The sequence below is a fragment of the Candidatus Nitrosotalea sp. TS genome (assembly GCF_011319465.1).
In the GTDB taxonomy this organism is placed as follows: Archaea; Thermoproteota; Nitrososphaeria; order Nitrososphaerales; family Nitrosopumilaceae; genus Nitrosotalea.
In genome coordinates this window covers 1-56,632 of the sequence record NZ_RCMB01000019.1, presented here as the reverse complement: position 1 = coordinate 56,632, position 56,632 = coordinate 1, and the positions used below count along the sequence as shown (strand labels likewise).

Sequence of the window (56,632 nt, the reverse complement as noted above, 5' to 3'; positions counted from 1 at the left end):
CAATTATCACAGCTACCCATATGCAACCAAACAAAATGTTTGATATGCTCACATACATGTATGGTGTAGCATCAATTAGACTAAATGAAATTGCTGAAGCTTGCGTATGAATATTTAGCATTCCGGCATGAAATGCTGCACTGTCAGGAGATGTGCTTGCAACTTTATCTACGGTTCCTAACATAGTCTGTAGGTCTCCTTGCATTAATCCAAAGTCTGTGTCGTCAGTAGGAAATATCCATACTGGATTACCATGAGTTGGGAGAAGCATCATTATATCTTTCAGATCGTTGTGAATGGTTTGCGGGTCAGATGTAGCCTGAATTCTTGACAAAAGCCCTCTAGATTGGTCAAGCGGGTATATTGTGGTACCATATTCCTCAAAAGCCATCACTACACCTAAGACTATGAGTCCCATAATTCCTGCCATTGCAAGCTTGTAGTATGTATTTGCCATTCTTTGAGTACCTGATGTAACAGGCATATTTCTTGATTTGCCTTTTTTAAATGTTGAATGAGATATGCTAAGATACGCTATATAGAAAAATCCTACAACCTGAATTCCTATTATTGGAGCAAAAATGGGATTGTTTGAAAAGATCGCAACAAATATTCCTATGACTCCATATACGCCAAAGAATATCTCAAGCAATGTAGTTTTTGTGAAAGGTAAAGCGTAAGCTTTGTCTCTCCAATCATCATTCTTATTTATTATTCCAAACTTTGGAGTACGCAAAAATTCATTCTTCTTTCCAAAGAGCGCATCAAAGACAGCTACGGTATTATTCACTGACATGCCTGCAGAATAGAAGATCATGTAAAAATATGACAGTACCTTAGACTTCCAACTTGCATGATACAAGTCTCGAATTATCATAATATACACCAGAGGTCCCATAGCAAGATATGCCATTATTGTAATGGCTGGCAGTCCACTGATTACATACAGATTGATTTTTGAAGCTAGTAATATTGGAAGAATTAAGAATTGTATCAGCATTAATGGAAATGATATGTGTCTTGTAAGTTGAACAAAGGCTTGGATCTTTGTCTCAACGGGGATTCTCTTTATTGCAACATCTCCCAATAATTTTATTGCACATTGAATTGATCCTTTTGCCCACCTGAATTGTTGTCTCTTTGCCGCATTCATTTGTACGGGAAGTTCAGCATCTACTACAATGTCAGGTATGAATACGCATTTCCAGCCTTTCATCTGTGCCCTATAACTAAGATCCAGATCTTCCACTAGTGTTGCAGTGTGCCATCCCCCAGAGTCTTCAATACACTCTCTTCTCCACACGCCAGCAGTACCATTGAAATTCATAAATAAATGAGAGTTACTTTTTGCCTTTTGTTCTATGAGAAAATGAAAATCCAAGCTTAGTGCTTGTGCCATCGTTAAAGCTGAATATTTTTCATTAACGTGCCCCCATCTACATTGCACTAGACCTATCTCAGGCTTGCAAAAATACGAAAGTGCCCTTTTTAGAAACCACGAAGGCGGAATAAAATCTGCGTCAAATATGGCGACAAAGTCACCTTTTGTAAAGCTCATTGCATGACGAAGTGCCCCCGCTTTGTACCCTTTTCGATTTCCCCGCCTTACATGAGTTATATCGAATCCTTTCTTTTTGTAATCGTCAACTAGATCTTCCAGAATATTGAAGGTATCATCATCAGAATCATCCAATACTTGGATACACAGTTTTTCTTTTGGATAGTCTTGTGCACAGACAGCATTTACCAATCTGGCCGCGACGTATTTTTCATTATAAATTGGAAGTTGGATTGTAACTGTTGGGATTTCTTTTAACTCGATAGATTTTGTTTTCTTTTTTTGTCGTGCCAGGAAAACTAGATAATAGAAATTACAGGTGTATAGAGTGATTACAAGGGCTATTCCGATGAACATATTCCATAGGAATTGTGTTAAAGGAGTTGGTAGACTATGCATCAGCATTTGGAGTCTTTCAACTCACAAGTCCTTATAGCCTTACCGTTGTTTTACTAGCCCTTCTTTGAGATCTTGATTGCCTGAACAGGGCAAACATTCTCACATGCCAAGCAGAAGATACAATCTGGTTCTCTTGCCATTAGTGGCTTTTTATCAGATGATGGACTTCCTTGAAAGTCTGCCCATTCGTAAACCTTGACAGGACAAGCGTCAATACATGCACCGTCTCCCACACAGACATCAAAATCTACTGAGACAAATTCACCCCATATACCTAACACTTCGTTTCCTTTTCTTGGTCCAAAGATCTTGATCTTGTTACTACTTGATGGAGCAGTAAACGTTTCAGTTACTTTGAGCTTTGATTTGAATTCAACATCTATTGGTCCCTGTTTTGCTCCAGATGGGGTTTCTATTTCTACTGGTTGTTGTGCCTCTTGTCCGGGCGGAGGTGCAGCTGGCTTTGGTTTTGGTTTGGCATTTGGAACTATCTGTGCCAATGGTGTCATCTCTTCCAGTTCTTTGATAGCAATCTCTGGTTCTACTTGTTTAGTTTTCACAATGTGTTCAATCATCTTGTCGGCAAGAATGCTATTGCGCAATATAGTATCAATCATCATCTTAGCATTTGCATCAGCTTTTCTTCTATAATCTTTGACCCATAAACCGTCACCGTATTTTTCAATTGGATAGATTTGATATATCATGTCAACTACCTCTCCGGTTACAACTTCAACTTGAACTTCAAGCTCAATCTGTTTGTATCCTCGTTCATCTGGATCTGGCATGTTCTCCTCTTTCCAGCGATATGTCGCATAAACTCGGTCAGCAAACTGATCCATGACAAAAACTTTCTTAAAACCGCTAACAATGGAATCTATTTCATACTTGTCTTCCAATTTTATTGGCAGGCGATAAAGTCCTAGTTTATAGCTGTGTAGTGGGTAAATCCCTCTCTTTGAAGTGGCAGACTGGACAGAGTATACTTTATCTTTTAGAAGCAGAGACATGTTATTATTATTAGAAAAAGTCTTTAAAAACTCTTCTCAGTAGTCCGGGCAAGTCTCTTCACGGATCTTTCGGTATCTTTCTTCCATCTCTTTGGCATGCTCTAATACCCTCTCAAAACTATACTTGTCCTTAGGAAAGAACCACCGTATGCCAACTTTATGGCCAATACCATCCATATCATAGATCATCCCTTTTTCTGAAATTACGTTGTATTTTTCATCTATTGCTTGTTCTTGTACTGTAAGACCTCGCTTGGTTTTGTCTTCCATGATGAGATCAGTAGAACCATCCCTTATGGCATAGAATATTCCTTTGTTTAGTACAGGAAGTTCCTGATCGGACTCATTATTTTTCGATTGGGTTTCCAATCATATTACCCCATTCAGTCCAAGAGCCATCATAATTCCTAACTTGCGGATATCCCAACAGATACTTTAGGACAAACCATGAATGAGATGATCTCTCTCCTATCCTACAATAACAAATCACATCTTTATCTGGTGTAACTCCTTTGGGTTCGTAATTTTTCTTTAATTCGTCAACAGCCTTGAAAGTACCATCAGTGTCATTTACAGCAGTAGCCCATGGAATATTATGTGCACCTGGAATGTGTCCTCCCCTCTGAGCATGTTCCATAGGATATTCTGCCGGAGCTGTAACTTCCCCTGAGAATTCTTTTGGAGAACGTACATCAACTAGAACAGTGTCTGTTTTGTCAAGGGCTCTCCTCACATCAAATAGATAAGCTCGCATTCCTTCGTTAGGTGGTTTTGACACATATTTTGTTTTTTGAATCTGCGGTTCTTCTTTTGTATATGGCTTTTTCTCCATTTCCCACTTTTTCCTGCCACCGTTCATGATCTTTAGTTTTTCATGTCCATAATACTTGAATATCCAAAAAACAAAAGCTGCAAACCAGTTGTTGAAATCACCGTAAAGAATTACTTCTGAATCAGATGTTATTCCATTTCTTGACATTAATTCTTCAAATTGAGATTTGTTAATTATATCTCTGGTCACAGGATCGTTGATGTCTCTTTTCCACCAAATCAGACTGGCATTTTGAATATGTCCCTGTCGGTAGGCATTCTCTGGATCATAATCAACTTCAACAATCTTAATTGAGCTATTACCTATGTTTTTTGCCACTGTCTCAGTGTCTATCAAAACTTCAGGATGTGCGTAGGTCATAACGTCTTTCTAACTGAATTACAGAAGATGGTTCTTAATATTTTATACCCATCATATGCTTTTTAAGTAAAATTAGAATAGTACTCTTGATTGGATCTCAATAATGTAGCCATCGTCAGCAAAGTTGGCTCAAAGGAAGCAGAAGACGCAGCAAAGAAAGTAGCGAAGAAACTACTTGAGAGAAAAATAAGAGTACACACAGTATCTCCAGTTCAAGTTGAAGGAGCCAAGAAAGTAGATGAATTAGAAGATCTCAAAACTGCAAAGCTTGATCTTACAATCACGCTTGGCGGTGATGGTACCACTCTGCGCACCTTCAGATATTTAGAAAATGAGACTCCAAATTTGGCCATAAATGTTGGAGGCAATAGAGGAATTTTATCAGAAATAACTATGCCAGAGATTGATACTGCAATAGAGCAGATAATATCGGGCAACATACTTCTTGATAAAAGAACTCGCGTAGTTGCATCCTGTGCAGGACAAGAATTTCCTCCTGCACTAAATGAGATATACATTAACAGGCAAAATCTAACCAAAACATCACTTTTTGAGATAAGATTCCAAAATGATACCGTCACACAAAGAATGGACGGCGTGATAATTGCCACTCCAAGCGGTTCAACTGGACACTCATATTCTTTAGGAGGTCCAATTCTTCATGAAAGCTTGGATGTTCTAATAATAACACCGGTAGCGCCAGTCAACAAATTACCTTCCATAGTAGTGCCGGATGAAAAAATTGAGATACTAAGCAGTCATGATTCCAATATAATCATGGATGCTCAAGTAATCAAGACTGCAAGATTTGATGAGGTCATCACAATTAGAAAATACAAAAAACACGCAGTGTTTGTAAGACTCAAGAAAAGAGGTCTGAGACAGATGAGCAAGCTTGGTTTTTAGAATTTTAGATGCTACCTCTTTTTATGCAGGCATACCATTTGCGTCACAGGATATCAGCTATACCACACCGCTAGTTTTTGAGGAAATCAAGCATATCAAAAAAAGCCAAGATGCAATAATGATTCTAATCGAATCAAACAGATTAAAAATTGTTGAACCTGAAAGTAAATTTACTGAGATGGCACTCAGAAAAGCAGAAGAGAGTGGAGATCATCAACAGCTTTCCAAAGAAGATATTTCAGTTATTGCGTTATGTTTGCAGCTAGGAGGAGAATTAATGACAGATGATTTTGCAGTTTCAAATGTAGCAAAACATCTGAATTTGAAAGTCATTCCAATTATGACAAAAGGTGCAGACAAGATAAGTTGGGTTTACTTTTGTCCTGGCTGTAAATCGAGTTCATCAAAAGCTTCTATTTGTCCAATATGCGGAAGCAAAATAAGACGTAAATCATCCAAGCGGTAGTCTTCGTCCCATCCAGTCAGCTAGTGAACCGTCATACAGTCTGACATTTTCATAACCAGCAATCTTAAGCTGCGTGAACACGTTTGCTGCCCTATGGCCAAGCGCACAATAGCACACAAGTTCTTTGTCTTTTGGGATTTTTTGTTCTTCAAATATCTTTATGAGTTCATCCTTTTCTTTGAAAAGAGCACCTTTTTCTCCCACGCCATCAGTAAAAGGAAAAAGAACAGAATTTGGTATCCTGCCCGCCATATACTCTTGCGGTGATCTAGCGTCAATGATAAAAGCCGAATCTATTCTCTTTTGAAGTTCTTCTGCCTCTATTCGAATAGTAGAATTTACTTTTGGCACAAAAGTAGTAGGATTTGGTTTGTGGACCTCCTTTGTGATTGCAAGTCCTTTTTGATGCCAGCTTCTAATTCCAATGTCAAGAATCTTTGTTTTTTCATGCCCATAATATAGCAGAGTCCAGGCTATCCTGGCTGCAGATGGATCCATGTAATCTCCATATACTATTACAGTCTTTGTCTCATCAATTCCAAGAGAGCTAAACAGGCTTGCAGGCATTTTCAGGTTCTAGGACAAGATTTGCGCCAGAATCAGTAGTTGTAACTACTTTTTCCACACCAAGAGGCTGGGACCGCGGTATGTGTGCATATGAATAGGCAACACTTCCTCGAGAATCCAATATGATAAGATCTGGATCATTGTAATGTTCTGCCAGCCAAGAATGAGAAACTATCATTTAGTTGTTAAAGTCAATCAGCAGTATTTTATTGTATGTCAAATATCATGTAAAGTTTTCTGACCAATTTTTTTGTCATTTTTTATTTCTGCATCAAGTAGATTTCGTATCTTTTGTGCACGTGATTCACCCATTCCTTCTATTTTTGAAAGTTCTGCGATGGATGCACTAAAGGAATTACTTGGAGACCCGAATTTTTCCAACATCCTTGATGCAAGTTTTTCACCTACTCCAGGCAAGCTGGATAAAACAGACAATTGTTGGTGATGTATATTTCCTGATTTTCGTATCTTCTTCAAGAATGGACCTTTTGTCTTTTCTTGTCTTGCACACATTGCAACTAACAATTTAGCGGTATTTGACGCATTTGGGGTTGGTAAAACAGGTATCTTGAAATCTAGAGCTACAGAGGAAATCGCGCCGTAGAAGACTAGCGGGTTTTCGGCAATTTGGTTTATTTCGTCAATGTCACCCTCTATAATGATTGCAGGATGTTCAAAATGCTCCTTCAGTCTATTGCATTGATCAAATAACCGTCCATCAAAAACAGATGAAATAAAATCATGAATACTTTTTCTTTCAACCACTGTTTCAGAGGCAACGATATAATCCCCTATTGGGATATTTTTCATCTCCACCTTTACTCCAATCTCTTTTAAAAGATCAGGAATGACCACTCTTTTTTTCTCGTTCGTCAATTACCATTCGCATGTCTTCGATCTTCATTGAACCGCTAAAATTCAGCGAGTATTTTATTTAGGAGTATCTGTTTTTTGTCCAGTTGGAGCAGTAGATCCATGTAACATTTCTCTGATTTTTGTTTCAGATTCTTTGAGATTTTCCTTAAGTCTAGATTCTTGTTTCGTTAGTACAGTTATACGAGTATTTGCAAGTTCCTTTTTTTCCTCAAGCTCTGAAACTAGAATGGGTTTTGTCGATTTAACAAGAATCGAACCTGCTGCCTTGTACACAGCGTCATTATCACCTGTCTTCTTTAACGTCTCAAGAGCTCTTTCTGTTTCAAGTTGTTCTGCCTCAAGGTGTTGCTTTTGAGCCATGATTGATTGAAGATTTTGTTGTAACTGTTGTAATCTCCCTACTTGTTCTTGTAACCATGGTGGAATTTGTTCTCCTGAGGACATGCTTGTCCCAGTAGTTGTTTTGCTTATATTTTTACCGATTCTATTGCGTCATTACTTGTTTGAATCAGACGTAATGTAGAGTTCAAGTTGGCGCGAAGATGTGCAATCTCCTGAGTGTCAATTAGAATTTCTATTTCCTTATCAAGCGTCATTTTTGTCTGAGTTGGATTTTCATCATAAAATTTGTTATCAGTTTCTAAAGACTTGAAAATTGCCTTGTTTTTTTTACCAGCAAAAACTTGGATTTTAGCGCTATAGTTTAACGTCATAGGCCATGCCTGCTACTTTGAAACCACACTTCTTACATACCCATATACCTACTGCCTCTCTACCAAATTGAATAGAGCCACAGTCAGGACATCTTCGCTTAGTCTTTAGAAGTCTATGTACTGCAGTGAACTTTTTGCGTGGTTTTAATCCATACTTTTGACCCAGACCTTTTAGCGAAGCTCCTTTACCTTTTGCCATACTACATCAACTGTTCTAGCTTCTTCCTTATTTTTGTTCCCACGGAGAGTGCCAGTTCTGAGCACTTTAAAAGTTGATCAACTGAGAATCCATCTTCCCCACCCTTTTGCAATGCACAAATATTACCTGCAGAGTTTGTGGTGATAGTAATTCTTGCGTCCATGCATGCTTCTTCATCCTTGGTAGGATCTACAATTATGTAATCCCCTATTCTTGCCATAGTAACTGAAACTGGCAATGTCTTCACAGGAGGCTTTGATGTGACTCCTTCAACTAAGACGGGTGCTTCATCTTTAATTTCGTATTTTGGAATGGTTGAGGAAAGTACTGCAGACACTGAAGCATATGAGCAGGCATCAAAGAGATTTCCATCAGAATCAATAACACTACTATCAATGAATATCCCTACAACGGACTTGTTCTCAATTAAAACAAGTTGATGCAGATCAATCATTTCAGTCTCTCTTATACCACGATCTACAACTCTGGCAAGTTCAATTACTTCCTCAGTTGGAGGTCCAGGCTCTACATGTGGATCAGCAAGTGGAAGAATTTCAGCAGTGCAGATAAGAATTCCTTTGTCTCCCAAGTCAGGAAATGGCTTGTCAGGCTGGACTTTAACTCCCGTAATGACTTCGGTATTTCCTAGCTTCACTCTAGCAGAACCATTTGCTTTTGGAATAACTCCTGTTTCTATGCTCAGAGGACGCTGTTCGTCAAGGGCACGACCGTCCAATCTTTTTCCCTGCTTGAGCAAGTCTAAGATTTTATCTCGTTTTAATTGATCAATTATTACAGATTCCAATTTTATTGCACTCCACTTTCAAAGTATCTTTCAATAAGAGCTCTTCTTTGAACCTCATAGACCTGTCTGCAAGCCACCTATGGCTGTTTGCAAGCATGTTTTGTATTCCTCCGATGTCAAGATTCCATCAAGTTGCATCAAAGTAACTTTTCCGGAGTTTGGCATTATTGCAACAGGCATGTCTGCTTGTCCTTCTTGATCTTCTTCGTTGTTTACATCTAGAACTATTCTATCAGCTACTTTACCTGCTGCACATGCAGATACCAAGTCTCTCATTGGTATACCAGTATCTGCCAATGCAACTGCCGCTGCATCAAGAGCAGCACATCTAGAACCACCATCAGCCTGAAGAACTTCCACAAATACATCAATAACAGTTCTTGGAAAATCTTTCAAGATTAAGGCTGGTTGAAGTGCTTCCTTTAGTACTTTGGATATCTCAATTTCTCTTCTTGATGGAGCTGGATTTTTTCTCTCAGTTACAGAAAATGGCGACATGTGATATCTGCAACGCAAAATTCCAGTATCAGGATTAGCCATGTGTTTTGGATGTACGTCTCTTGGTCCAAAGACACCTGCAAGAATCTTGTTTTTACCAAATTCGATATATGCTGACCCATCAGCATTCTTTAGAACGCCAACTTTGATCGAGATATTTCTTAATTGGTCTACTCTTCTCCCATCACATCTAATTCCATCTTCACTCATTAATTGTGTCATTATTTTCATCCTCTGGTATTCCTAGCATAGATTTGACTCTTTCAGTCAAGTTAGGCGTATGCGCTAGGGCATCCACCATTTTTACCGCCTCAATTGCCTTTAATAATCCCTCTGGATCGTCGCAAGATACTACAATCCATCCATTTTGGCCAATTGTTATGATTGCCTTTGTTGCCATTTCTATAGATTGGATCATTGAGCCTCTCTTGCCTATCAGTCGAGGTACTTTGCTCGGAGCTATCTCGATTAGCTCACCGGCATCAATTTTACCTAGATCTCTATCTTGAACGGTTCAAAAGCGGATCTCGTGATCTGTCAAAATTTGCTACTCTTGCAGCTACCAAGTCTCCAATGTTCAATCTTTGTTTTAATTCATCCTTAGTTGGAGAATAATCTCTGCCAAAAACATCCTGAGCTGGTAAAAAGCCTATAAAACAAGAATTAATGTCAAACTCCCAAGACAACGGAGAAGTTCCAACTACTTTTCCAATTACCAAATCATTTGTTTTTGGTACATATACGCCCGTTAGTGGGATTACTCTTACAGCATTCTCGAAAATTTCAGATATTCCAACACAGGTTGAAATAATTCTGTCGCCCTCTTGGTATACGTTTTGCTCTGGTCTCAATGGTCCGGTTACAATAACGTCGCCAGGTATGACATATCTTCTTTTTATGTCCATCATTTCGAAACCTCAACAGAAGCAGTACCTTTTGTTACCGAACCCAACCTATCAATCACATTTGCTCTTGCCGCAGCCGGTATATCTAGTATTACTTTAAGAGATCCATTTGATTGCCATTCTTCATTCTTCAAAGAACCAAATGACTTCAATACCGAATAAGATTGAGCTGCAAATTGTGCAGGTACCACAACTTCAAGTAACATATTTTCCGACTTGAGTGGAATAATTGATCGGAGTTGTTCAACAATTTCTTTAATTTGTTCATCTACGTTTCTAAACGGATCAATTGAGATTCGAGCATCATCCATTGCTTGTTCTATTCTAAGCGGCGGGTGCGGAAGATGGGATCGTGGATCTACAAAGCTTTTTGCAATAGAATCTACAATTTGTTTACGTTTTTCTGTGACCATCTTTCGTCTCTGATCTGTAGTGAGATTAAGGTCTCCTTTTTGCAGTATAATTGTTGCAATAGAAATAGAATCTGTGGTTTTGAACGCTTTCATCAGTTTTTCTGTGGATGCCCTTGTTCCTTTGTTTGAATCCGAATACACTTCATCTGAAACTAGGACACCTGAAACTTCCTTTCTTTTGCCAAGTTTAAACTCAAGGGCAGGATCTGGTTTTACTATAATTTCGAACTTTTCGCCCTCTACAGACAACCTAACAACCGTAACTTTATCCATGACTGAGGTATCCATTCTTGGTATTTATCTATACAGAAAAACTCGCTAGATTTTTATTTGGAATTTCAGTCTTCATCCACAAGGTTTGACTTCTCTAGAGATAATTGAAGAAAATGAAAATAGAATTATTGTTAAATTAAAGGGAATACCGCTTCAATATGCCAATGCGCTCAGAAGGATTTGCCTTTCTGGTGTGCCTACCTTTGCAATTGATGATGTTGTAATGATCGAAAATTCTTCAGTTTTGGCAGATGAAGGCGTATCGCACAGACTTGCCATGCTACCATTGAAAACAGACCTTTCTAGATTCGTAGAGCCTTCCGCCTGTGACTGCAATAGCGAGTTAGGATGTAGTCGTTGTAGAGTCTTATTGATGCTAGATTCTGGTAATTCTGACACAACTCGCACTGTTACGTCACAAGATCTTAGTTCTGAAGATGAAGTTGTAAAGCCAGTAAATCCCAATATTCCCATCGTGGCTTTGGCGCCAGGCCAAAAGTTGAAGATTGAAGCTTATGCAAGACTTGGACGAGGTAGCGAGCATGCAAAATGGAATTCTGCGACAGTTTCAGTTCTAACTCAAGGTAACAACGTTGACGAACATATTTTGACGGTAGAAACTGTAGGAAGTTTGACCCCAGGCGAAGTAGTAAAAGCAGCAGTTGAAGAGTTAGAGAAGAGACTGGGCGAATTTCAGCAGACAATGGCAGCACTTGGCTGAGCATATATTATATTTGGGTAAAAATTGGCATAAGTACACATGACTAATCAAGTTGTCATACGAATGGCAAAAGAACTCAAAGTGGCCTCAAAGAAGAACAAGGCACCCATCTGGTTGAGACTTTCAGAGATGGCGTTAAAACCAGCCAGAACAAAAAGAGTACTCAATTTAGGTCAAATTGACAGGTTCGTAAGCGATAATGACATAGTCATAGTACCTGGAAAGGTTCTGGGTACTGGAAACATTTCACACAAGATAACATTATGCTCTTTCTCAATTTCCACAACAGGAGCAAAGAAAATAACACAATCAGGAGGAAAGATCATAGACTTTGCACAGATGATCAAGAATAACCCAACAGGTAAAGGAGTGAAAATACTTGGCTAAACAAGAACAGACACAGGCAAAGACAGAATCCAAAAAGCCTCAGGACATAATAGTAGATGGTACAAACCAGGTAGCTGGAAGACTGTGTTCACACGTAGCAAAATTATTGATAAACGGTACAAGAGTTTCAATTGTAAATTCTGAAAACATCATGCTCAGTGGTGACAGACATATGATAATTGGTGAATATAGAAAGTTTCTCGAGGTAGCAAGTATTAACAATCCTAAATTTGGTCCATTCCATCCTCGTCGACCTGATACAATGATCACAAAGATGGTAAGAGGTATGCTTCCAAAGAACAAGCCTTCTGGTCAGACAGCCTTAAAGAGACTGAGAGCATATTTGGGAGTTCCAAATGAATTAAAATCAAAAAAGACTACTCAGTTTGAAGATGCAAAGATAAGAAGGCCGGCTGCATATTATACAACTTTTGGAGAGCTAGGCAGAACTGTAGGGTGGCACGAATAATGGCAAAACTTGAAGGTTATTTCGCATCAAGAAAAACTGCACGTGCTCATGCCTTTATCACAAAGGGAGCAGGTCGAGTTAGAATCAACAATGTTCCAGTAGAGATGATGCAACAAGAAATAGCAAGAGAAGTAATTCTTGCCCCGCTTGAAATCACAGGAGAACTTAGAAACAAAATTGATCTTTCAGTCAAAGTACGTGGTGGCGGTTTTATGGGACAATCATATGCAAGTGCTGTTGCAATATCAAGAGCTTTGACAGGTTGGACAAAGACCCGAAAAGAGCCAAAAGATCATCCATTTACAAGAACAGTTCGCGAAGATCTAAAAAAGAAAATTTCAGAATACGATAAACACTTGCTTAGCGGCGACGACAGAAGAAAAGAACCAAAGAAATTTGGCGGCCCTAGTGCTAGAAGAAGAAAACAGAAATCATACAGGTAGCTTTGAAAGCTGTAATTCTGGCCGGCGGGCGTGGAACACGTGGAAGGCCTTTTACAGACTATATTCCAAAAGCAATGATACCGGTTCATGGAAAACCACTAATTGCTCACATTGTGGAATACCTATCATCATTTAAGATCATAGAGGATATAATCATCCTTGCAGATTTTGATGGATTTAGGCAAACAAATAGAAAAATATTTTGAAAATTACAAAAGGGCAAAAAAGCCACTTCAGATTTATTCAAGATTCTCAAAGTGGGACTGGTGGAGATCTAGTACATCTAGATAAGATTCTGGAAAAAAATTCAGAATTTCTGCTATGGTTTGTTGATAACCTGACCCCTCTTGATGTCAAAAATATGTATCAGTTTCATAGAGAAAAAAATACCCTAGCTACAATAGCTACCAGAAAGTACAGGAAGGAAGAGACAGGTTATGCCATAGTAGAAAATGGAATAGTCGTTGAATTTAGGGAAAAACCAACAATAAAACTCGAGATGGCCGAATGTCTTGGAATCTACATCCTAAACTCAAAAATTCTGAAGATCATCAAGTCAAAAAAAGATAAAAGAAAAGAAATGAATCTTTCATATGATATTCTCCAACCATTATCAAAAGAAGGAAAGATTAGTGCTTACGATATAGGAAAGAATCCATGGATTGATGTGGATTCACCAGGTCGTGTTGAAAGAGAAAAAGAACTGGTAAATACAATAATTAAGAAACTCCAAGGCTAGAGTTTCTTTGAGCGGCTTCATATTTTGAGATCTCGTCGTTATGTTGTAGTGTAACTGCAATATCATCAAGACCCTCAAGGAGAATTTTTTTCCAATGAGGTTCAATATCAAAAGATATAGATGTATCATCATTGATTATGGTTTGTTTTTGCAGATCTATTTCAATCTCAGATCTACTTTCAAATAATTTCTGTAATACTTGTTCATTTACCTTTATTGGTAATATTCCATTTTTGAAACAGTTGTTATAAAAAATATCAGCAAATGATGTAGACAGGACAGCTCTGAACCCAAAATCTAGAAGCGCCCAAGCAGCGTGTTCTCTGCTTGATCCACATCCAAAATTGTTTCTTGCTAACAATATCTTTGAATTTTTATATTTTGGTTCATTTAAAACAAAGTCTTTTTTTTCAGTTCCATCTTTTTCATATCTCCAGTCATAAAACAAATATTGTCCAAACCCAGTTTTTTGAACCAGTTTTAAGAATTGTTTCGGAATTATCTGATCAGTATCAACATTAACCTTGTCAAGTGGAGTTGCAATACTTTTGATTGTTATGAAAGGTTCCATCTCAGTTCAAATCCAACTCACGTACGTCAACAAAATGACCACGAATTGCAGCAGCGGCCGCCATTACAGGACTAACAAGGTGGGTCCTACCACCAGAACCTTGCCTGCCTTCAAAATTCCTATTAGAAGTGCTTGCACATCTTTCACCAGCAGATAGAATATCAGGATTCATTCCAAGACACATGCTACATCCTGATTCTCGCCACTCAAAACCTGCATCTTTGAAGATCCTATCAAGGCCTAATTCTTCGGATTGTTTCTTCACATGCTGTGAGCCAGGTACAATCATCGCCCTTATTTTTGATGAAACTTTGTTTCCTTTTACTATTTTTGCAGCCTCAGTCAAATCTTCCAATCTAGAATTTGTACAAGATCCAATGAAAACTCTGTCTAGTTCAATATCAGTAATCAAAGTTCCTGATTTGAGTCCCATATATTGTAGGGCTTTGGTTGCAGCTTTTTCTTCCTCAGGGTTTCCTTTTGCATATTCCTCAGGAAATGGAACCTTGCCTGTGACATCAATAGTCATTGCAGGATTTGTTCCCCAGCTTACCTGAGGCGCAATTGTATCCGCATGTAATGTGAAACTTTTATCAAATCTTGCGTTATTATCAGTCTTCAAGTTTTCTCTCCAATATTCTACTAATTTGTCATAATTTTTGGGAACATATCTTCGCCCTTTCAAATAATCAAATGTCTTTTCATCTGGAGCTACAAGACCTGCTCTTGCACCTCCTTCAATTGACATATTGCATATAGTCATCCTTTGTTCCATACTAAGTTCTGAGATTGTCTCTCCCCTATACTCAAATATGGTACCTGTGCCTCCGGCAGTACCAATCCGTCGTATTATTGAAAGTATGATATCCTTAGCAGTTATCGCATGAGGGTTCTTTCGTTTTCCTTCCACCCTAATTTCAAATGTCTTTGGTTTTTCCATCCATATGCATTGAGTAGCCAGTACATGTTCTACATCACTTGTACCAATTCCAAAAGCAAGTGCACCAAAAGCTCCATGAGTGGAAGTATGACTATCGCCGCAGACTATTGTTGTTCCAGGCAAGGTTATTCCAAGTTCAGGACCTATGACATGAACTATTCCTTGATTTGGACTGTTAATATCAAAAAGCTCAATTCCAAACTCTTTGCAGTTTCTTTCAAGTGCCTTTATCTGCGTTGCAGAGGTTTGGTCCAGTATAGGTAATGACCTGTTGCTTGTTGGCACATTATGATCCATGGTTGCAAAAGTAAGATCTGTTCTTCGTACCTTCCTCTTATTCATGCGTAGTCCATCAAAAGCCTGTGGTGATGTAACCTCATGCACTAGGTGTCTGTCAACATACAACAGAGAACGGCCGTTGCCTTCTTTTACTACATGTGAATCCCAGATCTTTTCAAACAAGGTCTTTGCCATCTAATTATTCACATTCAAATCGGAGATATAATGGTATAACGAACAATTGTTACGGAGTAGATTTTCTATGGTTTGTAGTTGAACAATCCGCCCGCTGCAATTATTTTTCCTATCAATTCTGGAAATGGCTTTATTTTGTAGGTCGCATTTTTTGTCATATTCCTTATTTCATTTTTAGATATTTCAATCTCGAGTTGATCTCCTTCAGATATGTCCTTGTAGGCATTTTCTTCTATCTCAATAGGTAACAAGAATGCGCCATCTACTGCATTTCTATAGAATATTCTTGCAAAGGACAATGCCAGAACTGCCTTGACTCCAGAGTACGATAGTGCTATTGGTGCATGTTCCCTTGAAGAGCCGCAGCCAAAGTTTTTACCCGCAACTAAGAAATCGCCTGGTTTTACTTTTTTGTGAAAATCTTTGTCAATTCCCTCCATGGCATGTTTTGCAAGCTCATTGTAATCATGAATTTTTAGGTATGGACCTGGCAATATTACATCTGTGTCAATGTTGTCCCTTTCATATTTTATTACAGAGCCTTTCATTTAATGTCCCTCGGATCTGTGATTTTTCCTGTGATTGCAGATGCAGCTGCAACAAGGGGTGAAGCAAGATACGTCTTTGATTCAACATGACCCATTCTGCCTGGGAAATTTCTATTTGTGGTGCTAATGCACACCTCATCTTTTGCCAAGACTCCCATATGTGCACCACAGCAGGCACCACATGTTGGTGGACCCACCATGGCGCCAGCATCCATGAAAATCTTTACAAGCCCTTCATCCATTGCCTTTCTGAAGATAGATATCGCGGCAGGAAGTACTTCAGTTCTAATCTTTACTTTTCTTCCTTTAAGTATTTTTGCCGCAGCTCTCAAGTCCTCAAGTTTTGCGCCAGTACATGAACCAATGTATGCCTTGTCAAGCGATACAGATGATAGTTCCCGTGCGACTGTGATATTTTCTGGAGAGAATGGTTTAGCTACAATTGGATCAAGTTCAGACGCCTCATATTCGTAGGTTTTTTCATATTGAGCGTCAGGATCTCCGTGAACTTCACTGTAATTTGTAGCTCCTCTCTGTGCAAGATAGTCTCGTATTTTTTGATCTGGTTCAATTATTCCACTTTTTGCCCCAGCTTCTGTAGTCATGTTAGTTAGAGTTAGTCTTTCCTCAACAGACATTTCGGAAATTCCAGATCCTCCAAATTGCATTGTCTTGTATGCACCACCATCAGTACCAATGTCACCAATTATTTTCAATATCAAGTCCTTTGCCATTACATAGTCAGGCAATTTTCCATTTAGCTTAAAGTAGATTGTTTCTGGAACCTTGAACCAGATCTTTCCATTCAATAGAACATACGCTACATCAGTATGTCCAAGTCCTGCTGCAAATGCACCTAGTGCTCCAGTGGTGTTTGTATGCGAATCACCCCCGACATAGACCTCGCCTGGTAAAACCATTGCCTCTTCGTGAGAAAGTGTGTGACAGATCCCATACTGACCCATGCCATATTTGAAATGCTTTTCTATGCCATACTCTTTTGTGAATTGCGTCAACAATACCACATTTTGAGCAGATATTTTGTCAGCTGCAGGTACAAAATGATCCTCGGCAACCCACACTTTTTCCGGAGCCCATAATTTTTCGATCTTCATTCCAGTCTTCTTTAATTTTTCAAATACAGCTATTACTCCAGGTCCAGATACATCATGTACCATCACCTTATCCACATTAGCAAATATGACATCGTCTGGAGACACTTTGGTTTTTCCTGATGCTCTAGCCAGAATCTTTTCAGTGATATTCAATAAAAGAAATATCTTTTTTAGAAATTAAAACGTTTGCAGAAAGAGCCGCCTACAAAGATTTACATTCCTTGAAAATCATCTAAAAAAAGTTGGTTTCAAGACTTTTAAAATTATCAGTATTAATCGTGTTTTTATCATTATTCCAATATGCAGTTTATGCGCAAGAAGAATCTGCACCGCAGACTAGATTATCAAGTAAAGGACTGGCATTTGTTAACCTCTCAACCTCTCCTGCAAATCCTGTTACAGGTCAGCTTACTGTTATTCTCATTCAGTTCATAGATCCACAGAGTAAAGTTCTACGTGGTGACATTTACTACAACTTTATCATAAAAAATGAAACAAGCCAGATTCTCACATTACCAGGAGGATCAACAATTACTGGAAAGGTAGGAATACCATACGAGTTTGAAAAACCAGGAAATTATCAAGTGGAAATTGATCTAAATGACACTGCACTCTCAAAAGACAACTCAGTTTCACTTGATGAGGTTACCTTCCCAATTTATGTATCCCAAGGAGAATTACAAACAGCAAACCAAACGGTTTCCAACACAACATCTGAGAGTAGTTCTAATGTCAATATAGATACTACCAACAATGACAATAACCATCTTTTGTTAGATGGTGTGCTTGTCGCTATTGCCGTAGGCATAGTGGCATTCATGGTCAGAAAAAAGGTCATCTCAAAGAACAAAAAATCAAGTATACCGGAATAGTACCATACCTGCAGAACGCTAAATAGTAAATTCGGTTATGAATCATTCATGTCGCTTTCAGTATTTTCAATAAAGTCCTTGCCAAAGGCTGAGAGGTTTGATCTGTTTGAGAGCCTAAAATCAGATCTTGAAACGGAGGAATTAGAACTTCAAGATGGAGACGTCATTGTGATATCAAGCAAGTATGTTGCAAATTCTCAAGGAAGAACAGTGGAATATGACAAAGTGTCTCCATCTTTGGAGGCGGGAACTATTGCGTCAAAATTTCACATTAAACCGAAAATAGCCGAGATTATTCTAAGAGAATCAGATGTTATTTTTGGCGGGATTCCGGGATTTGTTATAACATCTTCAGATTACATCATGGCGCCAAATGCAGGCATTGACAAATCTAATGCAAAAAAAGGAGACGTTATTTTATACCCAATTGATCCTTACGCCGTATCAGAACAGCTAAGACGCAAATTTCTGTTAACATATAATGTTCACGTTGGAATAATCATAATAGATAGCAGGTTGATGCCAGCAAGGTCGGGAACTGTAGGTGTTGCAATTGCATGTGCCGGGATAGAGCCATTATCAGATCTTAGAGGTCAAAAAGATTTGTACGGAAATCCACTCAAAGTTACATTTCAAGCTGTGGCAGATGATCTAGCATCCATTGCAAATCTCAAGATGGGAGAAGGAGCTGAAGCTATTCCTGCTGCACTCATTAGAGACTCTGGTGCCAGACTCACAGATAGAAGAATCCAGGAGAATGAAATGGCTGTTTCATATGATCAATGTGTGTACGTTCGTGGACTTGGAACAAGAATCTGATGCAGCCATAGTTTTAATAGAGCTAGATTTGACGGCAGCATATGGTGGAATTCTTCACCCGGTATCCAAAGACGGTATCACTCCTAGATGGAATGAGTGAGATGGTAAAAGTGGACAAGAACGGAGTAGAACAGCTCACCATCGTAGTAAAGAAAAGCGTTGACGAATTGCTGAAAGTCTTCGCTCATGAGGGTTTTACTCATGTCAAGTTTGAGCACAAGCAGACACTGCAGATAGGCCACGGCCTTTCATTGAAACTGAAAAAGCCCTGGGAGATGCATGTCAGGCTGCTTGAAATGAAAAAAGGGCTGGTAGCAATACAGGCCGAAGTTGAGGTTTCGCGAGACTATTTGCAGCACCTCTTTTGCCAGCGAACGCCAGTCTTGTACGAAATAGAGTCTCTCCTCAAGAAGCATCAAATTGAATACAAAATATGGAATGAAAGAATAAGAAAATATGTCAAGGCAATTGTTGACAATTACAAGGTTCAGCTTAAAACCCCAAGCTTTCCAGTTTTGGCTTGGAAGCCAATGGTATTTTTCATAGGAGCAACAGGCATCCTGTACCTCTTCAAGTACATACTGACAATCTAGCCCTCTTACAAGACAGGACAATCATTGCCGTTCAAATCTTAAATCAATCCTCTGCCTAGATAATACATGGCAATGTCATGGTATGACAACAGCCATCGACTAGATACACATGAGCTAGAATACCTGAAAAAAGTCGAGTACCTGTGGAATCATCTTTCCCAGACACAAAGACTCGCCATATCATCATCCATAGTCAACGATACGCTAAGACAGGAAAACAGTAAACATTGCTTTATTGGAGAAGCAATTGGAACAAAGAAGAGAAATGCTGTTTTGCATAACAATTCATTTGCATACAAGGCCATAGAACTTACCAAGATGATATTTTATGATGGACCCAGTTATGACAACCTACTAGACAGAAGGGTAACAAGAGAGGAAAAGGAGATTCTAGACGATATCTATTATGCAAAAATAGGAGACCTGGAATACCAATACAAAAGGGCAAACGAACTAATCAGATTCCACATAATCAGTCATTTGTACGCCATTTAGAAATATGCCAATGCAGGGTAGAATTTGGACTTGGACGAGTAGAAACCAAGATCTATTCCTAAAATAAGATTGAAACTTTAATTAGAATTTTTTAGAATTACATGTTGATGAGTGCAGCCAAGCTTCCTCTTTCGCTAAAATTCTATGGAGTATCCCCTTGGGAATTAGAAGTTCTATACAGCCTGCTCCATAGCTTGTTCCAAGTAGAGGAAGATTCACAAGAACAGCCTGACGAGGATTTTACCACAATGATTGATATCGTTTTTCCTCTTGCATTCAGTGATGCCTTCTTCAAGTGGTTTGGAAATGCAAGATGGGACAAGTTCAAGGCAATTCTAAAAGAATTGAAAAGACGACGAGGAGGAGGAAAAACACTGCGAATTTACATGAAATTCATTGGCAAGCCAAGCATAAAGTTCACGCTAGATCTAGACAATAGAAATTTGTTTGATGCAGCCATAGAAAAAACAGATTTTGTTTTGGAACTTCTTCCTTATCATCTTGATCCACACAAGATACCTGCCAGCATCACAGAAGTTATGTATTATTTTGATGATAGAACTGGGAGATGGAATATCAATTCAGCTACGTCAGAAAATGAAACTTATACGTTTTCACAAAACGAATGGAAAATTACTTGATTTCTTTTTCCAAAGGTTCTAGTAGAGAGTTCAATTCGCGATATTTTTTTTCTATAAAATCTAAAGACTCTTCAAGCTTCTTTGATTTACCGTATTTGTATCTGATGAGTTCTCGATGTCTCCAGAAATTCTTTCCTTCACCAACTGATATGGTACTAAAGTAATCTGGACCTTTCAGGCTATCAGGAAGTTTGATATTGTAAGGAAAGAGAAATTCTGCCATAAACCACTCGTCACCATCAGGATAGTCAGAGCCGGTTTCAATATCAAAGAACAGATGAAGAAAATTTGTTTGCATGAGACCATCATCTCTCATGGTGGGATGTTTTATGCTTGACTTTTTAAAATCCAGGTTCAGAAGGCTAGGCTCGAAGTATCCCTTGATAATTGATTTGCGGAATATCTTGTTAACTTCCTCTAAATTCAATGTAGAACTACTCTTCTGTTCATCATGCTAATAACTTATATCATTGTCGTTAATGGGATTTAACAAATTGGGTCACTAGTATCAAGAACGTACAGATTATTCTTTACAGGAAAAAACTCACCTTAGACTTGAAGTGAATCTAGAATTTTTGAAATATCTGTTATGGGTTTGCCGTTTGATGAAATTTCTTGATATGCCGGAGGATTTTCAAGATAGTTTGGAATTCTATCCGCTATCCTTTCATCATATGGAGCAATCATCTCATTTTTATAAAATATTCCAGTTGGGATTTTTGAGTCCCATTCATTTGACTTTATGAGGGCTTGTGTTAACTTTTCATTTTCTTCATCTGGTGAATCTATATGCACAATTGGATCATACCCAGTATCCTCCAACTTGTAGATTCGTGGACGCGGTTTCTTTGTTATTTCGTCAACATTATCCATTCCTGCAAACCAATCTCTTGTGTTAATGTCATTATACGTAGGACATGGTTGTAAGACATCAAGAAAAGAAAGTCCTCTATGTTTCACGGCTGCAACGATTAGATCTTTTAGTTGCCTGACATCATATGCATATCCTCGTGCAACAAATGTAAAACCGCTAGCTATTGCCAATGCAATTGGATTCACGGATTGGTTTACGTTAGGTTCTGGAAGCGATTTTGTCTTCAAGCCAAGCTTAAGAGTTGGAGAAGCTTGCCCTTTTGTCAAGCCATAGACACCATTATTGAATATGATATAGGTCATGTCCACATTTCTTCTTCCTGCTGCTACAAAATGTCCTGCACCTATACCCAATCCATCTCCATCACCACCTGCAGCAACTATTGTCATTTCCGGATTTGCAAGCTTGGCGCCTTGCGCAAAAGTCATTACTCTTCCGTGTAGCGTGTGTACACCATAGACATTTACGAAATGAGACGTCTTGCCAGAACATCCGACTCCTGAAAAGATCGCAGCCTTGTGACGAGGTATTGCCATTTCTGCAAGCGCCATCTGAATAGCGCTTACAATTCCAAAATCGCCACAGCCGGGACACCAGTCATTGTGCACCTCGGTTTTGTAATCTGATAAATTAGACGCCATATGATAACACCTGTCTTTTCTCCGCCTTTCCGTCTATTATTTTTTTAATTGACTCATATAATTCCGTACAAGTCATTGCTCTTCCAGTATACTTGAGAATATAATAGTCAACTTTACGGTCCAAATTTTCATTTAGTAATGTTCCTAGTTGAGCAGAGTAATTTGCTTCCACGTCTATTATGGTTTTGACGCCTTTTAGCAAAGATTTGACATGATCTTGTGGGAACGGATGCAATAGTTTTACTTGTATAAACCCAACGTTATAGTTGTCTTTTTTCAGCATTTCAATTGCATCAAGAATTGGGCCTTTGGTAGAGCCCCAGCTTACGATACAAAAGTCAGAAATTCCATGATTTACCGCTTGATCTTCCTTTGGAATTGTTTCTAACGCCACCTCAATCTTCTTTGCTCGCTTGTCCATCTTGTACATTCTATTCACTGGATCTTCTGGAGATATGACCTTGTTCATCGCTTTCATCTCCGGTATTCCAGAATATACCATTTTCAAGCCCTAGCTTAGATCTTGGCGATATGCCATCTTCAGAGGGGGCAAAACGCAGGTAATTATCATCAACGATTTTCTCTAAGAGCTTGCCTCGTTCAATTGTAACCTTTGTTGGATCAAATCTTTTTACAGTTGACACAGTACTTGCAATGAATTTATCCATCATGTGAATTACAGGCATTTGGAATGTTTCTGCAAAATTGAAACATTCTGCGGCATCATAAAATCCCTCTTCAGTATCACCTGACGCATAAACAATTCTAGGAAAATCACCGTGGCCTGCATATATCGCAAAGAGCAGATCGTCTTGTCCATGTCTAGTAGGAAGTCCTGTTGAGGGACCGCTTCTTTGGTATAGTGTAACTACAATTGGCACTTCGTTTATTCCAGCCCAACCAAGCGCTTCTGCCATAAGAGAAAATCCAGGACCTGAGGTACTAGTTGCAGCCCTTGCACCTGTCAATGCAGCCCCAATCAACATTCCTATTGCTGAAATTTCATCTTCTGTTTGTACTATTATGGTAGAGCCTGGCCTATTATTTTCAACATCAAATGTTTCATTTGATTCCAAAAATACGCTTTCGTCGGATGCGGGTGTAATTGGATAGTATGATTGAAATCCTGCATCCAGCAGCTAATTTTCCAAGACCAGTAGATTGGAAACCTTGTACTAGAATAACATCAGAGTTACTTTGAATTGGAGATAGTTGATATTTGAATTTCTGATATTTGGCTGTCGCATAATTATATGCATAGTTTGCGGCATGTTTATTCATCTCTGCAATCTTGGGCTTGCTTGAAAAGACCTTATCCACAGATCGTAACAGAGTGTCAGGCGGTAAACCCAGCAAACCAATTGATACCGACACAGATAGGACATTTAACATTCGAAACATTCCTCGAATGGTAGGATTATTCATTTCATCTGCCAGAGTAGAAAGTATTGTCTTAAAGGATACAGGATACAAAATGACGCCTCTTTCTTTTGCTGCTTCCAATACTCCATGTACAGTAAACGGTTTATTCTTTGACAAAAGATATTTCTCTAATCTTTCTTTGAATGGCTTGTCAAGAGTCGGGATTTCGTCAATCTTAACCTGCTCAAGATCAGACTCGTATACAATTGCGCCGTCATCGTGTACATCATCAGTATGTCTGAACAGAGTTTCTGCGTCAAATGCCGCAAGCATTGTAATTCCAGATATATTAGAACGAACTTCCTTGTCGGAAACCCTTACCCCGAAATAGCTATGCTCTCCCTTGATATTAGAATAATATTCTCTTTTTCCAAAAATTTTCAGACCGCATCCAGCACAGGCACCAGCAAAGATATTAGCTGCAGATTCAACGCCGCCTCCCTGAGGGCCGCCTATAACCCACGTTAAATCTATTGACGCCACGACGAATCTAGACAGTCATCAAATATTAATAATGCTATAATTCCTATTTTGCGACTTAACCGCCGGTAGCAGCATCAAACAATGCACACTCACATTTATCACGCTCGCCACAAAATGGACAAACACAAACACATTTTTCAATTGGATTACTACATTGAACACAAACTGCAAACTCTTCTTTGTGTTTCAATTCAATATTATTATACAGACTTGTTATAAATGAGTTTTTATAATGACCTTTTGAGTGCTTTTTTCAATGAAGATTTTGCTTACTCGACGTCTGCACGATTTTGCAGTAAAAGAATTGAAGAAGAGATACCAAGTTGAGATCCATACTGGAAAGATTCCAATATCGAAGGATTCACTCATCTCCAAAATAAAGGACAAAGATGGCTTAATTTGTTATCCATACGACAGAATCGATTCAGATGTAATAAATGCAGGAACTAGGCTCAAGGCAATCTCTACTTTTAGTGTTGGTTACAACCACATTGATGTCAATACCGCATTAAAAAAAGGAATTACTGTAAGTTATACCCCAGAGGTACTTACAAAGGCTACAGCAGATCTTACCGTGGCACTCGTACTAGCTCTATTTCGAAGAGTCTGCGAGGGAGACAGACTGATTCGCAAAAATGAATGGAGAACCATATTTGGGCCATACGAGTTTCTTGGCACGGATCTCTCCGGAAAAACCCTAGGCATATTTGGAATGGGAAGAATAGGCAAGGCAGTTGCAAAAAGAGCACTTGGTTTTGAGATGAAATTGTTATACCACAACAGAAAAAGGCTTTCCCCTCAAGAAGAAAAGAGGTTGAATGCAAAATATGTTTCACTTGATGAGTTGTTCAGAAGAAGTGATGTAGTAAGCATCCATGCTCCATATACACCAAAGACACATGAGATAGTGAATCTGAAACGGCTCAAGAGCATGAAGAAAACTTCTTTTCTAGTAAACACAGCACGAGGCAAGATAATAAATGAAAAGGACCTTGTGGCAGCATTAAAGAAAAAAATTATCGCAGGTGCTGCCTTGGATGTATTTCAAAATGAACCCATAGGCATTTCAAATCATTTAACAGGATTAAGAAACGTGCTGATAACTCCGCATATTGGAAGCGCAACCGTAGAAACCAGAAGAGAGATGGCAGAAATAACAGTAAAAAACTTGATTCTCTCACTTGCTGGAAAAAAACCAATCTACCAAGTTAAAGTTGAATCAGGTCGTTTGGGTCGATTTTAATACAACTTGTTCCCACGGGTTTTAGATCTGCAAAGTGAATCGATCCTTGCGGAACTTTACCTTCTTTCTGTAAGGAACCCAGTCTATCAACAAACATTTTCTTGTGGTTGTCACATGTGACTCCAACCATGTATTCATCATCCTTAGATTTTATAGAAATGACAAACTCTGGCGGCATTGGACAGTCTTGTCCATTTTTCCTAATTGAACAATGTTCTGGAAACACGAGTTTGTTTTGCCATCTAACAATATTAAGTTTGGTCGAATATGTGTAAATCCATGCATGATAACATAGTGTCTTGAGTCAACCGCATTCTCTTTATCCTACCAAAACTACACTAAAGGATGAGTCTTTACGAGATATGCAATAGGATAGATTGCAGTCATCCCAGACATGATCATTTTCCTCACGGATATTGCATCCATGTAAATTCTGATGGAAAAAAATGTGATTGCAAAGAGTTTAACACCATGGTTTAGATTTTTTTCAGATCAAGCGCTTTGGATCTCGTCATTTTTGAGCACTGAATTTATGGAAAACTTGCCAATAAAGCAAATAACAAGGTATAATGCCGTAGACAACTAATCTAACCCATAAGCCAAAACGAAATTCAGCTCAAAATATTAGAAGCATATAGTCGTGATGTTGGTCGCGGTGTAGCACGTCTTGATTATGAGTCAATGGATGTTCTCGGAGTATCTAGTGGCGATATTGTAGAAATCACCGGAAAAAGAAAATCTGTTGCAAAATGTCTTCCCCTCTATACATCAGATGAAGGAAAAGGGATAATCAGAGTAGACGGGCTTGCCAGAAACAACACAGGAGTTGCGGTAGGAGACATGGTCATGTTGCGAAAGATAAAGGCTGTGGTAGCAGAAAAGATCATAGTGGCACCACTTGATGCGATGCCACCAATAGATGAAAGATATCTTACAGATTCGCTAGAAAACATTCCTTTAGTAAAAGGTGACAATATTATGGTACCATACTTTGGCGGCAGACTCACATTTCAGGTCATTGGAGTAACTCCAGTGGCAGGTGCAGTAATTGTAACTTCAAAAACAATATTCCACATTGCTGAAAAAGAGGAGAGCCTACGTGGTGTACCGCAGGTAGCGTATGAAGATGTTGGTGGCATGAGCGATGAGCTTAGAAAAGTTCGCGAGATGGTTGAGCTACCAATGAGACATCCGGAAATTTTTGAAAAGCTAGGCGTTGAGGCTCCAAAGGGTGTATTGCTCTATGGAGTACCAGGAACTGGCAAGACACTTTTGGCAAAAGCAGTGGCAAATGAAACTAACGCCCATTTTACTAGCATTTCAGGTCCCGAAATTATGAGTAAATTTTATGGAGAAAGCGAGGCAAGACTCAGAGAGATCTTCAAAGAAGCACGAGAAAAATCCCCTTCCATCATATTCATTGATGAAATAGATTCTATTGCTCCAAAACGTGAAGAAGTAACTGGCGAGGTTGAGAGAAGAGTAGTTTCTCAAATGCTTGCACTTATGGACGGACTTGAGGGAAGAGGAAAGGTAATTGTCATTGCAGCAACAAACAGGCCAAATGCATTAGATCCCGCCCTTAGGAGACCAGGTAGGTTTGACAGAGAAATAGAGATCAGAATACCCTGATAAAAAGGGAAGACAGGAGATACTTTTGATACATACAAGAAACATGCCATTAAGTGAAGATGTAAACTTGGAAAAACTTGCGGCAATAACCCATGGATTTGTAGGAGCTGATTTGGAATATCTCTGCAAAGAAGCCGCAATGAAATGTTTGAGAAGACTATTGCCGGAAATTAATTTAGCAGATGAAAAGATTCCAGTTGAAACTCTTGAAAAGCTTGTTGTAAATGACGAAGATTATCGATTTGCATTGCGTGAAGTCACACCTGCTGGAATGCGTGAGGTTTACATTGAAAAACCTGACATAAAGTGGGACCAAATCGGAGGATTGGAAAATGTAAAGCTGGAACTGCAAGAAGCAGTGGAGTGGCCTATGAAATATCCTATATTTTATTCAAACTTGGATATAGAACACCACGTGGAATACTGCTTCATGGACCAAGTGGAACCGGCAAGACACTTTTGGCAAAAGCAGTGGCAACAGAAAGCGAAGCTAATTTCATATCAATAAAAGGACCTGAGCTCTTATCAAAATGGATAGGGGAATCAGAACGTGGGATAAGAGAAGTATTTCGAAGAGCGAGGCAGGCCTCGCCATGTGTCATATTCTTTGACGAGATCGACTCTATTGCACCAACAAGAGGGATGGGAGAGACCGCAGTTACAGAAAAAGTTGTCAGCCAACTTCTCACAGAACTTGATGGCATAGAAACTCTTCACGGGGTAGTAGTTATCGCTGCAACAAACAGAGCCGATATGATAGATAGAGCATTACTTAGGCCAGGCAGATTTGACAAGATGGTAATGGTGCCAATACCAGACAAAGCTGGTAGACTCAAGATACTTGAGATAAACTCAAAAGATATTCCAATTGAGAACGAGATTGGAACTCAAAACGGTATAAATCCAGACTATGTAGACCTGGATAAAATTGCAGAAGCTACAGAAGGTTTCAGTGGTGCAGATGTTGCCTCCATTGCAAACACTGCAGTATCTCTTGTCATACACGAGTTTATTGAGAAATATCCAGATCCAAAAGAGGCAGAAAAACAGGTCGAACATGCAAAGGTAACCATTAGGCACTTTGAAGATGCCATCAAAAAAGTAAAGATCCAAAAAGATCTAAAGATTGGCGAAAAAGTGTCAATATCACACTTTAGATAAGTTGTCAAAATCAAAGATTTTGTCATCAGACTATATCTTTTCAGATTTTTCCAAATTCTAAAAAATTAAGGCGCCGGGAGAGAGATTTGAACTCTCGGACCCTTGCGAGTACGCGCTTTATGGTTTTCATTTCCAGGCGCGCGCCCTACCAGGCTAGGCGACCCCGGCATCAATTCGCCAAGTCAACTTCGTTGTAAAAATTGACCATATATTACGTTAATTGATGCAGTATACAAGTTCAGCAGTATCACTGAAAGATGTTTATTGTAACTGATTTTTTCAATACATTGTCTGCGTCTGGTGATGTGTTGGACTCTATTTTATACCTACCTTCAATCACTTTACTTCCATCAGTTTTTGTTTGATTCCAGACAAACATTTTCTCCTCATGAGGGTTCAATGTGGAAATTGTTTGAATTGATGCTGGCAAGTATATGATAGTGCCATCCAAGCCTCGAATCTTCAATCCAAATGAAGAGTCAGAAAACGTCAAAGGTACCGTGCCTGAATTAATTATCCTTATGTGAACCGGCTCATCTAGATGATAGTTTATTTTTTCAGTGATTATGGAAAGCGATGGACCATCTTGGTATACTAGAGAGGGCGTCTGGTTTGAGATCTGAAACAAGAAACCTCCAATTATTCCCGCTCCTATAACTCCTACAACAAAACAAATCGTAGCTCCTTTTGGAATCAACTTTCAAAAGGTGATTTTGATTCCTTTTTAATTGTTAACTACTGCCTTTGAGCGCCAGCTTTTGGGATAAGTGTTAGGCGCCATGATGATTCTTTTTATCTGAAATGCAAATCCTTTGGTATTTTCAACTATCTCGTCTTCTGGCATTATAGTCTCGGCAAGAGCCACAATCTCGCCTTTTTGAGTATAGATTCCAACCAAGTCTCCTTTTTTGAGTCCACTAGAGATTTCAAGGATTCCAGGTATTGCCAATTGAGCTCCGTGACACAACGCGTCTACCGCCGAGTCCCTTATTACTACTGATTTTATCTCACTTAGGCAATGTTCAATTGGCATGAGTATTCTTCTTATCTTTGACTCATCATTCTTTTCTTTCCATAATGCATATGCATCTACAAGATCATGCATTTTGACAAGGTTTGACTCTTCATTAAATTGTCCCACCCGGGTTCTCCTTAGCTCTATCATTGTAGCCCCCGGCCCCAAAATTTCTCCCATGTCGTAGAAAATTTTTCGTATGTACGTTCCTGCTTCGCACAAGATTCGTAAAAGCAAGAGTCGTTCCTTTTCTTCTACAACTTCAATTTCATACACATTTCTTATTCTAGTTTGTCTTGATACGGCTGATCGTTGTGGTGGTTTTTGGTAAATTTTTCCTGTCAATAGTTTCAGCACTTGATTCAATTTTTCTTTAGAAGGCAACGAATGAAGTCTACCTAAAGCATGATATTCCTTTGGTCCAAGCAAAAGAACTATCAGTGCCTTGGTTGCTTCACCAAAACCAATTGGCAAAAGTCCTGAGACTTGCGGATCCAAAGTGCCGCTATGTCCCGCCTTTGGAACATTCAATATTTTCTTCACCCATGAAACAGTCTCATGGCTTGTTGGACCATTTGGTTTATCCAACAATATGAAACCATAGTTGAGAAGTTGCTCTATTGATCTTTTATCATAGTAAGTACCATACGAGTCATTTGTTATGTCCTGATCTATGACTCTAAGATTTTCTATTTGTTTGAGTGTCATAATGATTTTTCACTGCCTTCTTTGCAAGTTCAAGCACTTGAACTGGACCCAGACCATCCGTATCTAGTATTTCATTGAACACGGATAGATCATCTCCAAAATTAAAGCCATATAGTTTCTTGTATATCATTTTATTTTCTTCATATCTTTTTTTCACAATTCCAAGTGCATGTTCATATGATATATGATCTCTTGTTGTCATCCTTTTTGCGCTAATTTCTTGTGAACCGGCAAGCCAAATTTTAATTCCATCTTCCACCAGCCAAGGAAGAGTATAGCTAGTTATGACTACATCTTCGGTTAGTACCATTTTCTTCAGTTTCTCATCAACTATTTTATCAAATTCCGAGTTTCCTTTTCTCATATTCAGAAATTTCATCCCTGCTTCAGTATCCCAGAAATCATCCTTTTCAGTCTGAAATCCTTCTTCTTTTGCCATCTCTTTGAGTACATCACCGCCACTAACATATTTCAGATCAAATTCCTTTGCAAGACCCTTTGCTATGGTAGTCTTTCCAATGGCTGGTGAGCCTGATATTATTACTGATCTGAGCAATTCAACTTGTGTCCATTGTAGTCTTGGTAAGCCGCATGATTATACCGCTAAATGAAGCAGATGACAGGAAATACCATGCCCAGAAATATAGATCGTTTACGTGTTTGCATATACTAGGTGTAGATGCAACCTTATCTGCGGTGCATGTTAGCTGGAAAAAGTTACCCGGAATGAAATTTAGCGGTATTGGTGATACCGCGACCGTATACGAAAAAAGTGGAGGCAACACAAAATAAAATACCAAGATAAGAGGCAAGAAGGTAATCATCATCGGCCTCATGTTCAGTTGCATTAATTCCATATTCATCTTGTTCATGTACGCAGATTTCTTGTTCAATTCATCTATTTTTTCTTGATCTTTTGCTTTAAAGGCCGCAATACGTTCTTTTTGCCAAGCTCGAGTGTCCTTGAGTAACTTCTTTACCTTATTTTGATCCACCATCCTACGTTTTATCATTGCATTGAAAAGATTGAGCCCGATTGCAATTAACATAATTCCGATAACAGATGGAATCATTCCTTTTACTATTGGATTGGTGCTTCCCATGGGTCCTCTAGAGAGACCTGGAATCTGCAATGATACCATGTTTAAGAAATCAAAGATTAGGTTATGTTCCATTGTTAAATCCCATTGCACTTACGATTCCTTTTGCAGCCTCGTCAATTTTGCCTTCAGTGTTGAGAACCATCTTAATTGGAGAGCCACATAGTATAGAACAAGTGGAAAGCATTGCGCTTGTAACATCAAGTTCTTTCTTTATTGCATCAATCGATACAATATCACGATTTCTTGTGCTATCTTTCATTCTCCTATTGTAGATCTCTTCAGGTCTGGCAGTGATCATGATAAAGCTGTCAGGCATTAGAATTTCTAAAACATTGTGAGGCAAGCCAGGATAGAACCCTTCCTTTGTCGAGATAAATGCATGAGTATCTACAATTACAGCCTCGTCTGTTATCGAAGCTATTTTTTTTGCAGCCATGGATTGGAGATCTTTTTGTTCTCGAACTGTAAGTTTACGAAGATCATCTCTGCTTTGAATTCCTTTGGTCTTCTTTGCTTCATCAAACATCACAGTACCAAATATGAATACACTGACACTGATCTTTTTCTCTTTTAAGATGTCAACAACCTTGGAAACAATGGTAGTCTTTCCAACGCCTGGAATTCCAACAATTATTACTCTTTTACTTTCTACCAAGCAGTGCACCCAGGGCAGGCATTACTTCTTCTACTCGCTCTCTTACCAGTAGATTGTAATAGTTAATCAAGATGTCAACTGTAAGCAGCATTCCTGTTCCTGAGCCAAACGTTCCCAATACATTTGAAATACCAGCTAATAGTCCAAGAATAATAGAACCTATTATTGTGACAGATGGGATGTATTTCTGCAGCAAGTCTTCTACTGGTTGATTAGAACGTCTAAAACCTGGTATTTGCACATCTGCATCTAACAAGTTCTTTGCAGCACTTTTAGCAGACAATCCTCCAAGTTCAATCCAAAGTCTACCAAAGAGAACAACTATGCCCACCATGAATAAGATGTACAGAACGGCTCTGGTAGGATCCAGTGCTACAGTATCAAGACCAAGAGGAGCTGTTACATAGTAAAGTATACCTCCGGTCGGGGTAGATGGAGAAGTTGGATCAAACATACCTAAGAAATTCAGAACAGGGTTTGCATTTCTTGGATTAAAGTTGGCCCAGAGTATCTGACCAATAAATACGGCATTAGCAGTAAGAGCAGATGCCAAGATAACAGGAATGTTTGAGACATACATCAACTTGATTGGATATACAGCAGAAAATCCTCTGTATTTGGTTGATACGATAGGAATTTCCACCTTGATTCCTTGCGTATATACAAGAATTAGTAATACTCCAGCAGTAATGAAGAGACTGAAAATGCTAGGCAGTTGGTTTACTCGAAATAGCAGGTTACTAAAGTTGCTATGTATAACGGAATAAATGATGTTTGCAAAGACACCAACTGGTCCTCCATCACCTGCAGGAATTGGGCTTATGAGTGACCAGATTATCTGCTGAGCTACACCTGCTGCAATGAATAAACTAATTCCACTTCCTATTCCCCATCCTTTCTGAACCAATTCATCCAATAGCATGATTATTACAGATGCGCCGATGAGTTGTCCAATTAAGATAAAGGCAACCTCATGGTTAGGAAGCCTTGGCCCATATACTGCCATTCCATATAGTGAAGACTCGGCAACGATTACAATATACGTTACAATTTTTGTTGCTGTTTGATAGAGCTCTCTGTCCTCTGGCTTTTTGAAATCCAAGTGAAATATTTCAGACCCTTTTAAGAGCTGCATCAAAAGTCCTGCTGTTACTATAGGTCCAATTCCCAGTTCCACCAAAGTTCCTTGTTGGGATGCAAAAATTACTCTTGCAAAGGCAAGAAAGTCAAATGCAGGGGGTTGATGCTCCGTACAGTGGAGTCTGTCCCATAATCATGTAAACAAATAGAGCTATTCCACACCATATCAAACGGACGTGTAAAGGAATTTTTTTCTTGGGTTTTGGTACCTGTGGAATGTAAGTCTCGGCTTTTGAAATTATTGTTCTAAGAAAACCTTTTGGTGCCTCTTCTTCACTCATTCTGCAGCAAGCACCTCACCACCAGATTTTTTGACTTTATCTTCTGCAGTAGCAGAGAATCGTCCTACTTTTATTACGTAAGCGTTCTTTGTCTGTCCTCCTCCTAACAACTTGTCATAGCCAAGTTCTGAGAGATCTATTACCTTCTTTCCGCCTTCTTGTTTTCCATGTTTTGCATAGATATCATCTAGATCTCTTACACTTGCCCATTTCCTTACTAGGTTTGGATGTGGCGGGTGAGTAGAATCATGACCAAAATGTCGTGGATCTGTTAAAAGCATCCTGATAAAGTGATGTTTGTGCATACCAGATTGTCCAAGTCCTCCTTTGTGACCGCTGGCTCTGTGTTGTCCTATCTGTCCCCATCCATGATGTCTTCCTCCTCGGAATTTTCTGGTCTTTCGTAGTCTTGTTGCCATCTTAAATCATCATCTTTACTTGTGTAAGAAGTTCCTTATGATTTCCCAATATTCCGCCTTGACCATACATTTTCTTGGTACTTCTCTTGAATCCATGTCTTGGAGGAGCAAGAGCAAACCATGGTTTGAGCGGTTTTAACTTTGATAATGCAACGGCACCATCTGCCAATGATTTTGCCAGCTCGTCAGTATTTTTGAATCCAAGTTTTTCGATATCTTCAGAGGTAAGTTTTCTATAACCTTCTTTTCTTGCTCTTTTTTCTAAAAGTTCCTTCGTGGTTGAAACGTCAATTTCTTGCCAAGATACATAGTGCTGGATCTTGTTCAACATTCCCTTTGTATTATCCCGTTCTGGGACTATTGTGGCTCTAAATCTCTTATCTAAATGAAGTAGATCTAAAGTAGTGTTTGCCCAGTGCGGAACATTAATCGTTCCTTTCATTCGTATTACTAAGAAAGCTTTTCCCATTCTATACTCAACCTTGACTAAATGTTTGTCTCAAGCAATTCAAAACTGCCCGTGATGTAGAAGTCATTGTATTTGTGGATCCTGTACTTTTTGTCCATGCATCTTTCAGACCTGCAAGTTTTAACAGATTTTTAATATTACCGCCTGCTACCAACCCAAGACCTCTAGGTCCTGGAATAATTTCAACTGTTACGCTTCCACCCCTACCTCTTACCTTGAAAGGTACGGAATGTTTTTGATCACACCTACACTCCCAACTTCCGCAACCCAGTTTCACCGGACTTACATTAAGATAAGCCTGACTGGTGGCTTTTTCAATAGCAATTCGCATTTGTTTTGATTTTCCTTGTCCTATTCCAAGCCATCCGTTTTCATCACCTGCCGCCACTAGTGCCTTGAATCTTGTATATTCTCCATTGGTGGTCTGTTTTTGAACTATACCTACATCTATGACCTCCGTTTTGATACCAGGCAATAATTTCTTGATGATTCCGGACTCCTGAATTCTATAACCATTTTCATAGATTTCTTTCATGGAAGTAATCTTGTTAGTAGCAACTAGCTTTCCCAATGTAGTTCTTGGTACCCATTCCACTTCGGGTTCTCTAGATCTTTGTCTTGTCTCTGATCTGCTCATTTAGTTTTTACCTCATTATCTATTGCTGATTTTACTTTGTCAATCTCATTTGCGACTTTGAGATGTTTTCCAGTAATTCTATCTGCAGAAGGAAAAGTTTCCTCATCTGCAGGTACATCTAGTCCAGCATCTATTATTCCTTTCAATGCTGCAGATATTCTCTGAGTATATCGTCTAGTACCAACATAAAGAACTGCACCACTGACACCAGTTAGCCAGTGCTTTTTTGCCTGCAAGATAACCTGTCAGATATGCTGCAGGTATACTTTTTCTTGAACCCTTCCAGCCTTTTTTCAGAAGAGATCTTGAATGAGCCGATGACAGAACTTTGTCTCCCAATAGTTCTGGTTTGTGAATTTGCACAAGTGTATTTTCATTTGATATCTGAACTGTGATAAAGTCTCTCCTACCCATTAGAAGATTTCTTCTTCTTCCATAGTTGGTTTTCTCTTCGCGAGACCTGCGTAATATTTGTGAATATGCCATCGATACTACCTATTTACAAAAAATTTTGGTGAAGCTCTTATAAACGTTAGACTCGCAGCAGGGCTACCATAAGCGCCTTTTGAGCATGAAGTCTATTTTCAGCTTCATCCCAGATTACTGACTGGTGACCATCGATCACTTCACTTGTAACTTCTTGACCTCTTTTAGCAGGCAAGCAATGCATGAAAATTGCAGATGGATTAGCCTTTTTCATCAAAGATGAATTTACTTGAAAATATGGAAGAAAGTCATTTGTCCTATCGGTAGTCTGGTGATGTATTGAAACAAAGGTGTCTGTGACTACAACATCTGCGCCCTTTACAGCAGTTTCTGGATGATGTGATAATTTCACGTCAATTAATTTACTAGATTCTTTTACAACGTTTGGATTAGGCTCAGTATCCTTTTGGAGTTGCTATACTAACTTCAATGCCAGTTTTTGCACAGCCGTATATCATCGAATTACATACATTGTTGCCATCACCTATCCATGCCAGTTTAAGGCCAGATAGTTTTTTCTTCTTTTCTTTGATTGTCATAAGATCTGCAAGTATTTGACACGGATGAAAAGAATCAGAAAGGCCATTCATCACAGGAACAGAAGAATTCTTTGCCAGTAATTCTATTTCATCGTGAGAATAAACCCTAGCCATTATCAAATCTACGTATCTCGAAAGCGTTTTTGCTGTATCTTCTATCGTTTCTCCCCTTTTTAGTTGCAATTCATCTGCAGAGAGATTTAATGCGTGTCCTCCTAGTTGAAACATTCCAGTTTCAAAGCTTATTCGTGTCCTTGTAGACGGTTTTTGAAAGACCATTGCAAGTGTTTTATTTTTAAGAAGAGGTTTAGAAATTCCCTTCTTCAGATCCTTCTTCATCTTTATTGCGTTATCAATGATTTCAGCAAGTTCAGCTTTGCCAAGTTCATTTAATGTTAACAGGTCTTTTGTTTTTAATTTCATTTCTTCATCCATCCAAACATTGAACGTTTCTTCTTTGATTTGTCATCTTTAGATATTTCATCTTCGTTTTCACTGGTTTTCTCTTCAATAACATCTTTATCTTTTGTGGGTTTTGGTCTGCCGTCAGAAATCCATTTTCGTATTTTAGAGGCAAGTTTTCTTGCTTCGTCATCATTTTCAGGTGGAGGGACATCAAATAGTTCAGAATATTTTTCGATATCTTTTGTATTTACCCCCGCAAAAGGATCTTCTTCATTTGAAATTTCTTCTATTGGTTTTGTCTCCACCTCTTTCTTTATTTCTTGTTTGATCTTTATCTCAGGTTTTGGTTCTATTTTTCGTTCAGGTTGGGATTCTATCTTCTGCTCTGGCTTTGGATCTCCAAAGAATTTGAATGATTTTTTTGATGATTCTTGTTCAGGTGTAATTTCTTTTTCAACACTGACTACTAGAGTTTTTTCGGTGGATTGGATTGGTTTGGTTTGCACAATTTCAGGTTTTATCTCTTTAATCTCAGCTTTTGGTTCTTGTTGTTTGGCTGCCACATTTACTTTTTCTTCAACAATAATTTCTTTTTGTTCTGTTTGTTGTTGATACTTCTCTTTTGACATGATTTGCACCATAGACAGTGATTCTTGTGGTCCAAACAAAGATTCCAAAAATGAGTTCTTGTCAAACGGTTTCAAATCTTTGTATTCTTGACCTACCCCTAGATAGAGAATTGGACTTGATGTTACTTTGACTATAGATATAGCGGCACCTCCACGTGCATCTGCATCGCTTTTGGTAAGAATCGCGCCGTCAAATTTGGTGTAATTATGAAATTCTCTTGCTTGGCTAACTGTATCATTTCCTGCTAATGAATCACCAACAAATAATTTCAGATCAGGATTTACTACCTTGTTGATTTTCGATATTTGATCCATAAGGTTCTTGCTTGTCTGCATCCTTCCTGCCGTGTCGATTAATACGCAATCGACCTTGTGAGATTTAGCATACAGTACAGCATCACGTGAAACTGCTGCAGGATCAGAGCCATAATTCTGTGCTATGACCTTTATGTTTAATCGCTTACCATGTTCACTTATCTGTTCAATTGCTCCTGCTCTGTAGGTATCTGCCGCTGCAATTACAGATGATAATTTATTTTCACGTAAGAGATTAGCAAATTTTGCTATAGTGGTAGTTTTTCCAGTGCCATTAATTCCCATGAATGAAATGATGTACGGCTCGCCCTTTTCCTTCTTAGTTTGTATGTTAGATAAGATGTCAATTTTTCCGGCTGCATCAAACATGTTTGATATGCTTTGCCTTAGGTTTTGTTTCACAAATTCTACTATTGTGTCTTTTTGTACTGTAGCACCAATTAGCTGTTTTTTTAAATCAGATTTTAGTAAATCTATTACTTCTGTTGCCACATCAGATTCTAGCAAAGCGATCTCAAGTTCAAACAGAACTTCATCTATGTCTTTTTCCTTTAGCTCTTTTTCTCCAAAGCTTTTGACTGCTGAAGAAAACGCGTTTCGCAGTTTATCAAACATGATAGATTTCCTTACTGCATTGAACCGCGGCTTGATTGTATAAGTTTGTTCATTTCCTGTTGACCTTGTTCAAGTCTAAAGGATACTTCTTGTCGCTGAGCTGCCAATTGTTGAAGTACTATTTCTAATTCTTTAATCCTAGATTCCATATAGTTAATTGCTGAATCCTTGTCTTGTTCAATTGAGGCTCCTGCTCCTATATTGACAATTATTTTTTGGTTTGGCTCTATTGTAGCTTTTACAAAAGCTCCCATACCCACAGGCACAAGGGCTTCATTTGATGTATCGGCACTCATAGTTTTCATTGATTCTATAGCACTCACTGCTTCTTGCAAAAGTCTCATTACTGACTCTTCTTTCTGCATCAAATCTGCCAAATATCCTTCAAGCGCTTGTAATTGTTGCAACAGAGCTTGAGCTTGCTCTTCACTCATTTGCAAAAAATTCTCTTATCCACCTATAAATGCATTCTGAAAAATACTTCTGGTAAGATGTCAGGAGGTTTGACATTTTATTCGTGATAATTCTCAATTTGAATAGTAGAACGTGTGATCTTGAATCTGTTTTCAAGTATGCCAGTTACTTCTTTTAGAATCACCTGTGCTTTACTTTGATCAATTATGACAACATGTGCCGATAAGGCATTCATGCCAGATGTTATACTCCATATGTGCAAGTCAAACAGTCCTGTTACTCCCTTTACCTCTAGTATTGCATTTTTCACATCTTCATAGTCTATTCCAACTGGAACTCCTTCCATAAGAATATTGATTGACTTTCTCAGTAAAGACCAGGTTCTCGGAAGTATGAATACAGCAAGCGCTATGCTAAAAATTGCATCAGCAAGATAAAACTTGGTTGTAAAAATGATAATTCCTGTTACAATAACACCTATTGCACCTATTGTATCACTTAGAACCTCCAACCTTGCACCTTTGATATTGAGATTTTCTTCCTCATCATGTTCATGTTCATGTTCATGTTCATGTCCATCATGATCATGCGAATGACCGCCAAGAGTTCTCACACTAAACAGGTTTACTGCCAAGCCCACAGCACCAATTATTGTCATAGGTATACTTTGGATCTCGGGCGGTTGGAAGAGGTGACGATAGCCTTCATAGAAGATGTAAATTGATAACAATATCAAGGCAACACTATTTGCTAGTGATGCAAGTATCTCCATTCTGTAAAATCCGTAGGTTCTTTGAGGTGTCGGTTTTCTGCGTGTGAAACTTAATGCTAAAAGTGCCAAAGCAAGACCGCCAACGTCAGTAAGCATATGACCTGCATCGGCAATCAGAGCAAGACTTCCAGTTAGCAGACTTCCAATGATTTCTACAACAAAATAAGCAGAAGTAAGAAGCAGTACAATCTTGAGTTTTGATATTCTGTGTGATGATAGTTTTTCATTAACATCCTGCATTGAACCACAAAACCAAGTGGTTGTTAATCATCTTTTTGAAGCCATCTTAATCAGGTTTTCAATCTTGCTTTGCCTTAATTCTAATTTGATCCCTGCTTGTTCTGCAGGTGTTTTCTTAATACTTCCATGTTCACTAATGAAATTGTAATGAACCCTAAACGCATCAATCAATTTCTGTGCGGATTCTCTATTCTCCATCCTCTCATTACAACTTGACAGAAATTGAAAAATAATGCAATAGAAACAAAAAGGAAAAGGATTATGCTTTTGCCTTTGATAGTCTCTGGTCTACTTCATCCCAGTTTACGACGTTCCACCATGCACCAACGTAATCGGCTCTGCGATTTTGGTATTTTAGATAGTATGCATGTTCCCAAACATCCAATCCCAATAATGGAATCAAACCCTTGGTTCTAGGACTAGTCTGATTGGGCATTGTAGTGAATTCAACTTTTTTACTTTGTGGGTTGTATGCTAACCAGCCCCAACCGCTTCCTTGAATAGCGATTGTGTCTTTTGTGAATTTCTCTTTGAAACTATCAAAGCTACCAAATGCCGCATTAATTGCGTCACCCAAGCTTCCACCTGGTTTTCCGCCACCATTTGATTTCATATGGTTCCAAAACAATGAGTGATTATCATATCCACCTCCGTGAAAATTCACAGCTCCTCTTGTGGCTTCTGGAACTTTGTCCAAGCTTGCAAGTAATTTGGATAACTCCATATTTTGTAGTTCAGAACTTAGAGTCTCCAGAGCTTTGTTCAAGCCGTCAGTGTATGCTTGGTGATGTTTTGAATGATGGATTTCCATTGTTTTGGCATCAATGTGTGGCTCTAATGCATCGTATGCGTATGGTAACTTTGGAAGTTCGTATTTTGCCATGATAACCCCACCTAGTTCTTGCCATTTATGGCTTTGGTTGCAAATGCATTTTATCTAAGTCAAATTTCAGATAATTTGTGGTTAACCGATTACTAATTTTTTCACTCGCTTTTATTTTCTGCATATTTTTGTTTTTATCAGAATCAAATGAACAGAAGATTCCAAATAATTTACAAAAAAGCATAGAGCTTGTTGGTGGTAAAGCGGCCATATTAGACGGCCTTGAAGGCCAAGGAGTCAAAGTCGGAATAATAGATACCGGAATAGACTACAATCATCCTGATCTTTTAGGTTACGGTCCGTCTGGAAAAGTAATTGGAGGATACGATTATGTCAATCCAAATGAGAAACCCCTGGATACCAACGGTCATGGAACAGAGGTGGCAGGAATTATTGCAGCCGATGGAAATTTCACCGGAATTGTGCCCAAGGCAAAATTATTTTCATACAAGGTCTCGTCTACTGGCGAGGCAGTGTCATCAGATTACATAGTAAAAGCTATCCAACAGGCAATGCAAGATGGGGTCAATGTCGTAAACATCAGTTTAGGAATCAACAAAACAAATGACCAAATCGATAATGCCATTGACAGGGCCGTAAAGAAAGGAATTGTCATAGTTGTGGCCGCAGGAAATAATGGCCCGCAAGAAAATACCATTGGCAGTCCCGGCAAGGATATTAACGCAATTACAGTTGGTGCATCATATAACAATCTGACATCTAGTCTAGTAGCAACTTTTGAGGTAGGTAAAAAACAATATCAAGTTCTTCCAATGGTAGGAGTCCAAGACTTGTCAAGCCCTATAGAAGGCAAGATAGTTTATGGCGGATATGGAAGACTCCAAGATCTTCAAAATCTAGATGTAAGAGGAGCCATACTTCTAGAAGAAAGAGGAAGTGATGTGAAAGGACAAAAAGTCTATTTTTCTGAAAAGGAAAAAAATGCTGCAGACTTGGGTGCAAAAGCATTGGTTGTGTTTAACAACGATACTGGAATATTTTTTGGCGAGCTCATAGGTCCAAATAAAACCGCAGGATACACACCAAGGATACCTGTGATTTCATTATCACAGGAAGACGGGATTGCGCTCAAATCCATATTGACTTCAGATACAACAGGGAGTTTGAATACATTTTATCATCCAGATTTCATTGCACCTTTTAGCTCCCAAGGGCCAGTATCACCTTTCTACATCAAGCCAGACCTTGTTGCACCTGGTGTCTTTGTGAATTCTACAACTCTTGGAGGAAAGTACAATCTAACAAGCGGTACAAGCTTTGCAGCCCCTCATGTTGCAGGTGCCGCTGCAATTATCTTACAGAAATATCCCGGATTATCCCCCTCAGATGTTGCGTCGCTGCTGGTTACAACAACGGATCCAGTTACTGATGCATACGGTAATCTTTTCCCCATTTCTGCCGCTGGAAGTGGAAGACTGAATATCACTAGAGCACTAGAATCAAATCTGATAATATCTCCACACAGTCTAGTTTTCTATCTATCTTTTGACAACCAATCTCAAACAAAAACGTTGCATCTGAGAACCCTTGATGGTTCTATCATGCCACATCTGAAGGTAAATTTTGCATCCAATGAAACTAACTTGGGCTTTGATTATTCTCAATCTAATGATACATTGAATGTGAAAATTTCTGATACTGTCAAAAGTGAAGAGAATTATGACGGATTTCTCATTCTAAAAGATTCCAAGACGAGCTATCGTATTCCTGTTGTGATTCACATGACAAAGGGAACACTTCTAGTAGACCAAAATAATGGAACACTTCACTTTTCAATTGATTATCCTGGCAATTGGTCGTATGCAAAAATTTCTTTGATAAAGGCAGGTACAGATGAAATTATCAGTACTTCTGTTACGCCTCAAGAGACAAGTTCTCTTCCGGTTTATGAAAAAGGTCAATATTGGATCTTGGCCCAGATTAAGAGTTCAAATGAAACAGATGAAGCATATCAAACCATACTTGTCAATGAAGTAGCGCAAAAGAGCATCTTTGACCTTCAGAGTATCATAGGAATTCCTGCAAAACAGGTGGCAATAATTTCAGGAATCATAATGATAACTGTTACAATAGGCCTAGTCTCTAGACGTAAGTAAAACTAGATTCTGGGTCCTGCGTCCACTATTTCCTTTGAAACATTGCCAAATTTTCTAAAGTTTTCTACAAACATTTGGGCAAGTTTCTTTGCGGAGACATCATACGCATCCTTCTCAGACCAGGTGTTACGAGGATTCAACACCTCTGACGGTACACCAGGGACATTCAGGTAGGTATGTCTAGGTTGAATACATCATCATGTCTGTACTCTATAGCATCAAGTTCGCCTGTCAGTGCAGCAGTGACCATTCTTCTGGTATAATTGATATTCATTCTCTTTCCGATACCATATGGACCGCCTGACCATCCTGTGTTGACAAGATATACAACAGTCTTGTGTTTTGTAATCTTCTCCCCAAGAAGCTTTGCATAAACAGATGCATGTCGTGACATAAATGGTGCACCAAAACATTCTGAAAATGTTGCTTTTGGTTCTGTGATTCCTCTTTCCGTACCAGCAAGTTTACTTGTATAACCAGACATAAAATGATACATCGCTCCCTCTTTTGTCAGTCTTGCAATTGGAGACATCACTCCAAATGCATCAGCTGTAAGGAAGATGATGACTTTGGGATTTCCGCCCAAGCTTGGAATTACTGCACCTGGAATGTAGTCAAGAGGATATGCCGCTCGCGTGTTTTCTGTCAAGCTACTATCGTTGAAGTTTGGCATCATTGTTTTCTTGTCGATTACTACATTTTCCAATACAGTTCCAAATCTTATTGCATCCCAGATTTGTGGCTCTGCTTCTTTATTGAGATTAATGCACTTTGGCGTAAGCAGCCACCCTCAAAATTGAATACTCCTCTATCAGACCAACCATGTTCGTCATCTCCTATTAACATCCTGTTGGAATCTGCAGATAGTGTTGTCTTTCCAGTACCAGAAAGTCCAAAGAATAAGGCAGTGTCGCCATTCTTTCCTATGTTGGCAGAGCAGTGCATTGGAAAGACTCCTTTTTGTGGAAGAGAATAATTCATCACGGAGAACATTGCTTTCTTTATTTCTCCAGCATATGGAGTACCTCCTATGAGCACAATCTTTTTTGTATAGTTTAGTATGATGAAGACATCCGTTCTAGTACCATCAACTTCAGGAACAGATTTGAAGTCATTTATTGAAAAAAGGACATATTCGGGTTTGTGAGATTCAAGTTCTGCTGCGGATGGCCTTATGAATAACTGTCTTACAAACAAGTTTTGCCAAGCGTGATCGGTAATAATTCTAATTGGCAATCGGTGTTCTGGATCTGCCCCTACAAATCCGTCAAAAACAAATATCTCTTTGTCTTCTAGGTGTTTTTTCATCTTCTCTAAAAGTTTGTCAAATTTATCTTCTGGAAACTGGTGGTTTATCTTTCCCCAGTCTACAGTATTGTGAGTTTGTTCATCATCTACAATAAATCTGTCATCGGGAGATCGTCCAGTATATTTGCCAGTTTTAACAGATATTGCACTATTTGCAGTCAAAAACCCTTCATTTTTTTCTGCTATAAGATCTACCAGATTCTTGACTTGCTAAGTTTCTGTGTATCGTACCTGGTTTAATACCAATTTGTTCCAACTGAGATACTAGTAGACGAGTAATGGCTGGCTCCAAATCCTCAATCATCTGGATAAACCGGTTCGTTGGAATTTCCTTATTATCTCTTCGGATCATGTATGTCCCCATCAAGAAACGTATTTATTGTAAAATTCAAGCAGAAACCGTTACATGCCGATCAATAAAGAAGCCTTAGAACTTAGGAAAAAAGTAACACAGAACAAGCCTAGCTTTGTTAGACAGGAAAGTTGGAGATATGCCAGGCTTTCTGCTTCGTGGAGAAAACCAAAGGGAATGGATAATCATCAACGAAAACAAAAGAAAGGCTGGCCATCACTTGTAAAGATAGGTTATGGTGGACCTAGAATCGCAAGAGGGCTCCATCCATCCGGTTATACTGATAATTTAGTTCACAACTTGAAAGATTTAGAAAAACTTAATCCTAAAACTGACGGTATTAGGTTTGCCCATGGCGTAGGACAGAAGAAGAGACTTGAGATCATCGTCAAGGCAAAAGAAATGAACTTCAAGGTTTTCAACGCGAGAGTGTCAACAAGTGGTAGTAAATCTTAAAACAAAGAGACAGCTAGTCTCCAGAATTCTTGGAGTGGGTCTTGACAGAGTAAAGTTTGATCCAACTTATCTAGATGATGTTGCTGATGCCATCACCCGTGACAACATACGAAGTTTGATAACTGCAAATGTTATAGAGATAAAACCAATCAAGGGTACTTCCAAAGGAAGAGCTCACTTTAAGAAAGCCCAACGAAAGAAGCGCGGCACCAAACATGGATCAAGAAAAGGTAGCAGAGGAGCAAGAGTTGGAAAGAAGGAAGTATACGTAAAGAGGATCAGAGCAATGCGCCATCAGCTTAAAGTATCAAAAGCAAGAAAAGAAATCCCGAATGAATCTTACTGGAACTTGTACAAACAGGTAAATGGAAATCAAGTGAGAAACCTTGCTCACTTGAGAAGCTTGATAGCAGAAGTTCGTTCTAAGAAATAAGATTAAAACCTGTGAATTATTTTAGGATCATCGATTTTTCCATCCTTGATTTTTATCCCTTCTTTTGCAAGCATATTGGTCTTTATTTTTTCACCCCACGCATATCCCCCCACTTTTCCGCTTGACATGACAACCCTATGACATGGAACTATCACAGGATAGGGATTTTTGTTCATGATTCTTCCAATTAGCCTTTGACCATTTTTTAGTCCAACGGCCTTTGCAAGCTCGCCATATGTTGTAACTTGGCCTTTTGGGACTTCCAGTAATTTTTTATAGACTTTTTCCTCGAGATTCAAATTTTATCATCTCTAGATTAGTGGTCTGTATAAGATTAATTACTTTTTGTTTATTTTTTCCAAGGCCTCTCCAATCCACAAGAGCGTACTTGGCTTCTTTATTTCGGTCCAATATATGAGAAAAGAGTGCACCATCCAAATTATCTAAGGCATGTTTTGGTATAACAGTTCCAAGAGCAAATTCGCCTTCAATCAGTTCTTTGTTGAATTTTTTTGGATAATGCGTACCACCAAAACATATCGCAACTTTGTGTTTTTCAGGTTCTTTGCAAACTTCTTCTACTATTATTTTAGCCACATTTTCACAGAGTTTCTTGTCATTCCATTCCTTTTGTGTGGTTCCAATTTCAATGAACAGAGTAGGTTTATTCAAAGCAGTCGGTCCGTGATGAGTAGCTTCAATAGTAATCTCAAATTTTGAAAAATTATTTCTTTTTGTCCACAAATGTTTCATGTATGATTTTTGAAGATGAGGGTGAGGTATTGCTATTTGTCTAGGGAAGCCACCAAATTGTGCTTCAGAAAAATTTCCAGTGCTATGACAAGTGAGTGCAAGAGTACCGCTTTCAGAAGCGTGTTTTGATAGAAACACGTAACTGTCATATTGATATTTTTCTTCAATCCAATCAGCAGATATCGCAGGAGTAGAAATCACAACAAGATCAAAATTTTTTCCATCGATAGATGTCTTCTTGTTTTTGCATATCTTGTACAATGTAAGACGCCATGTTAGATCCAGCAGGATCAGATTGGTATGCTACGAGTAACTGCATAAAATAAGAATTATAAGGACACTTTATTAACTTCCTTCATTGGTTAACCCAAGACAAATGTTGAAGGATATGGCAAACACTATCAAGCTTGCCAGAAAGTCAGACAAAGACGACTATATGCAACATTTACGATTAGTGCTTCTAGGCATAGCTGGTATTGGCGGTATTGGGTTTGTAATACAATTTACATTTGCAGTAATCAATTTAGGACACAGATAAGAATGACACAAGAAATAAAATCTCACTTTTTTGCAGTTAGGACCACAGGAGGTCAGGAAAAGGTAGTACTTGGTCTTTTGGACAATCGAATCAAGTTAAAGAAGCTAAACATACAATCTGTTTTGCTACTAGAGAACCTAAAGGGATATGTTGTACTAGAAGCAATTGATGCAAACGCTGCATTTGATGCCTTGCAAGGAATGAGACACATCAGAGGCCAACTTAGAGGAGAATTACAATTCAAGGATATTGAAGGATACCTGGTTAAGAAATCTACAGTGTCAGAACTTTCAGTTGATCAAATAGTTGAGATAATTGGAGGTCCTTTCAAAGGTATGAAGGCCACAATTACCAGAATTGATCACGATAAAGAAGAGGCAACAGTTATTTTGCTTGATGCACCTTATCAGCTACCAGTAACTGTAGATGCAAACTATCTAAAACCATCATCACAGTAGTAAGGATTAAATTTACAGTAAAGAGGGAAAAGAAATCATGACAGATGTTCAAACTGTTTCTGCACTTGTAACAGGCGGTCAAGCAAGCGCTGGTCCACCATTAGGACCTACGTTAGGACCATTGGGTGTAAACATTTTACAGATAGTTACTGCAATCAACGAAAAAACAAAGGACTTTGAAGGAATGAAGGTTCCAGTTACTGTTACCGTAGATAAAAAAACCAAGAAATGGTCAGTTGAGGTAGGAATTCCTTCTGCATCTGCTCTAATTTTGAAAGAAGCAGGACTTCAAAAAGGATCAGGAACATCAGGTGCCACATGGGTTGGAGATATCACTATAGATTCTGCCGTAAAGGTTGCAAAACTTAAAATCGATTCCTCCTATGCAATAGACTTCAAAGCTGCTGCAAAAGAAGTCATAGGAACATGCTTGTCACTTGGAATAAAGGTAGATGGAAAGAACCCCAAAGAAGTAACTGCAGAAATTGATGCAGGCAAGTGGGAAGAAAAATTCAAGTAAATTATTCAGTTATAGAATATACCGAATCTTTGTCTGTCCTCTGGAGCTCTACAAAAGTTTCAGTATTTTGTATTCCTTCTATCTTTCCAATTTTTTCAATTGCTACAGTGTGTAATTCTTCTAAATTCGTTGCCCTCAAAGTAATCAGAATATCAAACCTACCTGTAACTTCTGATATCTCTATAACTTCAGGTGTTTTCATAAGGGATTTGTGAATCTGATCCTTTAGCTTTGGGTCTCTGTTGATTCCCATTGTAGCCCTTACACCAATGCCTATGAGGGATTCATCTACAACTATGGTAAACTTCTTTATCAGCTTCTTTTTGATGAGCCTTTTGATTCTACTATACAGTACAGATGTGTTTATTCCTAGTTTTTTTGAAAGGTTTGGTACAGAAATATTACCGTCTCGAGCAAGTTCGGTAATTATTTTCATATCTAGTTCATCAAATTTGTGCAAGTTTGCGACTACTTTTTGTTACTATTTAATAAATGTAAGTTCTATTGTCGAAATCTGATGTTCTTACAACTTAAATTCTATAAAATGAAATTTTTAGATATAGGCCATTCCCGAAGAATTCTGTCACTAAACGATTTTAAATAGGCATTCAGGAAGTTCTTTCGTAATGATCAACGAGTCCCAGATATCACAGATGATAGTCGAAGCTAAAAAGAACCAAAAGGAGAGAAAATTCAAGCAATCTCTAGAGCTAATCATGGTCTTCAAGGATATTGACGTTAAGAAAGGATTTGCCATCAATGAGACAGTCCAGTTACCCAAAAAATTAAACCAACCAGCATCAGTATGCGTGATTGCTTCAGGCGATCTTGGACTAAAGGCCAAAAATGCAAATGCTGACAAGGTTGTAGACGGAACACAGCTGACGCAAATTGGCACAAACAAAAGAGAATCTCGCAAGCTGATTAATGGATATGATTTCTTTCTTGCAGATACTCAACTCATGGCTAATGTTGGTAAGACATTAGGTCAATTCATGGGTCCCAGAGGAAAAATGCCTACTCCAGTACCATTTAATGCACCCATAGATGCAATATTGGAAAGATTCAGATCTTCAATAAGAGTAAGACTAAGAAATTCTCTTTCACTAGCATGCAAGATAGGCGATGAATCCATGGCAGATGATGATTTAGCTGCTAACGCAAATGCAGTGATCAGCACCATTGAGAAAAAACTTCCAAGCGGTGATAGAAACATCAAAAAAGTCATGGTAAAAACCACAATGGGTAAAACAATCAAACCACAGGCGGTAGCAAAGTAAGATGCATCAAAACAGAACAAAATATCCTCAAAAGAAAGCACAGATGTATCAACAGGTTCAGGAACTTCCAAAAAAATACAAAGTAGTAGCACTAGTGCGAATGGAAAAGGTTAGATCTTCCCAGCTATTACCACTAAGAAAGAAATTCAAAAATGATGTTGAGATTATCAGCATTAAAGACAAGGTAGCACAAAAAGCGCTTGCAACACTGAAAATGCCTGCTATTGAAAAGATGATCGACAAGCTAGTTGGCCAATGTGTCTTAATGTTCACAAACATGAGTCCACACAAACTAAACATCCTACTTGGAAAAAACAAGATAATGTTAGCAGCAAGAGGTGGAGACAAAGCAAGCATAGATGTCATAATAAAGGCAGGTAACACAGGAATAACTCCAGGTCCAATCCTTACTGACTTTAAGGAGGCTGGAGTTGCTACAAAGATTGATCAAGGAACAGTCTGGATAACTAAAGATTCTACAGCTGCAAAGAAAGGTGATGTAATTTCTACAAAACTTGCAACCCTTCTTAGCAAGCTTGATGTCAAACCGGTAGAGGCAGGAATTATTCTAAACGCAGCTATGGAGGAAAATATAGTATACAATCAAGAAGAGCTGTTAATTGACGTAGAAAAATACAGAGAGGCGTTTGCAAAAGCACACCAAGAAGCAATGTCGCTATCTATTGAGATAGGCTATATCACAAAAGAAAACGTCAGTGCAATTCTTGCGAGAGCTGCACAACATGCCAGATCACTTGCTACAGAATCAGGCTATCTTACTGAAGAAACAAAGAAGCAGACACTTCAGAAAGCTCACGCCCAAGCCACTGCACTGACAGGCAAGCTAAAGAACTACACCTCACAGTAAACAAGAAATTTACTTTTCACGTGCCTTTGGTAAATTCCAGTTGTGTTTCATGGCTACAAGTCTGAGCACAGTTGTAACCACAATGGAGGCTATGGTTGCAATCCCCAGATTGGAATCAATACTGAGTACAATATAGAAAACCAAGACTCCCAAGAAACTTGCAGAGGCATAAAGCTCTTTTACAAATACCATAGGCACTTCATTTACGAACATGTCTCGCAAGATTCCACCCCCAATAGCAGTTACCATACCTGCCATAGCAATAGCAAGGAAATTCATACCATAGGCTTCGTATGCAAATGTTGCACCAATAGCAGTAAAAACACCAAGTCCTATTGCATCAAATTTTAAAAATAGATTCCAGTGTTTTTGTATTTTTTTATATAGAAAGAATATGACAAAACCAGTTGTTACAGTTATGATCACGTAATAAGGATCAGATATGGAATGCGGCGGAAAATGCCCCATCACTATATCTCTTAGAGTCCCTCCAGCTACACCAGTTATTGTTGCAAGAATAATGATGCCAACAATGTCAGCTTTGTGTTCAATTGCCTTGAATGCACCAGTAACAGCAAAAGCCATAGTTCCAAAAAGATCCAAGGCAAGAACGGTAGCCTGAACAGACAATGAGAGATCTATCAAATTACAAGGTATTAGATAAGATAGTAAATAATCTTTAGAAAATTACAAAAAAGGAAATAGAAATAACAGATTTAACCGAACAGTGCTGAAAGGCCTTCCATTGCCTGCTCTTCAGTCTTTGCAGCCGGTACCTCAGCCTCTTTCTTTTCTTCTTTTGCACCACCTGCGGCTGCTGCTGGTGCGGCTGCGACTGCAACTGGTGCAGCTTTGATTGCCTCTTCAATGTCCACATCAGCGAGTGCTGCTATGAGTGCTTTTACTTGAGCTTCATTTACTGTAGCTCCTGAGGCCTTGATTATACTAGATATATTTGCCTCATTGATTTCCTTCTTTTCCTTGTGCAAAAGCAATGCAGCGTATACATATTCCATTGTAAACGAAATTTGCAAGAGCCATAATATAAAACTATGGAGATTCTCGCTTACAAAAAATATCCCGTGCAGTGAATTAGCTAATTGAGGATCTTAAGACTTCTACAAATAGAATACATGTATCGCTTGAGGTCTTTATCATATAGCGTATCCATCCTTTGCTTCAAAACCCTTTTTGCCTGATCCTTATCTGGTCCATCAGGTAAAGAAAGTACATTGTTTATCAACTCTGGAACGGATTCTCTGACCCATCCAGTGATAATACCGTAAATGTTTTTGTGTAGTTTTTCCACATAGTCAGTACTTGTATCAAAAATTCCCGTAAAGTTATCATGTTCAACTCTGTAAATTAAGGCAAAGATGATCTCTTTTGAGGTAGGATCTTTCAGTATCTGTTCTGATTGCGGACCTGCCTTTCCTTGAGAAACCTTGTTCTTCAGACCAACTGGATTTATCATGATACCATTTACTCCAATTTTTGAATTTTCTATTCCTGTTACGATACCTACTACAATGTCTTTATAATCGCCATTTTGCTTGGAAGCAAAAACATAGTCTCCCTCTTTCCAGCCCTTCTTTTCAAATACGAACATAAGAAATTCTCAAAAAAGATCATATTTAATGTGTTGCTTCAGAATGCTTAATATCCATCAGGACAAAAACTTGTGAAATGGACAAGGGTCAGATTCTTGCCAAGTTTTCATCGGACCCTAATAGGTATTACAAGGTGGAGCTTTTTGAGAAGGAAGGATTCAAGAGAAAGTCTTGTTCCAAGTGTGGTCGATATTTCTGGGTATTAAATGACGGACAGAATCTTTGTCCTGATCATATAGAAAATAGTTATTCCTTCATAGGGGATCCTCCCACCAGGAAAAGATTTGATTACACACAAGCTTGGAAGGAAGTCGAATCTTTTTTTGTAGATAATGGACACAAGTCAGTGAGCAGATATCCAGTAGTATGCAGATGGAGAGATGATCTTTATTTTACAATTGCTTCAATAGTTGATTTTCAGAGAGTAATGGGTTCCAAGGTAGTCTTTGAATTTCCAGCAAATCCTTTGGTTGTGCCACAAACATGTCTTAGATTCAAAGACATAGAAAACGTTGGAGTAACAGGCAGACATTTTTCAAGTTTTTGCATGATTGGTCAACACAGCATACCAAACTCACAAGGTTATTGGAAGGACAAATGTGTTGAACTTGATTTTAGACTACTTACTGACAAATTTGGAATTAACAAAGAAGAGATAGTTTTTGTTGAAGATGTATGGGCTGGTGGAGGCTCATTTGGATCATCACTAGAATATTTTGTACGAGGACTGGAACTTGGAAATGCAGTGTTTACTGAATTTCAGGGAGATTTGGAAAACTATTCTGTGTTAGACCAAAAAATCATAGACATGGGAGCAGGCCTTGAACGATTTGCGTGGATTACGATGGGAACTCCAACTGCCTATGATTGCTGTTTTGGGCCCATAACAAAACACATGATAGAAAAGATAGGCATAGACTCGGATTCTGACATTATATCAAAATATTTCAGAGCTATTGCCAAGACATTATCCGAGTCTTCAGACATATCAATAGCAAGAAAAAGTGCTGCGTTAGCGGTAGGAATCGATAATGTGAAAATGGACAAAATCATCTCCCCATTAGAGGGAATCTACCTCATTGCAGACCATCTAAGAACTCTGATATTTGCGATATCAGACGGTGCATTGCCAAGTAATGTAGGTGGAGGATACAATCTAAGAATGCTACTGAGACGCACTCTGGCAACAATGGATAGATTTGGTTGGAATTTTGATCTTGATGATCTAATAGACCTTCATGTAGATTACCTAAAATCCACATACCGCGAGCTTGAGGAAACTAGAAAGGATGTAAAAACAATAGTTAGGATTGAAAAGGATCGTTATAAGGAATCACGGGTTAGAATGACAAACATTTCAAACATGTTAAAATCACAAAACAAGAAATTATCTGTAGATGACTTGATTCGACTGTACGAGTCTGACGGCTATAACGCCTGATTTTCTAAAAGAAACACAGATCATTTCAGAGATTCCATCTACATTTTACGAGAAATTATCTGATTTGCATCAATCGGAGAAGACTGAAAAAACGGTACAATTGAATTTGGATAGAATTCCAGACACAGATTTACTATATTATAAAGAGGAACCACATGAATTCGAAGCCAAGAGTGCTCAAAGTCTTAGATGGAAAGCATGTCATACTTGATCAAACATTATTTTATCCAAGAGGAGGAGGTCAAGAACCAGATCATGGTAAAATTGGAAATTATGATGTTGTCGATGTGAATAAACATGGCAATATTGTAATTCATGAAACAAGAGGAGGAGCCCCACTGGGAGGGAGAAATTGTAAAATGCAAGATAGATTCTGCCAGACGTTATGGTATAACACGACATCATACAAGTACTCATGTTCTTAACGCATCTGCAAGAAACACTTTGGGTTCTTGGATCTGGCAACATTCAGCATTCAAGGAACAAGATTATGCCAGACTTGACATTACTCACCATTCAAACCTCACAGAAGAGGAGATAATGAAGATAGAAGACCTTGCAAATCTTACGATTCGAAAAGATATACCAATTCTTATCAAGGAATTTGAACGTGGAGAGGCAGAGCAGAAATATGGATTTAGAATATATCAAGGCGGAGTTGTGCCGGTAAAATTAGTCAGAATTGTAAACATAGAAGGGCCTTGACGTTGAAGCATGTGGTGGAACCCATGTCAATAAAACAGGCGAATTGGGCCTAATCAAAATTACAAAAGCAGAAAGGATTCAAGACGGGGTGGTCAGATTGGAATTTGTTTCTGGAGAGGCAGCGCTCAAGTATACACAGAATCAAGATAAGAAAATATCACAGATTGTAAAATCCCTTGGTTCAAGCAAGGAAAAAGTTCTAGAATCATTTGAACATGTTGTCAAAGACGGGAGAGGACGCAAAAAAGAAGGTCAAACAAATAGTGAAAAGAACCGCAGAATCTTCTGCAAAGTCTGCAATCGCTCAAGCAAAAATTCTTGGAAGAGTCAAGTTATTTATCACAGTCGAAGAAGAACTTGACGACGAATATCACATAGCAGTCGGTGAACAAGCAGTCAATCTTGATAAATCCCTCATCTACTGTGCTCTGATTATAAAAAATGGCTCAATTCGCATAGTGGCATTCTCCGGCATAGATGCTGTAAATACTAAGAAAGCTGGAGATCTAGTCAAAGACGTAGCCAAAATACTCGGAGGTTCAGGCGGTGGAAAAGACACATTTGGTCAGGGAGGCGGAAAAGACATGCTTAAGATAAAAGACGCACTTCTTGCTGCTGAGCAATTCATTCTTGGAAAGTGACAAAACAATGGATTGGAAATCGATTGAAGAAAAAGTGGAGACAAAGATGGTATGCAGAAAAACAATTTGAAAGCGATCCTGATGCAAGAAAAAAATTCTTTGTTACAGTAGCATATCCTTATCCTAATTCACCACAACACATAGGACATGGTAGAACATACACGTTGGCTGATGTCCATGCAAGATTCATGCGAATGTTAGGATATAACGTGTTATTTCCAATGGGTTTCCATTACACTGGAACTCCAATACTTGGCATGTCCAGAAGAGTAGCAAGAAAATGACAAGGAGCTTATTGAGGCATTCAGAACATTATACAAAGTTCCTGACGAAAAAATAAAAGAGTTCTCAGAGCCTGTAAAAATTGCAGATTATTTCCATCAAGAGATTAAGGAGGGCATGATAGAGATGGGATACTTCCATAGACTGGAGACGTGAATTCACTACCATAGATCCCTTTTACAACAAATTCATAGAGTGGCAGTTTAAAAAATTAAAGGAATACGGTCTTGTTATTCAAGGAACACATCCAGTAGGGTGGTGTCCAAAAGATCAAAACCCTGTCTCTCAGCATGATACTTTGGGCGATGTAGAACCAAGCTTTACAGAATACACCATCATCAAATTCAGATATGATAACTACATTTTGCCAACTGCCACGCTACGTCCAGAGACAATATTTGGTGTAACTAATCTCTGGGTAAACCCTGATACCAATTATGAGATTGCAAAAGTCGACAACGAAGAGTGGATAGTTAGCTCAGAATGTGCGACAAAATTGGGATTTCTAAATAAGAAGGTAACAAAAACTGGAAACATAACAGGAATTGAACTGGTAGGCAAAAAAGTCAAAATTCCAGAAAGAGGTGATGAGGTATTCATATTGCCTGCAACGTTTGTAGAAAGTGATAATGGCACAGGTATTGTAATGTCAGTACCTGCTCACGCACCATTTGATTATCAGGCGTTAGAAGATCTGAAAAAAAATACAGGAAAATATCACTAACTTACCCTCTCTTTCAGAAATCAAACCCATTTCCATAATTGAGACAGAAGGATATGGCAATATTCCAGCAAGAGACATAATTGAAAAGTTTGGCATAGATAGTCAGGAATAATCCAAAGTTGGAGGAGGCTACAAAGGAACTTTATGCAAAAGAATTCTACGGTGGCAAACTCAAACAAAACACTGGCAAATTTGCGCAGAAAACAGTTACTGATGCAAAAGAAGATGTTAAAAAATGGATTCTTGAGAGCGGTAATGCAGACATCCTGTACGAACTCAATGAGAGTCCTGTAAGATGCAGATGCGGTGCTGAATGTGTGGTCAAGCTTTTGGATAATCAGTGGTTTCTCAATTATTCAAACCCAGAGTGGAAAGAAAAGGTTCATTCTTGGATAAATGAGATGAAGATACTCCCAGAAGAGATCAGAAATGAATTCAATCATGTTGTGGATTGGCTCAAAGAGAGGGCTTGCGCTAGACAACACGGGCTTGGAACCAAATTGCCTTGGGATAAAAATTGGATAATAGAAAGTTTGTCAGATTCTGTCATTTACATGGCTTATTACATAATAGCAAAATATGTCAATGCAGGCCAGATAAACGCAGAACACATATCAGATTCATTTTTCGATTATGTATTTTTTGATAAAGGTGATTTGAAAAAAATCTCGTCAGATTCAGAAACAAATCCAGAAAGATTAGAGAGCATTAAAAAAGAATTTCAATATTACTATCCAGTTAACGCAAGACATTCAGGTAGAGATCTTGTACCAAACCATCTAACATTTTTCATTTTTAATCACTTGGCAATATTTCCAAAAAAGTATTGGCCAGAAGAAATAGTGGTTAATGGTTCAGTCTTAATGGACGGTAAAAAGATGTCAAAGTCAATGGGGAATATAATACCACTCAGAGACGCAATCAAAATACATGGTGCAGACTCTATTAGACTTGCAATCTTAATTTCTGCAGAACTATTACAAGATGCGGATTTCAATCAAGAAGCAGTACGAGGTATCAAAAACAAGCTAGAAAACATGCTTGACGAATGCACACAATACAAGACTGCAAAGTATACTGTCTTGACACAAGAAGACAGATGGATTCAAAGCCGTTTACAACAATTAATTTCTAAAGCAACTTCTTCGATTCAAAAAATGAGATTAAGGGAAGCCCTTCATCATATTTTATATGAATTTGACTCTGATTTGCAATGGTATCTTAGACGGGTTGAGGCAAAAAATAGAACAGACTATTCAGGAATTCTGCATGAAGTATTTTCTGCAAGAGTTGCAATGATGTCACCCTTTGCTCCGTATATGTCAGAAGAGATGTGGTTCAGAGCTTGGAAATTTGATTTGGTATCAAAATCGTCTTGGCCAACTCCAGATGAAGCAAAAATTGATTTACTTTCGGTGCAATCGGAGACTCTTCTCAATGCAACATTGAGTGATATCAGAAACATAATCAAGGTAACAAAAATGAATCCCAAAGAAAGATTACCAATATACACAGCCGCTCCATGGAAAGCAAAGGCTTACCAGAAAATTCTAGAAAGAGTCACAAGTGGAGATATCAACATAGGAAATTTGATAAAATTACTCATATCAGATAAAGAAACAGAAGAGATAAAAAAAGATCCAGATTTTGTCAAAAAAACAGTCAATGACATTTTATCCAATCCTCAAGACGAAAGAGATTCTAAAAACAAAGTTGGTCTTGTTGATGAAATAAAGGTGTTATCTGAATTAGAATCGTTGATAAAAAATGAATACGGCATAAGCCTTCAGGTTTTTTCTGAATCTGATCAAAACAAATACGACCCAAAAAACAAGTCTAGGACTGCAAGACCATACAAGCCTGCCATACTGATAGAATAATTGACTTTATGCAGCCACATCTTTTTATTAGGTAATTTTAGGTATAAGCTCGTTTGAAAATAGCTGTTGTCGGCATAGGGGTCGCTGGTGCATATCTTCTTGCAAGATTGAAGAACCAACACGAAGTGGTCGGTTTTGAAAGATCCACAGAGGAGAACCATGATTCCATATGTGCCTGGGGCACTACAAAAGGCCCAATGGAAGAGTTTGCAAAAAAATGTGATCTTGACTTTAATGATTATCTTATCCACGATGGAAAAAAGATGTACATCAGCATGAACAACTCCGAGCGATTTACCATTAAATTGATGGGATTATGCACGTACAACAAAATTGGTTTGATAAAAGACATGTCAAAAGGTTGCAAGATTCACTACGGAACAGCACCAAAAATTGCAGACTTGGAATCAGAGTTTGACATAATCATAGATTCCACAGGTTTTCACAGATCTTATCTCCCAAGACTTTCTCAGGATTT

The 56,632-nt window shown here is 38.5% G+C and carries 65 protein-coding genes, 1 tRNA gene and 9 pseudogenes (1 of these 75 cut by a window edge); 29 read left to right on the top strand and 46 right to left on the bottom strand.

Translation table 11 applies throughout. The features are described from left to right. The 4 genes from DYY67_RS09370 to DYY67_RS09355 all read right to left on the bottom strand — a co-directional run. Window positions 1-1,915 carry the 5' portion of a cellulose synthase family protein gene (locus DYY67_RS09370; RefSeq protein WP_255493110.1) on the bottom strand. The gene continues 65 nt to the left of window position 1, outside the view, so the window shows 1,915 of its 1,980 coding nt (coding positions 1-1,915); its start codon is at window positions 1,913-1,915; the stop codon falls past the left edge of the window. 95 nt (window positions 1,916-2,010) lie between these two features. Beyond that, window positions 2,011-2,967 carry a 4Fe-4S dicluster domain-containing protein gene (locus DYY67_RS09365; RefSeq protein ID WP_166392606.1) on the bottom strand — a complete coding sequence of 319 codons (957 nt, stop codon included), beginning with the start codon at window positions 2,965-2,967 and terminating at the stop codon, window positions 2,011-2,013. A gap of 36 nt (window positions 2,968-3,003) precedes the next feature. Beyond that, the gene (locus tag DYY67_RS09360) at window positions 3,004-3,336 is read right to left on the bottom strand and encodes a hypothetical protein (RefSeq protein ID WP_166392605.1); all 333 of its coding nucleotides are present in this window, start codon (window positions 3,334-3,336) and stop codon (window positions 3,004-3,006) included. Then, complete coding sequence (locus DYY67_RS09355) at window positions 3,314-4,159, bottom strand: sulfurtransferase (RefSeq protein ID WP_166392604.1); 846 nt, start codon at window positions 4,157-4,159, stop codon at window positions 3,314-3,316. The genes DYY67_RS09360 and DYY67_RS09355 overlap by 23 nt, the downstream gene beginning before the upstream one ends. Before the next feature lie 90 nt (window positions 4,160-4,249). On the opposite strand from DYY67_RS09355, the gene DYY67_RS09350 reads away from it, so the two are divergent. Together DYY67_RS09350 and DYY67_RS09345 are read left to right on the top strand one after the other, a co-directional pair. Further along, window positions 4,250-5,065, top strand: a complete 816-nt coding sequence (locus tag DYY67_RS09350; protein WP_166392603.1) for an NAD(+)/NADH kinase — start codon at window positions 4,250-4,252, stop codon at window positions 5,063-5,065. Continuing rightward, window positions 5,055-5,531: an NOB1 family endonuclease gene (locus DYY67_RS09345; RefSeq protein ID WP_166392602.1), complete on the top strand. Its 477-nt coding sequence runs from the start codon at window positions 5,055-5,057 to the stop codon at window positions 5,529-5,531. The genes DYY67_RS09350 and DYY67_RS09345 overlap by 11 nt, the downstream gene beginning before the upstream one ends. Here the strand turns inward: DYY67_RS09345 and DYY67_RS09340 are convergent. From DYY67_RS09340 to DYY67_RS09300, 10 genes and pseudogenes are all read right to left on the bottom strand, one after another. Next, complete coding sequence (locus DYY67_RS09340; protein ID WP_255493109.1) at window positions 5,517-6,098, bottom strand: sulfurtransferase; 582 nt, start codon at window positions 6,096-6,098, stop codon at window positions 5,517-5,519. The genes DYY67_RS09345 and DYY67_RS09340 overlap by 15 nt on opposite strands. Next, on the bottom strand, window positions 6,079-6,276 hold the full coding sequence (locus tag DYY67_RS11205) for a rhodanese-like domain-containing protein (protein ID WP_255493108.1): 198 nt from the start codon (window positions 6,274-6,276) through the stop codon (window positions 6,079-6,081). Before DYY67_RS11205 ends, DYY67_RS09340 begins: the two co-directional genes overlap by 20 nt. A gap of 38 nt (window positions 6,277-6,314) precedes the next feature. Then, on the bottom strand, window positions 6,315-6,953 hold the full coding sequence (locus DYY67_RS09335) for an ERCC4 domain-containing protein (RefSeq protein WP_320416043.1): 639 nt from the start codon (window positions 6,951-6,953) through the stop codon (window positions 6,315-6,317). Window positions 6,954-7,028: 75 nt separating this feature from the next. Next, entirely contained in the window at window positions 7,029-7,418 is a 390-nt protein-coding gene (locus DYY67_RS09330; RefSeq protein WP_166392601.1) for a prefoldin subunit beta, read from the bottom strand. A gap of 23 nt (window positions 7,419-7,441) precedes the next feature. Then, on the bottom strand, window positions 7,442-7,687 hold the full coding sequence (locus tag DYY67_RS09325) for a KEOPS complex subunit Pcc1 (protein ID WP_166392600.1): 246 nt from the start codon (window positions 7,685-7,687) through the stop codon (window positions 7,442-7,444). Continuing rightward, window positions 7,671-7,886, bottom strand: a complete 216-nt coding sequence (locus DYY67_RS09320; protein ID WP_166392599.1) for a 50S ribosomal protein L37 — start codon at window positions 7,884-7,886, stop codon at window positions 7,671-7,673. Before DYY67_RS09320 ends, DYY67_RS09325 begins: the two co-directional genes overlap by 17 nt. A 1-nt stretch (window position 7,887) precedes the next feature. Beyond that, window positions 7,888-8,691 (bottom strand): exosome complex protein Rrp42, encoded by an 804-nt coding sequence (gene rrp42 / locus DYY67_RS09315; RefSeq protein WP_166392598.1) that lies wholly within the window; start codon window positions 8,689-8,691, stop codon window positions 7,888-7,890. 2 nt (window positions 8,692-8,693) lie between these two features. Continuing rightward, window positions 8,694-9,411 (bottom strand): annotated as a pseudogene (gene rrp41 / locus DYY67_RS09310) (exosome complex exonuclease Rrp41). Continuing rightward, a pseudogene (gene rrp4, locus DYY67_RS09305) lies at window positions 9,392-10,094 on the bottom strand (exosome complex RNA-binding protein Rrp4). Before rrp4 ends, rrp41 begins: the two co-directional pseudogenes overlap by 20 nt. After that, window positions 10,094-10,780, bottom strand: coding sequence for a ribosome assembly factor SBDS (locus DYY67_RS09300; RefSeq protein WP_166392597.1), 687 nt, complete (start codon window positions 10,778-10,780; stop codon window positions 10,094-10,096). The pseudogene rrp4 and the gene DYY67_RS09300 overlap by 1 nt, the downstream one beginning before the upstream one ends. An 85-nt stretch (window positions 10,781-10,865) precedes the next feature. Between DYY67_RS09300 and DYY67_RS09295 the strand changes: the two genes are divergently transcribed. From DYY67_RS09295 to DYY67_RS09275, 6 genes are read left to right on the top strand one after another with little or no spacing between them, the layout of a single operon-like run. Then, entirely contained in the window at window positions 10,866-11,501 is a 636-nt protein-coding gene (locus DYY67_RS09295) for a DNA-directed RNA polymerase subunit D (protein WP_166392596.1), read from the top strand. 39 nt (window positions 11,502-11,540) lie between these two features. Then, window positions 11,541-11,888: a 50S ribosomal protein L18e gene (locus tag DYY67_RS09290; protein WP_166392595.1), complete on the top strand. Its 348-nt coding sequence runs from the start codon at window positions 11,541-11,543 to the stop codon at window positions 11,886-11,888. Beyond that, window positions 11,881-12,357 (top strand): 50S ribosomal protein L13, encoded by a 477-nt coding sequence (locus DYY67_RS09285; protein WP_166392594.1) that lies wholly within the window; start codon window positions 11,881-11,883, stop codon window positions 12,355-12,357. The genes DYY67_RS09290 and DYY67_RS09285 overlap by 8 nt, the downstream gene beginning before the upstream one ends. Beyond that, window positions 12,357-12,800, top strand: coding sequence for a 30S ribosomal protein S9 (gene rpsI, locus DYY67_RS09280; RefSeq protein WP_166392593.1), 444 nt, complete (start codon window positions 12,357-12,359; stop codon window positions 12,798-12,800). The genes DYY67_RS09285 and rpsI overlap by 1 nt, the downstream gene beginning before the upstream one ends. Window positions 12,801-12,802: 2 nt before the next feature. Then, window positions 12,803-13,006: a nucleotidyltransferase family protein gene (locus DYY67_RS11200; protein WP_255493107.1), complete on the top strand. Its 204-nt coding sequence runs from the start codon at window positions 12,803-12,805 to the stop codon at window positions 13,004-13,006. Further along, the gene (locus DYY67_RS09275; RefSeq protein WP_255493106.1) at window positions 13,003-13,539 is read left to right on the top strand and encodes a nucleotidyltransferase family protein; all 537 of its coding nucleotides are present in this window, start codon (window positions 13,003-13,005) and stop codon (window positions 13,537-13,539) included. Before DYY67_RS11200 ends, DYY67_RS09275 begins: the two co-directional genes overlap by 4 nt. Here the strand turns inward: DYY67_RS09275 and leuD are convergent. The 4 genes from leuD to DYY67_RS09255 form a co-directional block, all read right to left on the bottom strand. Further along, window positions 13,520-14,110, bottom strand: coding sequence for a 3-isopropylmalate dehydratase small subunit (leuD, locus tag DYY67_RS09270; protein WP_166392592.1), 591 nt, complete (start codon window positions 14,108-14,110; stop codon window positions 13,520-13,522). The genes DYY67_RS09275 and leuD overlap by 20 nt on opposite strands. 1 nt (window position 14,111) lies before the next feature. Further along, window positions 14,112-15,524: a 3-isopropylmalate dehydratase large subunit gene (leuC, locus tag DYY67_RS09265; RefSeq protein ID WP_166392591.1), complete on the bottom strand. Its 1,413-nt coding sequence runs from the start codon at window positions 15,522-15,524 to the stop codon at window positions 14,112-14,114. Between the two features lie 65 nt (window positions 15,525-15,589). Next, window positions 15,590-16,072 carry a LeuD/DmdB family oxidoreductase small subunit gene (locus DYY67_RS09260; protein WP_166392590.1) on the bottom strand — a complete coding sequence of 161 codons (483 nt, stop codon included), beginning with the start codon at window positions 16,070-16,072 and terminating at the stop codon, window positions 15,590-15,592. Further along, a complete protein-coding gene (locus DYY67_RS09255; RefSeq protein WP_166392589.1) occupies window positions 16,069-17,340 on the bottom strand; it encodes a 3-isopropylmalate dehydratase large subunit in 1,272 nt (423 codons plus the stop codon). The genes DYY67_RS09260 and DYY67_RS09255 overlap by 4 nt, the downstream gene beginning before the upstream one ends. An 89-nt stretch (window positions 17,341-17,429) precedes the next feature. Here DYY67_RS09255 and DYY67_RS09250 point away from each other — a divergent pair, with 89 nt between their 5' ends. From DYY67_RS09250 to DYY67_RS09230, 5 genes are all read left to right on the top strand, one after another. Beyond that, complete coding sequence (locus DYY67_RS09250) at window positions 17,430-18,059, top strand: hypothetical protein (protein ID WP_166392588.1); 630 nt, start codon at window positions 17,430-17,432, stop codon at window positions 18,057-18,059. 48 nt (window positions 18,060-18,107) lie between these two features. Beyond that, complete coding sequence (cofE, locus tag DYY67_RS09245) at window positions 18,108-18,878, top strand: coenzyme F420-0:L-glutamate ligase (protein WP_166392587.1); 771 nt, start codon at window positions 18,108-18,110, stop codon at window positions 18,876-18,878. 44 nt (window positions 18,879-18,922) lie between these two features. After that, window positions 18,923-19,471, top strand: coding sequence for a hypothetical protein (locus DYY67_RS09240; RefSeq protein WP_166392616.1), 549 nt, complete (start codon window positions 18,923-18,925; stop codon window positions 19,469-19,471). A gap of 66 nt (window positions 19,472-19,537) precedes the next feature. After that, window positions 19,538-19,966: a hypothetical protein gene (locus DYY67_RS09235; protein ID WP_166392586.1), complete on the top strand. Its 429-nt coding sequence runs from the start codon at window positions 19,538-19,540 to the stop codon at window positions 19,964-19,966. A gap of 107 nt (window positions 19,967-20,073) precedes the next feature. Next, window positions 20,074-20,607 (top strand): hypothetical protein, encoded by a 534-nt coding sequence (locus DYY67_RS09230; RefSeq protein ID WP_166392585.1) that lies wholly within the window; start codon window positions 20,074-20,076, stop codon window positions 20,605-20,607. Here the strand turns inward: DYY67_RS09230 and DYY67_RS09225 are convergent. The 3 genes and pseudogenes from DYY67_RS09225 to DYY67_RS09215 form a co-directional block, all read right to left on the bottom strand. Next, window positions 20,600-21,034, bottom strand: coding sequence for a hypothetical protein (locus DYY67_RS09225; protein WP_166392584.1), 435 nt, complete (start codon window positions 21,032-21,034; stop codon window positions 20,600-20,602). The two genes, DYY67_RS09230 and DYY67_RS09225, sit on opposite strands and share 8 nt — an antisense overlap. A 122-nt stretch (window positions 21,035-21,156) precedes the next feature. Beyond that, window positions 21,157-22,122, bottom strand: a complete 966-nt coding sequence (locus DYY67_RS09220) for a 2-oxoacid:ferredoxin oxidoreductase subunit beta (RefSeq protein ID WP_166392583.1) — start codon at window positions 22,120-22,122, stop codon at window positions 21,157-21,159. After that, a pseudogene (locus DYY67_RS09215) lies at window positions 22,112-24,027 on the bottom strand (2-oxoacid:ferredoxin oxidoreductase subunit alpha). The gene DYY67_RS09220 and the pseudogene DYY67_RS09215 overlap by 11 nt, the downstream one beginning before the upstream one ends. A gap of 256 nt (window positions 24,028-24,283) precedes the next feature. Between DYY67_RS09215 and DYY67_RS09210 the strand changes: the two are divergent. Next, window positions 24,284-25,270, top strand: a complete 987-nt coding sequence (locus tag DYY67_RS09210) for a 2-hydroxyacid dehydrogenase (RefSeq protein ID WP_166392582.1) — start codon at window positions 24,284-24,286, stop codon at window positions 25,268-25,270. On the opposite strand, the gene DYY67_RS09205 is transcribed toward DYY67_RS09210, so the two are convergent. Continuing rightward, window positions 25,236-25,496, bottom strand: a complete 261-nt coding sequence (locus tag DYY67_RS09205) for a hypothetical protein (RefSeq protein ID WP_320416042.1) — start codon at window positions 25,494-25,496, stop codon at window positions 25,236-25,238. The genes DYY67_RS09210 and DYY67_RS09205 overlap by 35 nt on opposite strands. A gap of 368 nt (window positions 25,497-25,864) precedes the next feature. Here DYY67_RS09205 and DYY67_RS09200 point away from each other — a divergent pair. After that, window positions 25,865-28,063, top strand: a pseudogene (locus DYY67_RS09200) (CDC48 family AAA ATPase). 71 nt (window positions 28,064-28,134) lie between these two features. Here DYY67_RS09200 and DYY67_RS09195 read toward each other — a convergent pair. The 17 genes and pseudogenes from DYY67_RS09195 to DYY67_RS09120 form a co-directional block, all read right to left on the bottom strand. After that, window positions 28,135-28,231, bottom strand: a tRNA-Ser gene (locus DYY67_RS09195). Window positions 28,232-28,310: 79 nt separating this feature from the next. Then, window positions 28,311-28,760 carry a hypothetical protein gene (locus DYY67_RS09190; RefSeq protein ID WP_166392581.1) on the bottom strand — a complete coding sequence of 150 codons (450 nt, stop codon included), beginning with the start codon at window positions 28,758-28,760 and terminating at the stop codon, window positions 28,311-28,313. Between the two features lie 27 nt (window positions 28,761-28,787). Beyond that, window positions 28,788-29,786 carry an RNA-guided pseudouridylation complex pseudouridine synthase subunit Cbf5 gene (locus DYY67_RS09185; RefSeq protein WP_166392580.1) on the bottom strand — a complete coding sequence of 333 codons (999 nt, stop codon included), beginning with the start codon at window positions 29,784-29,786 and terminating at the stop codon, window positions 28,788-28,790. Further along, window positions 29,758-30,342 carry a cytidylate kinase-like family protein gene (locus DYY67_RS09180; RefSeq protein ID WP_166392579.1) on the bottom strand — a complete coding sequence of 195 codons (585 nt, stop codon included), beginning with the start codon at window positions 30,340-30,342 and terminating at the stop codon, window positions 29,758-29,760. The genes DYY67_RS09185 and DYY67_RS09180 overlap by 29 nt, the downstream gene beginning before the upstream one ends. A 1-nt stretch (window position 30,343) precedes the next feature. Beyond that, entirely contained in the window at window positions 30,344-30,961 is a 618-nt protein-coding gene (locus tag DYY67_RS09175; protein WP_166392578.1) for an EMC3/TMCO1 family protein, read from the bottom strand. Then, window positions 30,951-31,544 (bottom strand): adenylate kinase, encoded by a 594-nt coding sequence (locus tag DYY67_RS09170; protein ID WP_166392577.1) that lies wholly within the window; start codon window positions 31,542-31,544, stop codon window positions 30,951-30,953. The genes DYY67_RS09175 and DYY67_RS09170 overlap by 11 nt, the downstream gene beginning before the upstream one ends. Further along, window positions 31,531-32,965, bottom strand: a pseudogene (gene secY / locus DYY67_RS09165) (preprotein translocase subunit SecY). Before secY ends, DYY67_RS09170 begins: the two are co-directional and overlap by 14 nt. Next, window positions 32,962-33,384 (bottom strand): uL15 family ribosomal protein, encoded by a 423-nt coding sequence (locus tag DYY67_RS09160; protein WP_166392576.1) that lies wholly within the window; start codon window positions 33,382-33,384, stop codon window positions 32,962-32,964. The pseudogene secY and the gene DYY67_RS09160 overlap by 4 nt, the downstream one beginning before the upstream one ends. 1 nt (window position 33,385) lies before the next feature. After that, the gene (locus tag DYY67_RS09155) at window positions 33,386-33,853 is read right to left on the bottom strand and encodes a 50S ribosomal protein L30 (protein WP_166392575.1); all 468 of its coding nucleotides are present in this window, start codon (window positions 33,851-33,853) and stop codon (window positions 33,386-33,388) included. Between the two features lie 7 nt (window positions 33,854-33,860). Continuing rightward, window positions 33,861-34,490, bottom strand: coding sequence for a 30S ribosomal protein S5 (locus DYY67_RS09150; protein WP_166392574.1), 630 nt, complete (start codon window positions 34,488-34,490; stop codon window positions 33,861-33,863). Beyond that, a complete protein-coding gene (locus tag DYY67_RS11190) occupies window positions 34,487-34,726 on the bottom strand; it encodes a hypothetical protein (RefSeq protein WP_255493117.1) in 240 nt (79 codons plus the stop codon). Before DYY67_RS11190 ends, DYY67_RS09150 begins: the two co-directional genes overlap by 4 nt. Next, a complete protein-coding gene (locus DYY67_RS11185; protein ID WP_255493114.1) occupies window positions 34,665-34,904 on the bottom strand; it encodes a hypothetical protein in 240 nt (79 codons plus the stop codon). Before DYY67_RS11185 ends, DYY67_RS11190 begins: the two co-directional genes overlap by 62 nt. Before the next feature lie 118 nt (window positions 34,905-35,022). Then, window positions 35,023-35,938, bottom strand: a pseudogene (argF, locus tag DYY67_RS09140) (ornithine carbamoyltransferase). Continuing rightward, window positions 35,935-37,479, bottom strand: coding sequence for a signal recognition particle-docking protein FtsY (gene ftsY / locus DYY67_RS09135; RefSeq protein WP_166392573.1), 1,545 nt, complete (start codon window positions 37,477-37,479; stop codon window positions 35,935-35,937). Before ftsY ends, argF begins: the two are co-directional and overlap by 4 nt. Window positions 37,480-37,490: 11 nt before the next feature. After that, a complete protein-coding gene (gene pfdA, locus DYY67_RS09130) occupies window positions 37,491-37,913 on the bottom strand; it encodes a prefoldin subunit alpha (protein WP_166392614.1) in 423 nt (140 codons plus the stop codon). A 77-nt stretch (window positions 37,914-37,990) separates the two neighbouring features. Continuing rightward, window positions 37,991-38,905, bottom strand: coding sequence for a cation diffusion facilitator family transporter (locus DYY67_RS09125; RefSeq protein WP_166392572.1), 915 nt, complete (start codon window positions 38,903-38,905; stop codon window positions 37,991-37,993). Between the two features lie 259 nt (window positions 38,906-39,164). Beyond that, the gene (locus tag DYY67_RS09120; RefSeq protein WP_166392571.1) at window positions 39,165-39,788 is read right to left on the bottom strand and encodes a superoxide dismutase; all 624 of its coding nucleotides are present in this window, start codon (window positions 39,786-39,788) and stop codon (window positions 39,165-39,167) included. Window positions 39,789-39,916: 128 nt separating this feature from the next. Between DYY67_RS09120 and DYY67_RS09115 the strand changes: the two genes are divergently transcribed. Continuing rightward, on the top strand, window positions 39,917-41,905 hold the full coding sequence (locus DYY67_RS09115; RefSeq protein ID WP_166392570.1) for a S8 family serine peptidase: 1,989 nt from the start codon (window positions 39,917-39,919) through the stop codon (window positions 41,903-41,905). A 2-nt stretch (window positions 41,906-41,907) separates the two neighbouring features. Here DYY67_RS09115 and pckA read toward each other — a convergent pair. Further along, a pseudogene (pckA, locus tag DYY67_RS09110) lies at window positions 41,908-43,517 on the bottom strand (phosphoenolpyruvate carboxykinase (ATP)). 102 nt (window positions 43,518-43,619) lie between these two features. Here pckA and DYY67_RS09105 point away from each other — a divergent pair. Together DYY67_RS09105 and DYY67_RS09100 are read left to right on the top strand one after the other, a co-directional pair. Continuing rightward, entirely contained in the window at window positions 43,620-44,021 is a 402-nt protein-coding gene (locus tag DYY67_RS09105; protein WP_166392569.1) for a 50S ribosomal protein L32e, read from the top strand. Continuing rightward, window positions 44,005-44,454, top strand: coding sequence for a 50S ribosomal protein L19e (locus DYY67_RS09100; protein WP_166392568.1), 450 nt, complete (start codon window positions 44,005-44,007; stop codon window positions 44,452-44,454). The genes DYY67_RS09105 and DYY67_RS09100 overlap by 17 nt, the downstream gene beginning before the upstream one ends. Before the next feature lie 2 nt (window positions 44,455-44,456). Here DYY67_RS09100 and DYY67_RS09095 read toward each other — a convergent pair whose 3' ends face one another. Continuing rightward, a complete protein-coding gene (locus tag DYY67_RS09095) occupies window positions 44,457-44,753 on the bottom strand; it encodes an MGMT family protein (RefSeq protein WP_166392567.1) in 297 nt (98 codons plus the stop codon). After that, window positions 44,728-45,345 (bottom strand): D-aminoacyl-tRNA deacylase, encoded by a 618-nt coding sequence (locus tag DYY67_RS09090; protein WP_320416040.1) that lies wholly within the window; start codon window positions 45,343-45,345, stop codon window positions 44,728-44,730. The genes DYY67_RS09095 and DYY67_RS09090 overlap by 26 nt, the downstream gene beginning before the upstream one ends. 250 nt (window positions 45,346-45,595) lie before the next feature. Between DYY67_RS09090 and DYY67_RS09085 the strand changes: the two genes are divergently transcribed. From DYY67_RS09085 to DYY67_RS09075, 3 genes are read left to right on the top strand one after another with little or no spacing between them, the layout of a single operon-like run. Further along, on the top strand, window positions 45,596-45,745 hold the full coding sequence (locus DYY67_RS09085; protein ID WP_166392566.1) for a protein translocase SEC61 complex subunit gamma: 150 nt from the start codon (window positions 45,596-45,598) through the stop codon (window positions 45,743-45,745). Window positions 45,746-45,747: 2 nt separating this feature from the next. Next, window positions 45,748-46,203 (top strand): transcription elongation factor Spt5, encoded by a 456-nt coding sequence (locus DYY67_RS09080; protein WP_166392565.1) that lies wholly within the window; start codon window positions 45,748-45,750, stop codon window positions 46,201-46,203. Between the two features lie 37 nt (window positions 46,204-46,240). Continuing rightward, complete coding sequence (locus DYY67_RS09075; protein ID WP_166392564.1) at window positions 46,241-46,723, top strand: 50S ribosomal protein L11; 483 nt, start codon at window positions 46,241-46,243, stop codon at window positions 46,721-46,723. 1 nt (window position 46,724) lies between these two features. Here the strand turns inward: DYY67_RS09075 and DYY67_RS09070 are convergent, their stop codons facing one another. Continuing rightward, entirely contained in the window at window positions 46,725-47,159 is a 435-nt protein-coding gene (locus tag DYY67_RS09070) for an Lrp/AsnC family transcriptional regulator (RefSeq protein ID WP_166392613.1), read from the bottom strand. A gap of 190 nt (window positions 47,160-47,349) precedes the next feature. On the opposite strand from DYY67_RS09070, the gene DYY67_RS09065 reads away from it, so the two are divergent. Beyond that, the gene (locus tag DYY67_RS09065; protein ID WP_166392563.1) at window positions 47,350-48,003 is read left to right on the top strand and encodes a 50S ribosomal protein L1; all 654 of its coding nucleotides are present in this window, start codon (window positions 47,350-47,352) and stop codon (window positions 48,001-48,003) included. 1 nt (window position 48,004) lies between these two features. Then, window positions 48,005-48,871: a 50S ribosomal protein L10 gene (locus tag DYY67_RS09060; RefSeq protein ID WP_166392562.1), complete on the top strand. Its 867-nt coding sequence runs from the start codon at window positions 48,005-48,007 to the stop codon at window positions 48,869-48,871. A gap of 9 nt (window positions 48,872-48,880) precedes the next feature. Here the strand turns inward: DYY67_RS09060 and DYY67_RS09055 are convergent, their stop codons facing one another. From DYY67_RS09055 to DYY67_RS09045, 3 genes are all read right to left on the bottom strand, one after another. Further along, entirely contained in the window at window positions 48,881-49,516 is a 636-nt protein-coding gene (locus DYY67_RS09055; protein ID WP_166392561.1) for a trimeric intracellular cation channel family protein, read from the bottom strand. A 71-nt stretch (window positions 49,517-49,587) separates the two neighbouring features. Beyond that, complete coding sequence (rpl12p, locus tag DYY67_RS09050; RefSeq protein WP_166392560.1) at window positions 49,588-49,887, bottom strand: 50S ribosomal protein P1; 300 nt, start codon at window positions 49,885-49,887, stop codon at window positions 49,588-49,590. Between the two features lie 80 nt (window positions 49,888-49,967). Next, on the bottom strand, window positions 49,968-50,480 hold the full coding sequence (locus DYY67_RS09045) for a hypothetical protein (protein WP_166392559.1): 513 nt from the start codon (window positions 50,478-50,480) through the stop codon (window positions 49,968-49,970). 77 nt (window positions 50,481-50,557) lie between these two features. Between DYY67_RS09045 and alaS the strand changes: the two are divergent. The 6 genes and pseudogenes from alaS to DYY67_RS09030 all read left to right on the top strand — a co-directional run. Continuing rightward, window positions 50,558-53,268, top strand: a pseudogene (alaS, locus tag DYY67_RS09040) (alanine--tRNA ligase). 23 nt (window positions 53,269-53,291) lie between these two features. Continuing rightward, entirely contained in the window at window positions 53,292-53,552 is a 261-nt protein-coding gene (locus DYY67_RS11180) for a class I tRNA ligase family protein (RefSeq protein ID WP_255493104.1), read from the top strand. Window positions 53,553-53,689: 137 nt separating this feature from the next. Then, a pseudogene (locus DYY67_RS11755) lies at window positions 53,690-53,788 on the top strand (hypothetical protein); the annotation flags it as partial. A 60-nt stretch (window positions 53,789-53,848) separates the two neighbouring features. After that, entirely contained in the window at window positions 53,849-54,274 is a 426-nt protein-coding gene (locus DYY67_RS11175; RefSeq protein WP_338140780.1) for a hypothetical protein, read from the top strand. Window positions 54,275-54,393: 119 nt separating this feature from the next. Next, the gene (locus tag DYY67_RS11170) at window positions 54,394-56,154 is read left to right on the top strand and encodes a class I tRNA ligase family protein (RefSeq protein WP_255493103.1); all 1,761 of its coding nucleotides are present in this window, start codon (window positions 54,394-54,396) and stop codon (window positions 56,152-56,154) included. 53 nt (window positions 56,155-56,207) lie between these two features. After that, window positions 56,208-56,632: NAD(P)/FAD-dependent oxidoreductase (locus tag DYY67_RS09030; protein ID WP_445082581.1), on the top strand; the 425-nt coding region annotated here is incomplete at its 3' end.

Excerpts from the sequence above, each read along its gene's own strand:
- DYY67_RS09365 (WP_166392606.1), bottom strand. The coding sequence starts at position 2,967 with ATGTCTCTGCTTCTAAAAGATAAAGTATACTCTGTCCAGTCTGCCACT.
- DYY67_RS09355 (WP_166392604.1), bottom strand. The coding sequence starts at position 4,159 with ATGACCTACGCACATCCTGAAGTTTTGATAGACACTGAGACAGTGGCA.
- DYY67_RS09340 (WP_255493109.1), bottom strand. The coding sequence starts at position 6,098 with ATGCCTGCAAGCCTGTTTAGCTCTCTTGGAATTGATGAGACAAAGACT.
- DYY67_RS11205 (WP_255493108.1), bottom strand. The coding sequence starts at position 6,276 with ATGATAGTTTCTCATTCTTGGCTGGCAGAACATTACAATGATCCAGAT.
- DYY67_RS09330 (WP_166392601.1), bottom strand. The coding sequence starts at position 7,418 with ATGTCCTCAGGAGAACAAATTCCACCATGGTTACAAGAACAAGTAGGG.
- DYY67_RS09325 (WP_166392600.1), bottom strand. The coding sequence starts at position 7,687 with ATGACGTTAAACTATAGCGCTAAAATCCAAGTTTTTGCTGGTAAAAAA.
- DYY67_RS09320 (WP_166392599.1), bottom strand. The coding sequence starts at position 7,886 with ATGGCAAAAGGTAAAGGAGCTTCGCTAAAAGGTCTGGGTCAAAAGTAT.
- DYY67_RS09300 (WP_166392597.1), bottom strand. The coding sequence starts at position 10,780 with ATGGATAAAGTTACGGTTGTTAGGTTGTCTGTAGAGGGCGAAAAGTTC.
- DYY67_RS09290 (WP_166392595.1), top strand. The coding sequence starts at position 11,541 with ATGACTAATCAAGTTGTCATACGAATGGCAAAAGAACTCAAAGTGGCC.
- rpsI (WP_166392593.1), top strand. The coding sequence starts at position 12,357 with ATGGCAAAACTTGAAGGTTATTTCGCATCAAGAAAAACTGCACGTGCT.
- leuD (WP_166392592.1), bottom strand. The coding sequence starts at position 14,110 with ATGGAACCTTTCATAACAATCAAAAGTATTGCAACTCCACTTGACAAG.
- leuC (WP_166392591.1), bottom strand. The coding sequence starts at position 15,524 with ATGGCAAAGACCTTGTTTGAAAAGATCTGGGATTCACATGTAGTAAAA.
- DYY67_RS09260 (WP_166392590.1), bottom strand. The coding sequence starts at position 16,072 with ATGAAAGGCTCTGTAATAAAATATGAAAGGGACAACATTGACACAGAT.
- cofE (WP_166392587.1), top strand. The coding sequence starts at position 18,108 with ATGTCGCTTTCAGTATTTTCAATAAAGTCCTTGCCAAAGGCTGAGAGG.
- DYY67_RS09235 (WP_166392586.1), top strand. The coding sequence starts at position 19,538 with ATGGCAATGTCATGGTATGACAACAGCCATCGACTAGATACACATGAG.
- DYY67_RS09230 (WP_166392585.1), top strand. The coding sequence starts at position 20,074 with ATGAGTGCAGCCAAGCTTCCTCTTTCGCTAAAATTCTATGGAGTATCC.
- DYY67_RS09220 (WP_166392583.1), bottom strand. The coding sequence starts at position 22,122 with ATGGCGTCTAATTTATCAGATTACAAAACCGAGGTGCACAATGACTGG.
- DYY67_RS09210 (WP_166392582.1), top strand. The coding sequence starts at position 24,284 with ATGAAGATTTTGCTTACTCGACGTCTGCACGATTTTGCAGTAAAAGAA.
- DYY67_RS09185 (WP_166392580.1), bottom strand. The coding sequence starts at position 29,786 with ATGACACTCAAACAAATAGAAAATCTTAGAGTCATAGATCAGGACATA.
- DYY67_RS09175 (WP_166392578.1), bottom strand. The coding sequence starts at position 30,961 with ATGGAACATAACCTAATCTTTGATTTCTTAAACATGGTATCATTGCAG.
- DYY67_RS09160 (WP_166392576.1), bottom strand. The coding sequence starts at position 33,384 with ATGGCAACAAGACTACGAAAGACCAGAAAATTCCGAGGAGGAAGACAT.
- DYY67_RS09155 (WP_166392575.1), bottom strand. The coding sequence starts at position 33,853 with ATGGGAAAAGCTTTCTTAGTAATACGAATGAAAGGAACGATTAATGTT.
- DYY67_RS09150 (WP_166392574.1), bottom strand. The coding sequence starts at position 34,490 with ATGAGCAGATCAGAGACAAGACAAAGATCTAGAGAACCCGAAGTGGAA.
- DYY67_RS11185 (WP_255493114.1), bottom strand. The coding sequence starts at position 34,904 with ATGGGTAGGAGAGACTTTATCACAGTTCAGATATCAAATGAAAATACA.
- ftsY (WP_166392573.1), bottom strand. The coding sequence starts at position 37,479 with ATGTTTGATAAACTGCGAAACGCGTTTTCTTCAGCAGTCAAAAGCTTT.
- pfdA (WP_166392614.1), bottom strand. The coding sequence starts at position 37,913 with ATGAGTGAAGAGCAAGCTCAAGCTCTGTTGCAACAATTACAAGCGCTT.
- DYY67_RS09125 (WP_166392572.1), bottom strand. The coding sequence starts at position 38,905 with ATGCAGGATGTTAATGAAAAACTATCATCACACAGAATATCAAAACTC.
- DYY67_RS09120 (WP_166392571.1), bottom strand. The coding sequence starts at position 39,788 with ATGGCAAAATACGAACTTCCAAAGTTACCATACGCATACGATGCATTA.
- DYY67_RS09105 (WP_166392569.1), top strand. The coding sequence starts at position 43,620 with ATGCCGATCAATAAAGAAGCCTTAGAACTTAGGAAAAAAGTAACACAG.
- DYY67_RS09085 (WP_166392566.1), top strand. The coding sequence starts at position 45,596 with ATGGCAAACACTATCAAGCTTGCCAGAAAGTCAGACAAAGACGACTAT.
- DYY67_RS09080 (WP_166392565.1), top strand. The coding sequence starts at position 45,748 with ATGACACAAGAAATAAAATCTCACTTTTTTGCAGTTAGGACCACAGGA.
- DYY67_RS09075 (WP_166392564.1), top strand. The coding sequence starts at position 46,241 with ATGACAGATGTTCAAACTGTTTCTGCACTTGTAACAGGCGGTCAAGCA.
- DYY67_RS09070 (WP_166392613.1), bottom strand. The coding sequence starts at position 47,159 with ATGAAAATAATTACCGAACTTGCTCGAGACGGTAATATTTCTGTACCA.
- DYY67_RS09065 (WP_166392563.1), top strand. The coding sequence starts at position 47,350 with ATGATCAACGAGTCCCAGATATCACAGATGATAGTCGAAGCTAAAAAG.
- DYY67_RS09060 (WP_166392562.1), top strand. The coding sequence starts at position 48,005 with ATGCATCAAAACAGAACAAAATATCCTCAAAAGAAAGCACAGATGTAT.
- rpl12p (WP_166392560.1), bottom strand. The coding sequence starts at position 49,887 with ATGGAATATGTATACGCTGCATTGCTTTTGCACAAGGAAAAGAAGGAA.
- DYY67_RS09045 (WP_166392559.1), bottom strand. The coding sequence starts at position 50,480 with ATGTTCGTATTTGAAAAGAAGGGCTGGAAAGAGGGAGACTATGTTTTT.